Genomic DNA, 57,671 nt, shown 5'->3' on the forward strand with positions numbered 1-57,671 from the left:
CTTCGTCGGTAAACCCATAATGTTGAAAAAAGCTCCCGAAGCTTCCGTTCAACAGGGTTTTCATTGTTCGTGCTTCGCACGCAACGAAAACTTAGCTATTATAGGCAGTGGTTATTTGTGAGCTATAAACCTAATTCAATTGATTTGATATTAAACAGATTTATTTGCCCAATTTTATCCTCATGTACAACAATCGTTAACTTTGCAGGATGTTTAAATTTCATTTCACTTAATTTAAACGTCCAAAGCATAATTTTTAATAAGTCTTCATCGCTGATATTCTTATGTTCCTTAATTCTAGTTATTCCAGAACCGAAAATTGGAACTGATACCGTTTTTTGAGCATAAACGCGATTTACTCTATCCCAAAAGTTAATTAAAAATTCAATGTATTCAGGCATAGTAAGAATTGCCTTGTTATGTTCATCAAACTTAGTAAATGCTGTCAAAATAAAATCTTCATAGACGAAAATGGTACTTAATTTGAACTTTACCAGTTTTCCTCCAAGTCTTCTATAAGTTTGATTATCAATTATGTCTAATTCGTCTGAATTAGCTACTATAAAATTATCAAGCTTATCTACGTTGTCAAGGAAATACTTTTTTACATAAATTCCGTTGAGCGAACTATTTGATATTATTTTATCATCTACTACAGTGTCAAAATATTCATTAAAAGGAATTACTTTAAAACCTTGTTCATTAAATAAATTGCCAGATTTAATGTGTACTTCACTTCCATCTATGTCAATATTAATACTTGCAAGATTGTTTGCTCGGTACCAAATAACTAAATAAATTACAATAAGTACACCGAAAGTTATATAGCCAAAGTATCTTAGACAATCTTTGTATTCATCTGGAACAATATTAAAAAGTAATACAAATGATAAAATACCGGAAATTACTGAAAAATAAAACCAAAATTTATTTCTAACATTTTTATCTAATAATTTAACTTTCATAGTTTTAGTTGTAAAAATAGTCATTAGCTTCTTTCCCAGAATCTACTCTGAAGTTCGTATTGTTTAACGCTGTTCGAATAGTATCTTTACTCATTGGTATATGTAGTACGGGAACTTTTGATTTTGAATCTCTAAAAATAGGTAACTTATTCCATAAAGTTGTTACGGTACTATTCAAACTTGTTTTACCATTAGTGAGTAAATCATCTTTAGTTTTTAAATCAGGATATATTACAATTATAGGAAGTCCGAGAGTATTAATGCCGTAATCTAGTTCTTCTTTTAATGCTTTTGAATTCATTGTGTCATTACTTAAAAATAGAACGATATTTTTGGAATTTTTTAGTCTTTCTCGAAGTCTTGGTTTAAGTGTCGATTCCCAATCACTACTGTCACGAACATTGTAAGTTGTGTCATGAGCATTGTTAAAAGGAAATGAACTGTCCGAACCTTTCCATGCTTTTAATATATTGTAATAGCAAAAATCTTTAGTCGCATTTGCTCCAAGTGAAGATTCGTTAAATGGTTCGCTGACATAAAATGCGGTATAATTGTAAATTTTACTCATAAATTTATACTTGTTTTGGTTTTAAGTGTTGTTGTAATACCATTGCCTATAACGTCTTGCTACTAGGCGCTGTAGCGGATTAAAAATTCAATAAACTTTGGAGTTTGCCTAAACTCTCCAAGTACAAAACCAACTCTCAGAAAGCAACCAACCCGCTATGGCGCTTAGTAGCTGTTACCTGTCGTTTTTAATTAAGACGAATAATCCCGCTTTCATTAAGCATTTTGTCTTTTACATACGAACTATTATAGGTTCGTTTTAATTTTAAAGCGTTTAATTGTAAGTTGTTCGTCAGAGTTAAATTTTTAGATGTATTTTTATAAATATCAATTTGGTAAGGTTGTTCAGTCCATTCCAAAGTATATTGGTATGCGTCAATGATTTGATTTTTGGTGTCTGTTTAAATAATCAAAATGTCGTTGAAATCCTTGATTAAAGTTGGCCCTCCGTCATTGTAGCTTTTCCCTTTAAAAGTTGCGATGAATTGATAGTAATTATATTTTCCTTTTAAGGGTTCAAAAGCAGAACTTATGTCGTCAGATTCTCTATGTTTTGAAAGTATACCATAATAGGCATCAATATCATTGAGTTTCGAATAATCAAAATCTGAATTGTTTTTTTGCTTTTTTAGTATATAAATTTTAGTTTCATTTGGTTTTGTTATTGTGTCTTCAATCCTTGATTCAGAAATAGTTTGAATTGATTTTGTCTGACAAGTAACAAGTCCAAATAAGGATATTAATATTGAAAATAAATACAGTTTCATAAGCTGTTTAATATTGTTGGTTTTCTGCGGTGTTTCTTTAAAATGACAGGTAACACTCAAATATACGCAATTATCAATATGGAATCAAAATTTACTTTTTTTTCAAAGTATTGGTTTTCAAATCTATATTTAATTATAATCAATTGTAATTACTTACAAATGTTTAACATAATTGGTATTTAAAGAATCGTGTTTTGAGATTTTAGTAGTGTAATCTCACCCATCTTAAATACATTCAAAAGTAGAATTTTTGAATGATAATTTTTCAAAAAATATTTTAAAATTTAAAAAAAAATATTTTTTTTGATTGCTAAATTTTTCTACATTTATAAGTAATCAGGAACATTTCTTTTCATATGAAAGATTCAACTGAGAGTTGAGCCTTTAATACATTCTTAGGAGAATTTGAAAATCTTAAATTTCGCTTTATTAAATTCTTATTTGATTTGAGAATTAAAAGAACTTTCCATTTCTTTGAAATTTTCGGCTACCTTCCCCATATCTTTTCCTACTTTCTCGTTTAATATTTTTGCATAGATTTGTGTAGTTGCGATATTCTTATGTCCCATCATTTTGCTCAGACTTTCAAGCGGAACACCTTCACTGAGAAATAAGGTAGCAAAAGTATGGCGTGCCAAATGGAATGTTACTTTTTTGTTTTCAAGACAGGAAATCAATTGGGATATCTTATTAAGGCTCTCATTGCAGTTATTATTGGCAGGTACTGGGAATAACAGTCCATTTTTGGAAAAACCTTCATATTTATTGATAATCATTTTTGGAATATCTAAAAGCATCACATTGGATGAGGTCGATGTTTTTTTCCTGCGAATGATAATCCATTCCTTGCCATCAAAAAACTTTTGAATATTGCTTTTTTTCAATCCTTTTATATCAGAATAAGAAAGCCCAGTGAAACAGCTGAAAACAAAAAGATCTTTTACCAGTTCGTCTTTCTTTTTAGCACATTCAAAACTAACAAGTTGTTCCAACTCACTTCGTAAAAGATAACCACGATCTCTGTCTTTCTTAGTGTTTTTGTATTCACTGAATGGATTGCTGGAAAGATGTTTCCTGCTTATTGCCAGTCGGCACAATGTTGTTAGCCCGATCTTATAGACCCAGATTGTATTGTGTTCCAGACTTTGGTCATTACGAAGATAGTAATCGAATTCCTGAATAAATTCACAATCAATAGTTTTGAAAGGAATATCAGAAGTTTTGTATTTTGAAAGAGCAAAACTTCTGAGGTGAATCAAAAGACTCTTGTATTTCCCTAGAGTACCGTATGCCCTAAGTCCACTATCTACTTTTTTCTCAAAGTCCAGTAAAAATTTATCGTAGAATTTAAAAAATGTCAGCTCTCCGCTGTCCATACCAAGAAAAACATCTTTCAGCTTATTGCTGTTCACACTTCCATCACTATCCATAATTTTTGAGTGGCACCTTTCAATACCCAAACGTATGCTGTCAAGTCTAGTGTTTAGACTCTGTGCCTCTTTGCTTTTGCCTGAAACCCTCCCGTATTTCAAGTCCCACGCAGAAGCAGAAATATCCAGTTTTGCACTGAATGTGGATTGCTTGCCATTGACAGTTATCCTGCACATAATTGGCACAAGTCCGTTTTTCTTTGGTGCATTCTTTTTAAGGTAGAATAATACCTTGAATGTTGATCTCTTTGTCGCTTCCATAACTCACGATTTCTTAATGTTAAAATTAAAATATATAGAGCTTGGAAACAATATGAAAAAGAATGCAATAAACTGAAAAACAGTTATTTAAAAATCATTTAGAGATTTTTTAAAGTAACGATTTAGTAACCCAACTTTTGTATTCTCGTGCATTTTATTGCTTTCTACTGCAATACCAAAAAGTGAAAAACAGTTACAAATCCTTTATTTACAACTGTTTTACCTGTTTTATATCTTTGATGTTTTTTATCTAAAACTTTATTTTAAAATCGTATTTTTGCAATCTATATTTTATATATAACAATGCTAGAGAAAATTGATGACCTATTGGTAGAAGTACAGAATTTCCAGTCTTCCACCAAAGATGAAACAGAACAGTTCCGACTAAAATTCAATGGTAAAAAAGGGATCATGAATGATTTCTATGACGCCTTGAAGCAAATTCCCAATGAGCAGAAGAAAGATTTTGGACAGAAGATCAACATCTTGAGAAACGCTGTGAATGAAAAGCTGGAAGAACTAAAATCTTCTACAGAAAGCAAGATCATTCTTGAAAAAGAAGACCTTACCAGACCAGGTTTTCCATTGGAATTAGGTTCTCGTCATCCAATCAATTTGGTTAAAAATAGAATCATCGAGATCTTCAAATCCATTGGTTTTGCTGTTGCAGACGGACCTGAGATCGAGGACGATTGGCATAACTTCACCGCATTGAACCTTCCGGAATATCATCCGGCGAGAGATATGCAGGACACATTTTTCATTGAGCAAAATCCAGATGTATTATTAAGAACGCACACTTCTTCTGTTCAAATCCGATATATGGAGGAGAACGAACCGCCGATGAGAATTTTGGCGCCAGGAAGGGTTTTCAGAAATGAGGCTGTTTCTTCCCGTTCGCACTGTATTTTTCATCAGATCGAAGGTCTTTATATTGATGAAAATGTAAGTTTTGCTGACCTTAAACAAACCATTCAATTCTTTACGACCGAACTATTCGGAAAGTCGAAAATTAGAATGAGACCTTCTTACTTCCCTTTCACAGAGCCGAGTGCGGAAGTTGACGTGTACTGGGGATTGAACTCTGAAACCGACTACCGTATCACAAAAGGAACAGGTTGGTTGGAGATCATGGGTTGTGGAATGGTAGATCCTGCGGTTCTTAAAAACGTGAACATCGACCCAGACAAATTCTCCGGATATGCTTTCGGAATGGGAATCGAGAGAATCGTCATGTTGCTTTACCAAATGAGCGACATCCGTATGTTCTTCGAAAATGACAAAAGAATGTTGGAACAATTCAAGAGTTTGTAATTAATTCTGACTTGAATAAAAATAAAAAAATCCTGTAATTAATTTTTACAGGATTTTTTGATGTAATTCATTATTTTTATTAATTTGTAAATTGATATCTAAATATAAAATCTGACAATCAATCATTTAATTAAGAATAAAGTTCTTTGCTATTATATACATAAATATTTTATGATCGAACCTCGTTCTAATATCGAGGGATTGTTTAAATTTACACCTAATGCGTTTATTCATCGATATGATTTGAAATTGTAGATGGTAAATTTGATTAAAAAAACACACAAATATGAATCCAAAAAGTGGTAGCTCACGATTCAAATTACGAAAGATCGTACATTATTCTTTAATATTATGCATTCTACTCATCCAGCTGATCATAGCGGGATTTTTTTACAATGAATTCAAAAATCGTAAAAACATTGCTTTTATTGAAGATCAATTGAAAGACGTACACGATCTGGAACACCTCACAGACAAATCTAGAAAAGAACTTCTGACAGCGCAGGGCTATTTTCAAAAATATGTAGTGAGTAACGATGACAAATATCTGGACTCGTACTTCCAGTCCGTGAATGTTCTTACAAAAAACCTTGACAGCATCAATGACTTGAAGGACAAAAATCCGAGATTAAAAAAGATCATCACATTACAGAAAACAGATTCCGCGGAGATCAAAAATTTTAAGATCTTGACGGATTCATCTTTTCAGGTGTCCGCAAAATCCGATTTGAAGCTGCGTGACATCGCCATTCCACAATTCAAAAAGTACGAATTCAAATACGACTTTGACAAATTTGATATAAAAACCGAAACCAAATCCGACACCGTCAAGAAGAAAGGCTTGTTTGGAAGACTAAGTGACGCCATTTCCGGCAAAGAGAATGTGCGCAAGGAAAGTACCATCATCACGGTGGAAAAGACCAAGCAAGATGGTCTCGCAAAAATGAAGCGCGAGCTGGATAGCATTTTCAAAAACATGAACACCTACTACTCCACGGAGATCCAGAAAGTGCGTGTGAATGTGGTGAAAAATAAGGATGTCAGCACAAACAGGAACAAACTTTTCGAATCTTTCAACAGCCTGATGGTCTACAGTAACAATCTGATGAGCGTCTATGAAATCGCTATCAAAGATTCTAAATCTGAGTTGGAAAGCGAATTGGATAAACAAAATTCTGCTAATAACAAGATCAGAACCTATCTCATTTTTGGTGCAATGGTCTTGATGTTCATCGTTTCTATCCTGATCATGTACTTCACAAGGATCGCATTCATCTATGAAAAACGACTCAACGCTGCCAACAAACAGATCAAGGAAAATCTCAACTTCAAAAACAGGATATTGGGAATGCTGAGTCATGAGCTTAGATCACCGCTCAAGATCATTGGGATCTTCATCAAAAGAATCAACAAGAAGACCGAGGATGAAACCATCAAGGAATATTTGAAATCCATCAGTTTTACAAATGACACACTACTGATGCAAGCCAATCAGATCTTGGAATACACCAAAAATCAGCAGGTGCAAAACAAGTTGAATCTCAGTGTTTTTAATCTCAACAAAGAGATAGATTCTATATTGACCGCCATTGAACCTTACATCGAGACCAGAAATAATAAGTTTGTCATTCATAAAAATATTGATGAAAAAATCATGGTCAATTCCGATTGTACGAAGATCAACCAGATTTTTATGAATATTCTGGGGAATGCGAATAAGTTTACAGAAAATGGACAAATCACAGTAAACACTTCAGCAAAATATCTGGATGAAAACACCATTACCTTAACTACAGAAATAAAGGATACAGGCACGGGAATTTCAAAATCTGACCTGGAAAAGATCTTTGAACCATATTACCAAGGTGTATTGTCGGAAGATGTAGAAAATCTGGGTGCGGGTCTGGGACTGAGTCTTTGCAAGGAAATTATAGAATTATATTCTGGGAAAATCTCTGTAGACAGCGAGATAAACCAAGGAACAACCGTAAGTTTCTCTATTAATTTGAATGTTAATAAATGAATCCATTAGATAAGTCGATTACGTTTTTGCTGGCGGATGACCACAGTTTGATAAGGCAAGGTATTGTTTTTCTTTTGGAAGAGATGGAGTTCGAATGTGAGATATTCCACGCATCGACCTTGAAAAAAGTATTGGAATCTGTACAAGAAAATCCAATTGACATTGCCATCATTGATGCTCATTTCCCAGATGGAAACAGCCTTTCAATTCTACCTGACATCAAAAGAATCAGGCCAGAGACCAAAATCCTCATTTTTTCTGGCATCGATGAAAATACACAATCGCTGAAGTACATCAATGCTGGAGCGAACGGTTTTCTAAGCAAACTAAGCGAAGAAGATGATGTGAAAAACGCGATCTTAAAGATGATCAATGAAGGAGAATATATTTCGCCCACGACACAGGCTTTGTTGGTGAATTCTTTCAGAAACAGAAATTTGATCAATCCCCTGTTCTCATTGACGGAGAGAGAATTGGAAATTGCAGAGATGTACGCAGAAGGCCTCGGTAATCTGGAAATAGCCAACAGACTCGACATCAAACAAAATACAGTAAGTACATTAAAAAAAAGAATATTTGACAAGTTGAAAATCGAAAATATCGTTGAACTTGTGGAGTTGATGAAAGACCATTCTTAAGTTTTAACAAAAAACATTCCTTAATATAATAAGACCGATCATTCTAGATCGGTCTTTTTTGTAGATAAATATCTACAAGCGCATCGACATATATCGTAGACATTTTTATCGATTCTATTGCCGATGTTGGTACTTTTGTACCAAGATAATCGACAATAAAAAACACAAATAAAATTGGATTCTGAAAACGCAGATGATGAAACCAAGATTGTTGAAGATTCTAAAAACAGATGACGAATTAAGTATCAATTACAGCGTTGAGGAATAATGTAAGAGATACACAAGAGGGCAAAAACACAAAACAAAAAAAAAGATTCTAAAATCACAAATGAGGAATCAATTATTCAGAGAGAGCTTCGATTCTTTGTGAATTAAAAAAAGGGCAAAAACACAAATAAAAAGTCCACAAAAAAAACAAAAACAACAACTGATGAAATCTAGTGCCAAATTACAGAGCTGCAAAGCTCTGTAAAGGATACTAGAAAAACACAAAAACCTTGAAAACTCAAATGATGACCACAAATCATCAAGTTTGAAAACAAACGATGAGAATTCCACAATCATAATTACAGATGATGTTCAGCTCTGTAATTATGATTTTTTCGATTGCTTTATTCAAAGCTTCTTAAAGATTGAGAAGCGATATCTGATGACAAAAGTAACTCAAAGAAAAAATCAATTATATCCATAAGGAATTTAACCTTTCCTGGTCCTGTGAATTATTTTCACAGGATTTTTTTTGTTTAATGCTGAGCGGTCATCGAAAATATCCTACATCAATTTCCAGCAGACCTGCTTTGTCTAATTTTGAAAAATAAATAATTGCTAACTTTAAAAAAATAAATTTATGAAAACAGAATTCGAATCTATTCCGCTGGTAAAAAACGAATCCAAAAAACGTTTTGAGATAGAGATTGATGGCCATTTTGCATTTATCAATTATGGCGAGACCGACAATCAAATTGCGTTGGTGCACACAGAAGCTGAACCAGAATTGGCAGGAACCGGCGCTGCAGCTGCTGTTGTAGAAAAGACTTTGGAATTCATCAAGGAAAGTGGTAAAAAATTGTTACCGTTCTGTCCCTACGTTTTTGCATTCATCAAAAAACATCCGGAATGGAAAGCCATTGTAGATGAAAAATTTGGCGCTTACGACAAACTTTAAAACCTAAATCATAAACTCAGACTATGAAAATATTTGCATTCGCAGGGAGCAACTCCTCCACTTCCATCAACAAAGAATTGGTGAAATTCGTCTTGAAAAGTTTTCCAAATGAGGAAATCAACCTGATTGACCTTAGTGATTATCTGATGCCGGTTTTCTCTGTGGACCTGGAAAAAAATGGTTTTCCAGAAGAAGCCCATCGGTTTTTGAAAAACATAGAAGATTCTGACGTCATCATCTGCTCTTTGGCTGAGAACAACCGTTCGTACAGCGCTGCTTTCAAGAATATCTTTGACTGGGCTTCCAGAATCAATGTGAAAGTGTTCCAAGATAAACCAATGTTCCTGATGACGACTTCGCCAGGCGGATACGGCGGTGGAAATGTGATGGCAGAAGCGTCAAAATTCTTTCCACAATTTGGTGCAGACATCAAGGAAACTTTTTCTTTGCCAAAGTTCTATGAGAATTTTGATTTGGAAAATGGAATCGTAGAACCAGAATTATTGAACACCATCAATTCGAAAATTGAAAACTTTAAAAGTCAACTGTAATGGACACACACGAATATAACGCTGGCGAAATCACCATTCTCTGGAAACCGAAAGTATGCATCCACGCAGGCGTTTGCGTAAAGATGTTGCCACAGGTTTACAATCCGAAAGACAGACCTTGGATAAAACCCGATAATGCGACCACCGAAGAACTTAAAAATCAAATCGAAAATTGTCCGTCTGGCGCATTAAGCTATAAATTAAATTCATAAAAAAATGGGTGTAAAAGTAAAAGCCACGCTGGGAACAGAAAAATATTACACAGAGGTCATTGCTGGAGAAAATACATTGATAACAGATGAACCTGTTGACAAAGGCGGCGGAAACAAAGGTTTTAATCCTTTTGAGATTCTCGCCACATCTCTTGCAAGCTGTACTGCTGCGACCCTGCGAATGTACATTGATAGAAAAGGCTGGGACATCCCGACCATCAATGTGGAAGTAGACCTGGAAAATTTTCCGCAGACCAAAACGGCACAGTTTTGTAGAGTTATCGATTTTGGGCCGACAGAAATAAGCGAAGACATCAAGGATAAACTTTTCAAAATCGCGGACGCTTGTCCTATTCATAAAATCTTGACCAATAATATTGACATCTTAACAAAAATCTAAATAGTATGTTAGAAATAAAACAAAACAACAAAGAGACAAAAGGCGAATTCATAGCATTAATGGATGGGAAACAGGCCGGACTAATGACCTACTCTTGGGCAGGCGAAGAGAAATTCATCATCGACCATACGGAAGTTGAACCAGAGTTCAATGGCAAAGGCGTGGGGAAAGAATTGGTCTACGAAGCTGTGGAGTTTGCGAGAGAAAACAATCTGAAAATCATTCCGCTTTGTCCTTTCGCAACTGCAACTTTTAAAAAGAATGAAGAAATCAGAGACGTGCTTTGATGATAAGTTATAACTTTTGATTTATACTAAAACCCGTTTCAGTAAAGTGAAATGGGTTTTATGTTGAATCTGCAGCCCGACTTAAGTGGAGCTCTTTTTTGCAGCTGGAAAGGCTAAGGCAAAAAAAGCGGGAACGGAAGGCGGATAAAGCTGCCCAAATTATTTTTGAATCCTGATTAAAACCAATTCTTAACTCTGTTGTAATCCAGGAAATAGGTCACTCGAAGCGAAAGATTGTTGATCATCGGTGCATCAAAAAGTTCGTTGAAGTTATTTTTGAATCGCATTCTGGAAACTTCCAAATAATTGCTGGTCGCATTTCTGTATAGCAAAGTCAACTGACTTCCTGGCGCAAACCACCACGAATAACGCAAATCTACGTTCCAGGAGTTGTAGGTTCCTGCGAGATTTGGATTGTAAGCTGTATTCTCGTTCAGGCTTCCATCGTTGTTCAGACTGTAAAATTGTTTATAGGTGACATCGGAAAAATAATGGCGGAAAGCCAATGACAGCGCCATTTTGTTATTGAAAGTATATTGTCCTGTCACCGAGTTTTCATAGGTATTTCGCTGACGTCTTCCCATATAAATCTGGTCGGCATTTCTTCCCGCAAAACCAACTTCGTTGTTACTAAAAACCGGATTGAATTTCCAAATGAGATTCAGTTTGTCGGACGCTCTGTAACGCAGATACAATGACGGAATCACCTGATTTCTGCCCTTTTGGTCGTAAGCATAATAATCGATTGAAACATTGTACTGCAGTTTTTTCCGGCTGTCACTTTCGAAGAACAACCAGCTGTCAAAATAACCAGGAACATTGAGATATCTTCCGAAAGTTCTCGGTTCGTAGATATCCTTTTCTCCGTACGGCGTGAACTCTACGCCGCCTCCAAAACTTTGAAACTTCTTGTTGGTGAAAGAGTTATTGTGATTGAAAACCAATTTTTGATTCAGGAACGGTTCCAATCTGTGGTAATAATTGAGATTGAAATTGAGATACATATTATTGAGATTTCCTTTGGGCTGGAGGATTCTGTAACCGTACCAAGCGTTGTGGTTTCCGTAATTTGTAAGCGTAGAAAATCCCAAATCATTGATGTCCCAATTTTTATCTACCAAATTCGCATTGACCTCGAAGCGGTGATTTCCGGAAAATTTTCCAATCCCAGCGCTTCCTCTCGCCCCAAAAGTGGTTCCGTCATCTTTGACCCAACTGCCTTTGATGTTTCCGTAATAATTGTAAGTATTCTTTTTGTTGGCAATGTTCCAAAGCAATCCCGTCGCGTTGGCATCACGGAAATTTCCCATTCTCATCGTGCTTGTGTTGACCAAAGTGATGGAAGAATTGCCGCCAAACCGCTGGTCGAAAACCAAAACATTGTAGTTGGTCCAAGGCTCAACGGTTTCTTTTCTAGTTTCTCCGGTTTCATTGTTTTGAATGGTCGCATCCATTTTCTCTGTCACACCATTGAAAATCCCGATTCCAAGACCTTTTTTCGTTCTTCCCGAGATTTTGAAAGCGTTGAACAATTTCACTTTTCCTGGATATTCTGTCAAGGTTTCATTTTCGTCAATCGTTGGATAGATGGAAGGTTCGCCGCCTACCCTTCTGGAATAGAACATATCACCTTTGCTGAAAAGTTCCGTGCCTTCCATAAAGAATGAACGCTGCTCGGAAAATTGCTGTTCGAATGGTGTTAAATTGAGAATCGAATTATCAAAATTAGCCTGACCAAAATCCGGGACCAAGGTCATATCAAAAGTGAAAGCGTCATTGATTCCATATTTCAAATCCATTCCGCCGTTGACATTCATCTCGGTCTTGCCATCAAAATTATTGACGTAGGTTGAAAAGTAAGGTGTGAAAGAAAGTCTGGTCGGGGTTTTTACGTTTTCGATTCCATTGAGGATTCCGTCGTACAAAGTGAAACTTCCTTTTGTATTATCGATGTGATTCCAGGCGAGTTTTTTGCGTTCTCTCTGGATATTTCGGAAGAAGTTGACGCCCCATTTTTGAACATTGTCCTTTGGAAATCTTAATTCGAAATAAGGGATTTTCATCTCGACATTCCAGCCTTTATCTGTGATTTTCACGGCGCTGTACCAGATTCCGTTCCAGGTGTCATCTTCGCCATTATCATTGGTCGCTTTGGCATCAAACTGAACCCCAGCCGCCGTGACTATGAATTCGTAACTCTGCTGTTTGTCATTGTATCCATTGATGAAAACACCGAAGAAATCGTCGTTGTTGATGACGTCCCGTTCTGTGAGTTGTCTTGCAATTTTATCTGGTTCATTGTCATAAAGTGTTGCTGCAATGTAGATTCCCGTATTGTCATATAAAACTTTTACAACACTTTTTTGATTCTCAGATTCTGGTTTTCCATTTGCAGGTTGGAACTCGATGAATTTGTCTGCGATGCTTGCAGTTGCCCAAACTTCTTCGTCTATGACGCCGTCAATCTTGATGGATTTGTCTGTTCTCACAGCATTCATTTGTCGTCTGACGATGCTGTCTGAAGCGATTACTTTTTGAGCAGAAATATGTCCAAAAAAAAGAATCAGTCCGAGAATGCCAAGTTTAGTTTTCATAGTAAAGGTTATTCTTGAGATTAGACAAAACAAATAACAACTCTATTACATCAAAACAAAAAAAATCAGACAAAAGCCTGATTTTCAATTTATTAATTTAAATATCTTTACTAATTACGGTTTGTAACCGTCCTTCAAAGTCACCGTTCTGTTGAATACCAAAGTTTCATCAGAAGAATCTCTGTCCTTCATATAATAACCAATTCTTTGGAACTGGAAATGGTCGTCCAAAGTGGCATCTTTCAAGCTTGGTTCCGCAAATCCGTGCGTAACGTTCAACGATTGTGGATTGATGAATTGGATGAAATCCACATCTTTCTCAGCATCAGGCTGTTCTGTGGTGAACAATCTTTCGTAAGTTCTGATCTCGATTGGCAAAGCGTGTTTTGCAGAAACCCAATGTAGTGTTCCTTTCACTTTTCTAAGACTAGCCTCAGTCCCGCTTCCAGACCTTGAATCTTCGTCATAAGTTGCAAAAATCGTAGTGATCTCGCCATTCGCATCTTTCTCAACACGTTCTGCTTTGATGATGTAACCTGCTTTCAAACGCACTTCACCATCCAATTTCAGACGGAAGAATTTTTTGTCCGCTTCTTCTTTGAAATCTTCTCTTTCGATGTAAATCTCTCTGGAGAAAGGCACTTGTCTTGTCCCAGCGTTTTCGTCTTCAGGATTGTTTTCTGTTTCCAACCATTCTTCTTTATCTTCTGGATAATTTTCAATGATCAGTTTCACAGGATTTACAACCGCCATTACGCGCGTTGCCACTTTGTTCAGGTCTTCTCTTACACAAAATTCCAACAATTGGATATCGATCAAGTTTTCACGTTTTGCAACACCCACTTTTTCAATGAAATTTTTGATGGCCGTCGGCGTGTAACCTTTTCTTCTGAGTCCAGAGATGGTCGGCATTCTTGGATCATCCCAACCTGTTGTGATATTTTCCTGAACCAATCTTTGAAGTTTTCTTTTGGAGGTTACCATATAAGAAACGTTCATCCTTGCAAATTCTCTCTGCTTTGGTGCAACACTTTCGTTATCATAAACCTGATCCAAATACCATTCGTACAACGGACGGTGGTTTTCAAACTCTAATGAACAAAGGGAATGCGAAATCTGTTCGATATAATCGGATTCTCCGTGTGCCCAATCGTACATTGGATAGATCTTCCACTTTTCGCCGGTTCTGTGGTGCGGTTCTTTTAGGATCCTGTACATCACAGGGTCGCGCATATTCATATTCGGAGAAGCCATATCGATCTTCGCACGCAAACTCATCGCACCTTTGTCGAATTCACCATTCTTCATTCTCTCGAACAGATCAAGGCTTTCCTCTACCGGACGGTTTCTGAAAGGCGATTCTACACCTTCCTCAAAAGGTGTTTTTCTCTGAGCGGTGATATCTTCCGAAGATTGCTCATCTACGTAAGCTTTGCCTTGTTTGATGAGTTCTACAGCCCAATTGTAAAGTTGGTCGAAATAATCTGACGTGTATAGTTCCTGATCATATTTGAAACCCAGCCAATCGATGTCTGCTTTGATAGAATCTACGAATTCCTGCTCTTCTTTAGCTGGATTGGTATCATCAAAACGAAGATTGACAGGCGCATTATATTTCTGCCCCAAACCGAAGTTGATGCAGATTGCTTTTGTATGACCAATGTGAAGATAACCGTTTGGTTCAGGCGGAAATCTGAAACGCAATTGTGATGCGTCCAAGCCGTTTTCCAAATCATCTTCTATAATTTGCTCGATAAAATTGAGTGATTTTTTTTCTTCTTCCATAATCTGAAACTGAGGTGCAAATTTAACTTAATTTCCTCAAAAAAGGAAACGAATATCCTTTATAAATTTTAACAATATTCAATATAAAAAAAGCCTCCGTAAACCCTCTTTATTAGCTTTTAAATGTTAAATTTGTGTGAACTTTAAACATTTGGTCATATAGAGTTCATTTTTTTTTAATTTTGACATATTAATAAATCGAAATGAATCGTAAAAAAATCCTTTTAATTGATGATGAACAGGACATCTTGGAAATCATCTCTTATAATTTGGAAAAAGAAGGCTATCAGGTTTTCACTGCTGGTAACGGAAATGAAGGAATCGCAAAAGCAAAAGAGATTTTGCCGGATCTCATTCTACTAGACGTTATGATGCCAGAAAAAGACGGCATCGAGACCTGCCAGGATCTAAGAAAGATCAAAGAACTTCAAAAAACATTGATTGTATTCTTGTCTGCAAGAAGCGAGGAATTTTCTCAACTAGCTGGCTATCAAGCCGGAGCAAATGATTACATTGTCAAATTAATCAAACCAAAAGTTCTGATATCCAAAGTTGCTGCATTATTACAACTAGGCGCCAACTCTCAGGAGAACTCCAACTACATCGAGATCGGCGACCTCATCATCGATAAAGACAACTTCAAAGTTTCAAAAGCGAAAGAAGAGTTTTTGCTTCCTAAAAAAGAATTTGATCTTCTTTACCTTTTAGCTTCCAACACAGAAAAGGTATTCAAAAGAGAAGAGATCTTGGAACGCGTTTGGGGCAACGATGTGATCGTAGGAGAAAGAACGATCGATGTGCACATCCGTAGATTGAGAGAGAAACTGGGAATCAACACGATCCAGACACTCAAAGGAATTGGTTATAAATTAGTAGTATAAGGTTTTCTGAAAAGAAAATCTTTTTTTTGAAATGAGATTTAGAAATTCGGTGAAGATCAATTGGATATCGGTTGCAGCATCATTTTTATTGGTGGCTGTGGTTGGCGTCGTGGTCTTGCTCTTTGAGTTTTACACGGACGACATCTACTACAAAACTCGGGATTTCAATTATTTCCTCATTTTTACGCTTTGGTTTTTGTTTGTCATCAATTATTTTGTTCTGGAGTTTCTGTTTAGCTTTTACAGTAGAAATCAAATCAGAAGAATCACGAATATCCTTCCGGAAGACATCATCCACGATTACGACACGGACCTTGGCTTCAAAGAACTCGGCGAAAAGATGCACGAGATGAATCAGCGAAACGCCGAGATGGACCTAATGAAAGAAATGGAAGATTACCGAAAAGAATACATAGGAAATGTTTCTCACGAGCTGAAAACGCCATTATTCTCCATCCAAGGTTACATCGAAACATTGCGTGATGGCGGTGTAGAAGATCTGAACGTCCGCGACAAATATTTGGAAAGAATTGACAAGTCCGTAGAAAGACTTCTCAACATCGTGAAAGATCTGGATATGATCAACCGTTTCGAGGCCGGACAAATTGAACTGAAGTTCTCGACTTTTGATATCAACCATTTGATCCAGGAGGTTTTTGACCTTTTGGAAATGGAAGCGGAAAGGCAATCTATGACGATGCAGTTGCAGACCACACAATCTCAGCTATTTGTTTTTGCGGATAAACAGAGGATCTCGCAGGTTTTGATCAACCTGATCTCCAATGCCGTGAAATATGCGAACCGCGAAGAAGCGCAGATTATCGTTTCTACAAGAGAAGGCATGAAAAGCATCCACATCTCTGTGGAAGATAACGGGATGGGAATCAAACCGGAAAATCTACCGAGGATCTTTGAGCGTTTCTATCGTGTGGAAAGCAGTAGAAATAGAAAAGAAGGTGGGTCTGGTCTGGGGCTAGCCATCGTAAAACACATTATGGAAGCTCATAAACAAATGATTTCCGTAGAAAGCGTTTATCTTTCTGGAACTAAATTTAAGTTCAAATTGGCCAAATCTTCGATTGAAAAAATGAAGAAAATGAAGGCCAATTTCATAGAGTAATTTTGATCCTGAAAACGCTGAATTTATAAAAAACTTTTTTGAAAAAAAATTTACTAGAAATTTTTATGGAATTTCATTTGTTTTATATTTGCATCATTAATCAAGCTAATAAAGTTAAAGTAAAACAACAATGGTTTATAAGATAAGAGTAATTCTAGACGCAAAGGATACGATCTTCAGAGACATCGAGGTGAAAGGTAAACAGACACTTTGGAATCTGCAATTGGGTATCAAGAGCGCCTTCAATTTACCAGGTGAAGAGTTGTCTTCTTTTTATTTTTCTGATGATGAATGGAATGAAGGCCGCGCAATTCCTTTGGAAGATATGAGCGATGACGGCGACGGCGAAATAATGTCCGACATCTACTTGCCAGAAGGTTTCCCTGCAGTTGGAGAGAAAATGAGATTCCAATACGGATTCATAGAGCTTTGGGAGTTTTTCTGTGAGCTATTGGAGATCGTGGATGAGAAACCTGCCGTCAATTATCCAATCACGGTTTACAGATTTGGAAATGTTCCATTGAAAGCGCCTAGCAAAACAGGTTCTTCCAACGGAAAAAGCAAAAACTCTGTAATGCCTTTGTTGGATGATGACTTTGGAGACTTCGAATCTGAGTTCAAAGCGACAAGTTTTGAGGATGAAGATGATGACTTCAACGATGACGAGGAAGAAGACGGCTACAACGACGTTTTCGAAGAAGACGATGAAGATTAAGAATCTTTTCTGAAATAATTAAAAGCCCGAGTTTTTCGGGCTTTTTATGTTATAATTTTAAAGACATTTTCCACCCTCTCTCCTATCTTTATTCTTCATCAAAAGTTCAAAAGTTTTCTGCAAATCAGCAATTGAGCAATTTTTCATTTCCTTATTCGGAACATTTTCGGATTTTGGATTGTTTGGAGAATTTGACCTTAGAATATATTTTTTCTCAAGACATTGAATCGCCTTATTATCGACAAGATAAAAACGTTGTTCCGTCACATCGTCTTTCGTTTCTGGTTTATCTGCAGTTCCACCATCAAAACTCCAAGCCGTGTCGTCTTTGAAAATGAAGTAAGGTTTTCCTTCATCAATAAAATAGCTCTCAGTCGATGAAAAATGACTGTCAGCCTGGAAATGCTTTACTACTTTCAGAGTTCCATTCTCAGAGTAGTAGGCCACATTTCCCGAGATCTCATTGCATTCATATTTGAAGCCGACAGAATCCAACTTCTTTGCAACCAATTCCGCATTGACCAAATTATATTCCTGCTTTATTCCACTAATGGACTTTAGATCTTTTTCAAGATCAAGCGAATGTGATTTTACTTTTGTAGTAACGGCGCTGGAGGTATTAGCTAAATCCTTATCCTTTTCATCTTTGCAGGAAAAAATGGTGAGAAGCGCGAGAATGATAGTTATATTTTTCATCGATCCATATTTTGAGGTTGTGAAGTGTACTTACAAATAATGTGCAAGAAATTTACTTTATTGATATAAGACACAATCTTTAAAGAAAATTAAAATATTAACAATGATTAAATCCAATAATTAACAATATTTAAAATTATATCATTTTTAAATATTTAAATAATTAATAAAAATATTAAAATAAAAATTTAAATTAATTTACAATAGTATATTATTATTAAATATTAATCAATAATAAATAATTATTGGCATGATTATAACATAGCATAATAAATATAAAATAATTAAATTTTATACTTCAAACAAATTTTTATGCAAAAATTTTTACGCATGGTAGTTATGTCTGCCTCGATTCTCTTCACTTCCCAAATCACGGCCCAAGCGCCTGAACTGGGAGCAACATCAGACTTTGCCATTTTCTCCTCCAATGGAGCAATTAGCAATACTGGACTTTCGCACATCACTGGGAATGTGGGTACGAATAACGGTTCCAGCACCAATTTCGGAAATGTAGATGGCGTCATGAATGATGCTAATGGCGCAACTGCAAGTGCCGCAGCCTCATTGACCATCGCTTACGACCTGCTTAACGCTGCGATACCCAATTTTTTCCCTGCGCCGCTTTTGGGGAATGGTCAAACACTTCTTGCGGGAACCTACTCTATTGGACAAGGTGCTTCGCTAAACAACACATTAACACTTGATGCGCAAGGAGACCCAAACGCCGTGTTTATTTTCAAGATCCAAGGTGCATTCTCATCTGCTTCAGGAGCCGATGTGGTCCTTACAAATGGTGCTGTTGCCTGTAATGTCTTTTGGAAGATAGAAGGTCTTGTAGATCTTGCAACCAACACAACCATGAAAGGCACCATCATCGCAAACAATGCCGCAATCGTTTTGAACAGCGGTGTATCTCTGGAAGGCCGTGCACTATCGACAACTGGCGCAGTAACTGTCTCTGGTGTGACCGTGACAAAACCGATCGGATGCGGATCTCCAGAGTTGACCGGACCAGCAGCACCAGCATTGCAGTCTGTGGCTTGTTTTACCATTTTTACAGGTAGTGGAACAGTAACGAACACAGGCGTTTCTACTGTTGTAGGCGACATTGGCTCCAACGTAGGACTTACGACAGGTTTCCAACCATTGAATGTGACAGGAACAATCCACACGAATCCAGATCAGGCGACATCCATTTGCGCATTAGACCTTAATACGGTTTATACTTATCTTAATACGTTACCTACAGATATCGAGTTGCTTTACCCTGCAGCATTCGGACAAGACCTTGTACTTACACCACACACTTATCTACTGAACGCAGCAACAGTGCTCAACGGAAAAGTGATCCTAAATGCACAAGGAAATTCAGATGCGGTATTTGTGATCAAAATTGTAGGCGCATTATCAACAAGTACTTACGCATCTGTTGAATTGATCAACGGAGCGCTTGCAAAAAATGTTTTCTGGAAAGTAGATGGCGCGATCAACCTCAACGATTATGCTGATTTCAAAGGAACTGTGATCGGGAACAATGGCGCGATCAATCTGAACACAGGAACGAAGATAGAAGGCCGTGTTCTAAGTACAACCGGAGCTGTATCTACCGCTAGCATCAATGCTATAATGACCGAAGGATGTGACACGACAACATTGGGCACAGCTTCTTCCACCACAAGCAAAAAAGCAAGTTTCTACCCAAATCCATTCTCATCGGTCCTGAATATCAATACCAATGACATGGAAACAGGATCTGCTTTGACAATCTATAATGCAGCTGGATCGATCGTTTTGCAAAAAGAACTTTCTGGCAAAACCAATTCATTACAAACAAAACTGCCTGCAGGGACCTATTTCTACCAACTAAAAGGTAAGAATGGAGCTCAGCAGACTGGAAAACTTATTGCTAAACCATAGAAGACAAGAGTTGAGCAAAGTATGTTAATACAATTATCAATAGTCGACCTTGCATTATTTGTTTCCGCTCTTATTCTGATCTTATATTACGGAAAGAGAATCAACAAAACTAAGTAAATTGTAAAATCATTTTTATACATTTTCTGACAATTAAATCACGGACTTGAAATGCCGTGATTTTTTTGTTGTAATAGGTTTAAATAAAGTCTTAAACAAAAAAATGCCTGCACCTCTGCAGACATTTTCACTAACTAAAACTAAACTTAAAACTTAATATTATTCCTTAAGGATTCCCGTACATATTAGATTCACCACCGTCGATTGCAATGACCTGACCGGAAACATAACCATTCTCATCACTCAAAAGGTAGGCAACTAGATTTCCAACATCTTTTGGGTCACCCAGTTTTCTTGTAGGATTTCTGGATGCATATTCTGCTTCTGCAGCTTTTGGGTCTTGCGGATTGACCTGATTGAAGGCTTCTGCCACCATTGGTGTTAAAATCGCGCCTGGCGCAATGGCATTGGTCAGGATGTTATATTTTCCGTATTCCAAAGCGGCATTTTTCGTCATCCCAGCTACAGCATGTTTCGTTGCGACGTAAGCCGTCTGGTTGGAAACACCACGGATTCCACCAACTGAAGCAACGTTCACGATTCTTCCGCCGCCATTTTTCTGAAGTTCCGGGATGATGTATTTCATACCGTAATAAACTCCGAGAAGATTGATATCAATGACCTTCTTAAAGACTTCGATATCGTACTCTACTAAAGGAGCTTGCTTTCCTTCTATTCCTGCATTGTTGTAAAGGCCATCCACTTTTCCAAATGTCTTCACTGTTTCATCCACATAATTTTTCACCTGATCTTCAACGGAAACATCCGCTTTGACTGTTAAAAATTTACTTTCAGGATATTTGGATTCCAATTCTGATTTTGCTTTTTCCAGCGCTTCAGAGTTGTAATCTACCAATGTGAGATCTGCGCCTTTTGAAGCAAGTGACTCCGCTGCCGCAAGACCTAAACCCATTGCTGCACCTGTTACTATGATTATTTTTCCTTTAAAATTTGACATGATATTGTATATTATTTCATTGCTTCATTATGCAACAATAATACCTTTTAAATTTAAATAATATTAAAATTTTCATAAAATTGACAGCTTACAAACTAATTCCAAAATCACTATGACATGATGCAAATCTACAGACGCAGGAATTTATAAAACATTAACAAGCCCAGATTTTCCAGCCTTTCTTATTTTTATTACATTTACAAAATAGACAAAATAAAAATTCACAACCTCAAGAGAAACTATAAGATGAAAAAGCTGATTCTTATTCCGGCCATCGCCGCTTTATTAGTATCCTGTAAAACCCTGAAACCAACCGAAAAAACAGCTATGGAACAACCGCAAGATTGGAAACGAACCACGAATATCTATGAAGTCAATGTAAGACAATATACTCAGGAAGGCACTTTTGCTGCTTTCGAAAAAGAACTGCCGAGACTGAAGAAGATGGGTGTAGAAACACTTTGGTTCATGCCGATCACGCCAATTGCACAGCTCAACAAGAAAGGAACTTTGGGAAGCCAATACGCGGCATACGATTACACGACCATCAATCCGGAATTCGGGACCTTGGACAACTTCAAACATCTGGTAGATGAGGCGCACAAAATGGGCTTCAAGGTCATCATCGATTGGGTAGCAAATCATACTGGTTGGGACCACGTCTGGACAAAATCTCACCCAGAATGGTACCTGAAAGATGCAGACGGCAGTTTCCACAAAGCCAGCGGAATGGATGATATCATCGAGCTGGATTACTCAAATAAAGAAATGCGTCTCGCCATGATCGACGCGATGAAATATTGGGTCAAAGAGACCAACATCGATGGTTTCCGTTGTGACCTTGCAAGCTGGGTAGAGGTTGACTTCTGGCAACAGGCAAGACCGGAAGTGGAAAAACTAAAACCCATGTTCTTCCTGGGCGAATTTGACGAGTTGGAAGCACCGGAATACGGTAAGGTCTTCGATGCGAGCTACAGCTGGAAGTGGATGCATTTGTCGAAAGATTTCTACCAAAAACATTTGCCTCTTTCTGACCTGAAAAATCTTTTGGAACAATATTCAAAGATCGGAGACAACTCCATGAGAGCGTGGTTTACCAGCAATCATGACGAGAACTCATGGAACGGAACAGAATATGAAAAATATGGCGATCTCGCTCCTGCATTAGCTGTTTTCTCTGCCACTTGGAATGGCGTTCCATTACTCTACAACGGCCAGGAATTACCTATGAAATCCAAACGTCTGGAGTTCTTTGAGAAAGACCCGATTCCTTGGAATGGCAAGTACGAGCTCGAAGATTTCTACAAAACACTTTTCGCTTTGAAGTCCGAAAATCCAGCCTTACGAGGTGGCGACCCTGCGGTAACGACTTTCTGGGTAAACACCACTTCCAACGACAAGATCCTGGCTTACCTTAGAAAAAATGGAGAAAGAGAAGTTTTGGTCCTGATCAATACCACCAAAGATCCTGTCAATTTCAAATTGGAAGATGACAACTCGGTAGGAAGCTTCAAAAATGTGTTCTCAAAATCCAAAACTGAATTCACCAAAGGTTCTGATGTGAGTCTGCCTGCCTTCGGTTACTTGGTTTACGAGAAATAGTCTTTTTTAGACTTTACGATACTAAATTTAAGAGGTGATAGAGTTTTGTTTAACTCGATTCATCCAATTCATAGAAACCTTTCAGCTCAAATTGAAAGGTTTTTTTAAATCAAAACATATGAAAAAACTAGGAATTATCGGCTACGGCTGGTTAGGAAATCATATCGCAGAAAGATTGTCAGACCAATACGAGATCTTTGCAACCACGACCACACCGTCAAAGGCAGAAGAAATCAACGCCAAAGGTCATCACGCCATATTGGTCAGTTTTCCCAATGAGTTAGATCCGGAAATGAAACCGTGGGAAGTTGCAGCAGAATTGGACGCCATCATTATCAGCGTACCGTTTTCGGGAATCAGAGGTGCTCAAATTCCGATGGATGACAAAAGGCAAAATCTCCTCAACTTTCTCGGCGATTACAAAGGTCAATTATTTTTAATGAGCTCCACGGGCGTTTATCCTCAAACCGAAAAAGAATTTGCCGAGGACGACCAACCTGCTAAAACTGTCGAAAGCGAAAGTTTTATCTTGCAACAATTCCCCCAAACCAACATCCTGAGATTGGCCGGGTTGATGGGAGGAGAAAGGCTTCTTAAGAATTATAATATTTCTGACCTTCATCTTTTGGTCAACCACATCCATTACGCCGACATCTGTTCCGCTGTGGAAAAAATGCTGGATAACCAATCACGCTCCAAAGTCTACAACATCGTCGCTCCTGTCCACCCCAACAAAGAGGAAGTCATCAATGCGCAGAAGAATCTACCCTACACAGGCGAACGAACCGCTGTCGGCAGAACCATCTCTCCCGAGAAGATGATTGCCGAATTGAACTTTGAATTCCAGTATCCAGATCCGCGGTATTTTCATTTGTAAATTTTTTCAGGCACTTTCCAACCTTTGTACTTTAAAATGCATCTTAATAAATAAATGCACTATTATGAAAGTTACCATCCCAAAACCGTGTCACGAAAACTGGGCAGCCATGACACCCGAAGAAAAAGGCAGATTCTGCCAGGTCTGCTCCAAAAGTGTGAGAGATTTCACCAACGCATCGGACCAGGAAATCATCGATGACCTTTCCCAAAACCCAAACATCTGCGCCAATTTCCGCGTGGACCAGTTGGACAGGAACCTCAGCTATTCTTTTCTCAATTCTTTGTTTGCAAAATTTGCAGTGGGTTTTGTTCTCACCTCTGGAGGCCTTGTCGCGGCACAAACGCAGTCGCAGCCTCATCATCCTGTGAAAGCAAATGCGATAACAAAAGTAACAGGTGAAATAGTGGTAGCAAAAGTTCCTAAAAAGCCCGTCAAAATTGATAAAAACAGTCCCTTCATACTTGGCAAGATCGCATCAACCGGCGTTGACCGACCAGATGCCCCAATTTATGTTTTAAATGGAAAAATCATCACCGAAAATACCTTTTACAAGATTAACCCCGATACCATCGAGAAAATGAAGGTTTTAAAAGGCAAACACGCCACTTCCAAATATGGCGCAAAAGCAAAAAATGGTGCGGTGATCATTACTTTGAAAGGGAAAAAATAGGGAGATGCAAAATGAAATAGTATTTAGATTAAAATTTTGACATATTAAAAATACGCCTAAACAAGCCTCTAATGTAGATGAAAAACCACTCTGCCAAACTGTAAAAAAACACCCAATAACCAAAGCCAACAAAAACACACTTAGGTCACGGAAAGGTAACAGCGATGTAACAGAAATCATCTTCCAAAAATGATATATCAAAATGACAAAACCATCCAAACTTCAAAACAACAAAACCAAACTTTGCGTATAGGACGCGTATACCGAGCGTATACCGATAGCTTACCAAAAATCAATGTTAAAATGGCACAAATCCATTTAAATTTTATCTTCAAACAATAAAAAAGCAACCTAAAACAGGTTGCTTTTCAATACTATAAAAAGTAATAATCTTTATAATTTTACTGCCTTCATAGCTGCTTCATAATTGGGCTCGTGAGAGATGTCGCTCACTTGTTCTTCATAAACGATCTTGCCAGACGGATCTATCACCACCACAGCTCTACTCAAAAGGCCTTTCATAGGAGAATCCGTCAGTTCTACACCGTAAATCTTTCCAAAATCAGACCGGAAGTCAGACAGCATCACCACATTTTTGATGCCTTCTGCCCCACAAAATCTTTTCTGTGCAAAAGGAAGATCTTTGGAGATACAAAGCACCACCGTATTGGGAAGACTTGCCGCATCCTCATTGAAATGACGCACCGACGCAGAACAAACGCCCGTGTCTACACTTGGGAAAATATTCAGGATTAGGAATTTCCCTTTGTAGGAATCCAGATTTTGGTCTTTCATATCCACACCTGTCAAAGTGAATTTTGGCGCCTGCTTATTCACCGCCGGCAATTGGGAATAGGTATGCACGGGATTCCCACCCATCAGAACGGTATTGGCGGTCTTAGATTTTTGAGCAATAAGGACTGCTGATACGCAAAACAATGCACCGAAAACTATTTTTGAAAACATATTTTTAATTTTAAACAAATTTATCTCTTTTTGTCAAAGATTCGGATCAATCCAATTTTAAATTTAAAGTGAGGATCTAAATAACCTAAATCATTTAACAGTCTATTAGTATTTTTTGGAATCATTCTTGAACCTACTCCCAGAAAATCCCATATTATGGAAGCAAGTACAATCAAGACCATCGCAAAATACGGCTTAGGCGCCATGCTGATCTCAGCCGGAATCGGACACTTGACGTTCGCCAGAAAAGAATTCCAAGCCCAGGTCCCAGAGTGGGTGCCATTGGAAAAGGATGACACCGTTGTCTATTCCGGAATCGTAGAAATCGCCATGGGAGCCGCCATCATCGCAGCACCGAAAAAATATGAATCACTCGTAGGACAGTTAGCTGCCGGACTGTTCACCGCCGTTTTCCCTGGAAATTATGCGCAGTACAAAGAAAGAAGAAATGCTTTCGGACTCAACTCGGACAACAAAAGATTCGCAAGATTGTTCATGCAACCAGCACTGATTGCCTGGGCGTTGAAGTCTACCGATAGCAAATAATTTGACAGCTACAGGTCTTCTACTCCGCTCATACAGACATCTTAATCAAATTATAATTGAATGTCATGCTGAGCGGAGTCGGAGCATCTTCTCAAAAAGATCACCACTCAACCTCACAGTTGAGTTTTTTTGATTCCCGCATAGAATAAATCTATGTTAACAAGATCTAGAAATCAATCTTTATCTCTAAATTTATTGTCATCAAAAATCAAATTCAATTAATATCAATCAACAAACTATGAGTTCAGAACACCCAACATTCAAAGACATATTCAAAAGCGAAAACGAGATTCCAGAAGAATACAAAGTTCCCATCATCCACCAAAGGGAATATCTCCTGAACGGCGAACTGATACAGTGGGACGGCGAAGTAACCGAGATCTATTCCCCGATCTGCATCCCGACAGAAAACGGACTGGAGAGGAAACAGCTCGGCAGCATCCCGAACATCAGTCCAGAAGATGCCATGAATGTTCTGGAAGCCTCCGTAAAAGCTTACGACAACGGACTTGGTGAATGGCCAACGATGTCGGTAGAAGGCAGGATCAAATGCATGCAGAAGTTCGTCTACCTCATGATCAAAGAGCGTGATCTTGTTATCAAACTACTAATGTGGGAAATTGGAAAAACACTTCCAGATTCTACCAAAGAATTTGACAGAACCGTAGATTACATCAACCAAACCATTGACGCTTTAAAAGATTTAGATAGAGAATCCTCCAGATTCCAACAAGCGGAAGGTACAATTGCGCAGATTAGAAGAGCGCCACTCGGCGTGGTCTTGAGCATGGGACCTTTCAACTATCCATTGAATGAGATCTTCACGACTTTGATCCCGGCTTTGATCATGGGAAATACGATCTTGTTCAAATTACCAAAGCACGGCGTTCTTGCGCATTATCCATTACTGAAAGCCTTCCAAGAAGCATTTCCGGCAGGAACGGTGAACACACTTTATGGAAAAGGTGCAGAGATCATCACACCGATCATGGAAAGTGGAAAAGTGAATGTTCTCGCCTTCATCGGATCAAGTAAAGTAGCAAACGGCTTGAAGAAACTTCATCCAAAAGTCAACAGATTGAGAGCGATCCTCAGTCTTGATGCAAAAAACGCAGCCATTGTCACAAAACACGCCAACCTTGATATTGCTGTCAGCGAGATCATTCTAGGTTCACTTTCCTTCAATGGACAACGATGTACGGCTTTGAAGTTGATCTTCGTTCAAAAAGATGTGGCGGAGGAATTCACTCAGAAACTAACGGCCGCTGTTTCCGCTTTGAAGCCAGGTCTGCCATGGGAAAAGGATGTGAAGATCACACCACTTCCGGAAGTGAACAAACCGCCTTATCTTGAAGAATGCATCCAAGATGCGGTATCAAAGGGTGCCAAAGTACTCAATGAAAACGGTGGTTACAGTGAAGCTTCTTTCGTCTTCCCAGCTGTGGTCTATCCTGTGAATGACCAAATGAAATTGTACCACGAAGAGCAATTTGGGCCTGTGATTCCTGTTGTGCCTTTTGATGATATTGATGAGCCAATCGATTATCAAGTGAATGCGAATCATGGGATGCAAGTGAGTATCTTCAGTGAAGATGCCATGGAAACTTCGAAACTGATCGATTCATTCGTCAATCTTGTGAGTCGCGTGAACATCAATTGCCAGGCGCAGCGAGGTCCAGACGTTTTCCCATTCACGGGAAGAAAAGATAGCGCGGAAGGAACACTTTCTGTTTTTGATGCGTTGAGGTCATTCTCCATCCGATCATTGGTTGCTGCGAAAATTACCGATGCAAACAAAGAACTTTTGAACTCTATTGTAAGAGACCACGATTCTAATTTCCTGAGTACGGATTATATTTTTTAATCGGATCAAAATATAAAAAAGCCTTCTTCACTGAAGGTTTTTTTTGTGCATTGATTTTAAAAATATTAATTTTAGGAAAACAAACACCGGTATGAAAATCTATTCTTTACTCATTATATTTTTTATCAGTTTAAATCTGACAGCTCAAAATTTAATCCCATTCAACAACGGTGGAAAATATGGACTTTGCGACATCGAAGGCAAACTTTTACTGGAAGCAAAATATGATGAGACTCGATTTTTTTCTACAAAAACAAATGGCTACGCGGTCCAGCAAAATGGAAAATATGGTTTGATGGACAAAGATCTGAAACTGGTGATCCCATTCTTATCTATCAATCCCATTTCAGAGTCAAAAGATGGATATCTGGTTTACATTTCTGATAAGGAAGTACAATATTATTCCAAAAATTATCAACTGACGCAAAAGAAGACATTAGAAAACAGGACTGGAACTCTTGGTCCACTTGAGAGCGTTAAAGACGACGACTTTTCTGATTCTTATTCCAATGAGAAAGTGTTGGCATTATTTAATAAAAAATATCCTGGTAAAGGTAAGATCAATGTGGTCTCCGCAAATAACACCTACTATGAACTATGCTCGAAAACCGAAAGCGATTGCAAACCTTTGGGTGTTTTCCTGCCGAGGACCTCTGTATTTCTAATGAATAATGAAAAGGATGAATACAAAAACGTGACTTGGAATTCTACCATCTCAAAATATATTATTTTAGTAAAAAATGGCTCCGAACAATACGTGATCGACCAGGATAAAAAAGTGATTTTCCCATCCAAAGAATATGATAGACTGTACATTCAGAAAAATTATATCGGTTATAAAGCTAAAAACTCAATTTCGAAGAAAAGTGTCACTCACTATTATATTATCAGTTCTGGAACGACTATAGAAAACAAATTTTCTTCTTTCGACCCAGCTAAAACTTTAATGATCGACGGTAGAAAATTTGAGGTCTTTCGAGCCACAATCAATGATTACAAAAACCATCGTTCAGATCATGTTTATATTGGGGAAAATGGCAAATCCTATTTCAAGGTGGATTATGAGTTTGATAATTGATACCACTAACTGTCTTTACAAACGAAACATTTCTAAAAATTTCCTAAAATCCTACAATCAATTTCAGTATTGCTTTTTTTGCAGTATTTTTGAGGTTTAAATTTCTGAATTGAAAAAATTAGATCAATATATTGTCAAAACCTTTTTTGGGCCGTTTCTCTTTATTTTCAGTGTGCTGTTTTTCATCTTCATTGTGAATATCATTTGGACGCAGATGTCGCAATTGACAGGAAAAGGACTGAGCTATGGTGAGATTCTGAAACTCCTATTCTACCTCGGAATGAGCGTTGTGAGTATGGTTTTACCGCTGACGATTCTGCTTTCCTCCATTATGACATTTGGGGATTTTGGGGAACGTTATGAGCTTGCGGCGATGAAGGCTGCGGGAATTTCCCTTCTTCGAGTGATGATGCCATTGATGATCACGGTGGGTTTTCTTGCCGGCATATTGTTTCTATTTTCCAATAACATCATCCCAGATTTCCAGCGGAAGGCGAAAAATATGTTGTTCAACATCGTATCATCTAAGCCTGCCATCAACTTTACACCCGGTGTTTTCATCGATCAGATCTCGGGATATTCTGTGAAGTTTGATAAGATCTATGGCGAGAACGGCGAAAAGCTGGAAGGTGTATTTCTCCATAAAAATGCAAGTCCTTACGATGATCAGCAAACTATTATTGCCAAGAAGGGAAAATTTGCGCCTGCTGTGGACAGAAATTATCTAAAACTAATTCTGTACGATGGCTATGTTTATGAGGATAAAATCTCTGGCAAACCTTTTGAAGAACGAAAAAAGCAGCCGAATCAGTCGGTGAAATTTGACAGTTTGGTGTATCACTTTGACATCAGTGAACTCATTGAAAAAGGAATTGAGCAGGAAAAGATCACAGACGATTACCGTTTCCAGACCTACATGGAAGTGAACACTACGCTGGAGAAGAACAGAAAAACCAATGTCACCTCTGTGGGCGCGATGGTTTCTCCGGTAATCACGCAGACCAATAATTACGTGCAGTACATCGATAAGATCAAGACCACGGAAAAAAACATCAAGGAACCGTACAAGATCGATACGCTGAAAAAAGACAAAAAGCTGGAAGTTCTATGGGGAGCCTACAACAAGATAGAAGCCCTAAAAGACTCCGCAGCTTCCAACGAGAACAGCATCAAAGATACCATCAAACAGCACAACAAGATCGTGATGTACCAGCAGAGGATCATCTCCTACTCTTTCACGTGTCTTATTTTCTTCTTGATCGGCGCCAGTCTTGGATCCATCATCCGGAAAGGCGGAATGGGACTTCCGGTAATCATCGCGATTGTGATCTTCATCATCTTCTACGTTTTGAATCTTACTGTGGAAAATATGTCCTGGAAAGGCAAGATCAATCCTTACATTGCAGCATGGATCCCGAATATGGTCCTGTTCCCTTTCAGTGTTTGGATCACGTACAAAGCGTTAACAGATTCTCAGTTGTTTGACATCGAGAAGTACAAAGCACTCTTCAAACCGCTGATCGAGAAGTTCTCCAAACCGAAAGAACATCAACGATATCAATAAAACAAGATCAAAAGCCGAATTATTTAGTTCGGTTTTTTTATGAATCAGAATAGCCCTTTAGTACCTGTCTGTAGCTCATCAGGATGGATGATTTAGAAATGAAACCAATAAATGTATTTTGATCATCCACGACTGGCAGATACCAGGTTCCTGTATCATCAAAGGTTTGAAGAATATCCACAGGTTGATTTTCTGGTCTAATGAGTGCTGGTGGCGTCTTCATAATTTTTGTGACTGGCAGATCAGCATTATTTTCTTGATTGAAAAAATAAGGTCTGATGTCATCGAGTGTCAGAATTCCCTTTAATTTCCCTTCATCATTCAAGACCGCAAAGAGGTTTTTGTTTCCATTCTTCACCAGCTCGAAGAGGTCATTGATGGAAGCCAATTCGTTGATCGTCTGTGCGTCTTTATCAATAAAATCTTCTGTGTGCAAAGAAAATAACAGATTCTTATCATGCTCATTGGTAAAGATCTTCCCTTGTTCGGCCATTGATTTTAATTCTGGAGAGATCGGCGAAAACCATTTGGCCATCAGGTATGAGATCACGGAGACGATCATCAATGGAATGAAAAGATCATAACCAAAACTGGATTCTGCAATCAAAAAGATAGCCGTCAATGGCGCGTACAATACGCCACTCATAGCACCTGCCATTCCCACCAAAACCAAATTGGTCACTGGCACCTCTTTGAAACCGATCTGCTGACAGATCACCGCAAACAAAAACCCAACAGAGCCACCAGCAAAGAGCGATGGTGCAAAGTTACCACCATTACCACCACTGAAAATGGTGAAAGAGGTGGCAAATGCTTTTAAAAGACAGACAAGAATGAGGAAAATGATAATCGTATATTCCCGAAGGTCAAAGTATTTGAAGAAACTATTTTCAATGATCACATTTGCATGTCCGTTGGTAAAGGCCTTCACTGTGTCATAACCTTCGCCGAATAATGGCGGAAACAAAACACACAGAAAAGACAAGACCGCACCACCAAGCATTGCTTTACGAAGTCTGCTTATCTGAAGTCTTTTGAGAAAATGCTCAACCTTCTGCGAAACAAGTAGAAAATATCGGGCATACAAACCTGTCACGATTCCCAAGATGAGATAGTATGGTACATTTTTATAGTTGAAGGCCTCTCTCGTGTAAAACCTGAAAAGCACATCTTCCTGAAGCAAGATCCTGGATAAGAGACTTCCGCAAACCGCCGCTACGACCAATGGAATAAAATCTGTAAAAACAACGCCAGTGAGCAAGATCTCAAAAGCAAACATGATCCCGGCAATCGGTGCGTTGAAAGCCGATGCAATACCAGCCGTTGCACCAGCTGCCAAAAGCAATGTGCGTTCTTTATAATTAAGCCGATACGTTTGCGCAAAGTTGGAGCCTATTGCCGCACCAGTCACAGCAATTGGGCTTTCCAAACCAGCAGACCCTCCAAGACCGACGGTGATCGCACTTTGCACGATCTGAGAATAAGTTTTGACCGATGAAACAATACTCGAGTTTTTTGCGATCTCGTACAGGATAGCACCAATTCCTTTTCTGTCCTGTCCTTTGAAGATGGTAAGCACGATGCTGGTTGTCAACACGATTCCTAAAAATGGAAAGATGATATAGAACAAGACCTGATACTCAAAATGAACTTTGTTGGTGATGAAAAAGTGGATATTGTGAACAATTGTTTTCAGGATAACGCCCGCCAATCCTGCGGTACATCCTACCAGAATACCAGATAGCAAGAGGAATTGACTTCTGCTCAATTTGTTATTTAGCCAATGGATGATCAACTCATAACTGCGTGCCTTCTCCAAACCATATTGCTGGAAATCCCTTTTGAACTTGAGAAAGCTGAGAAATCTTTTTTTGTTATAAATTTTCACTTCTGGTATATTTCTTTTTAAGTAAAATGGTTACAAACACATTTCCTTTCACTAATGAATGTTCCACAAATATATCAAAAGCATATGGGAACAACGATGGTCTTTTAGAAATCCCTACCACAGACAAGCCTTTAATTATTTTATTGTACCTTACTGATGTTAATATTCGAAATCATCATTAAAATAAAAATCTAAAAAATTGTAATTATGAAAATAGGATTAATAGGATTTGGAAAGGCAGGAAAAGCAGTGGCCAACGTTATTCTTCAGCATCAGGATTTCACCTTGGAATGGGTCCTGAAGAGTAATGACAAGCTGGATCACCTGTCTGCCAAAGATATTCTTGGCCTCTCGGCACCGGACCCGGCGCTGATCTTTTCTCAGCAGAGCAACGACATCGCGACACTCCTGACGGACCATCCTGTGGACCTCATCATCGATTTTTCTACAGAGGAGAGCATTCATCATTATGGTAAGATTGCCACTCGAAAAAAGGTGAAGATCATCTCTGCCATTTCGCATTATGGGGAAGATGAGACCAAACTTCTCGAGGAACTCGCTGCCAATAATGTGGTCTTCTGGTCGCCCAACATCACTTTGGGCGTCAACTATTTGCTCTTTGCAGCGTCATTGCTCAAGAACATTGCGCCTGCTGTGGACATTGAGGTCATCGAGGAACACTTCAAAGCGAAGTCCGGCGTATCGGGAACAGCTGTGAAAATAGCAGAGGTTCTGGACATCGAGACCGAAAGTATCAACTCCGTGAGAGCGGGTGGCATTGTTGGGAAGCACGAGGTCATCTTCGGATTCCCTTATCAGACCGTAAGACTGGTGCATGAATCGATCTCGCGGGAAGCCTTCGGAAGCGGCGCGCTTTTCGTAGCAGAAAATCTGAAAGACAAAAAGAACGGTCTTTACAACTTCGAAGACATTCTGAGGCCTTACTTCTTCAGTCAATCTCAAAATAGTTTATCTTGAAGGAAACATTTATCAGTTTGATGTCGGCCATTAAATAAAAAAGCCAGATTTAGCGGTCTGGCTTTTTTATGTTTATGATTTTAAAGAAAACGCAATTAAAGCCTTATATTCGTACCCTAAAAACTGATGTTATGAGAAAAATTATTGTTTCGATATGTGCGGTGGCTGTCCTCCAATCCTGTATCGTCACTACCGCTGCCAAAGCCGTGACAGGCGTTGCCAAATTGGGTTACAAAGTGGTAAAAGGCACTGTGAAAGGTGTAAGCTGGGCAGTGAGCAAAGCCAACGGAAAAATTGATAAGGACAGGATCGATGGGACCTGGAAGATCGTAGGCGTGTATCACGGTTCTTTTGAGCAGTTCAGCCAGGACCAGAATCCTGAGAGTTCCTTCAACAGTGAATGTATCGAAGGCTACGACCAGATCATCTTCAACTCCAAACGTTCCAAGTACAAGCCTGTGCATTGCAACACGGAGAAAGAAAGTTGGGAAAAATATGATTTCGAATTTGGGAAAAACCCTTTGACCAAAGAGAAAGAAAACTACCTGGAGTTCAACTCCAGCAACTACATCACCATCATCGATATCAATAGCAAGACGATGATGCTGGAAGGTAGCCTGATGCCGAAGCAAGCCTTCTCCGGTGGTAAACTCTATCTCCTGGAAAAGATAAAATAGAACAAGAAAGCAACCTGATATGGGTTGCTTTTTTTATTTTAAAATACCGAAACAGAAGTTCAGATATTAATTAAGTTCGTAGTTGGAAATCACCATGCTCAAAATGAAATGCACAAGGTCCTGCTCAGCCGTCTTTTTGCTGATCAGTTTTTTCTTGTAATGTGCGGAGGAAAAAACGCCTATAAAATTTTTATACGCCGTAAAAGCCTCTCCTCTGATGTAGGTATTCAGATTGCCATCTTTCTTTTTAAGGATCTGATCATCCAAAGTTCTGACCTTGAAGAGGACCTCGCACAATTTTGATTTTTGACTCACCGGCGCAGAGTATCTCTCCACAATATTAACCTTAAATGAATTCAACAGAATCGTATTAAAAACAACATTAGACCCCTCTTCATGTACGTTGAGTTCAAGCGTATAGTTCATTAATTTATTTTTTTTGCTAAAATAGAAAATAGAAAATAGATTTTTTACGATTCAGGTCATTATTTTTGATTTTTTTATGAGAAAATTTTGACGGTATCTATCAAAAATAAAACAACCTGATGGGGTTGTTTTATTTAGTTTTTATTGTGGTACGTTCTCACCTTTGTTGACCAATGGTGGCAGGTTGGAATTCTTCGCCGCCTTCACCAGTTCGTTCACATCATTGTAAAAAAGTTTCCAGTCTGGGACGTCTTTCATGGCTGTCAGGAGTCCGAAGAAAGATTTCAGGGTTTTCTCCAGGTCGTTACGGATGGCAGAGGCACTCTTCTGCTGGCGAAGGTCAGCGTTGGCACCGGCCTGCTCTGCAAAGATCGCTTCGAAGGCCATTTGCCTGCCTTTCATATCGTCGAAAGCAGCGGTGAGAGACAAGGCTGTGAGCTTCTGCGCATTCTCCCGTTTATCCAATTCCTCGATCAGTTTTTTCATCTGGGCGGATTGCGAGGAGTAGCTCATGCGGTCGAGGTCCAGACCAAATTGTTTGAAGATCTGATAGAGGTCTTGTGCAGATTGATAGCCAGGCAACGTGGCCATTTTTCGGTAGCTGTTGAGGAAGGCCTTCAGTGCGGCGTAAGCCATGTCTCTTTCCCGATCAGCTTGGGCAACGTCATTTCCTTTTCCGCTGAATGTCATTTTGGTATAGACAGCATCATACTCCGCATACTTCACCTTCAGTTCCTCCAGAAGTGGATGCGCATCGATCACAGGATAATTTCCTGAATCCGAAGTATTGATCGTTCTCTGCGCGAGCGTCGCCAAGTCTTTTGTGCTTAGCTTTCTTAATGTGATTTTCATAAATCAAATGTGTTTTTGTTAATAATTTATTTAATGAATTTCGTTTTTAAATATATTATTTTTTTGATTTCTGGCAAAACAATCTGTTTAGACTAAAAACATTTTGTGTTTTAGTTTAAACAACCTGTTTAGAGAAAAAACAAGTTGAGGTTTTGTCTAAACAAGTTGTTTGAACAAAAAACATTTTGTGTTTTGGTTTAAACAAGTTGTTTGGAAAAAATGACAGTTGAGGTTTGGTTTAAACGGGGTGTTTGGGGGTTTGATAGTTTTTGATTTGTTAATTTCAGTAGAAATACGAATGGATTAACTTCCATAAATAGCGTATTATGAGTAGTAAAATTTAATTTGAGCTTTGTATATTTGGATTAAATACATATAAAAGATTCTTAAATTAGGCCATGATAATTAATATTCAAAATAACGGAAAGATTTTAAAAGAAAAAACAAATCTAAAATTACCTGATTTCACAATATTAACAGGCGAAAATGGTTCTGGTAAAACTCAGTTATTAGAGTATTTGAGAGATTATGGAGCAATGAATAGAATGATGAATAATTTTAGTGATAATAATTTAATATCTGCCATAAGCGATAATAATGGCAAGATATTAAAAGATATAATTCACTCTTATCCAGGAGTTAAGAGATCTGATAATTTACATTTTCAACAGCAACACCAGCAGCAATTAATACAAACAATAAAAGATCAATGGAAAAAATTGAAGGATATTGCAAAATCATGTCTGCTAATAAGGAGTGAATCATTCAATAATGAATTTGATGAATTACAGGCTCTAAATGATGCAAGAATAGAATTTCAAAAGTCCATGACGACAGAAAACACGAAATTAGATAAGGCAAAATTCATTTATGTTCAACAATATGAATTGAACACCCTTAAATTATTAAGCGAACAAACTTCAAAAGAAATTTATGATTTAACACTACTGGATTACATAACTTTTTACAATGTATATAATGATTTATTTTCTTCTGCTTTAGATGTTTTATTCCACCAATTCAATTTAAAACAAAAATATTTCAGTCATTTAACACAAAATATCTCTGCACCTTGGATAGTTTTTAATGATATATTAGATAAGGCAGAGTTTAAATATACTACAAAATATACAGCATCATTAGACGATGAAGAACCTACATTAATCCATCTTATCGACAGGGAAAGTGGTATGAAGGTTAGTTTTGAAAGCTTATCTTCTGGTGAAAAGACTATACTGGCCCTTATTTTTGTTTTATACAATTCATCAAATAACGGAAAATTTCCTGAAGTCATATTATTTGATGAACCAGATGCACACTTACACCCTTCTTTGACAAAATTGTTTTTAGATGTAATTAAAGAGGTACTCGTCGAGAAACAAAATGTCAAGGTTATTTTAACGACACATTCTCCATCTACGATAGCACTAGCTCCCGAAGAATCTATTTATAGAATGGACCGAACTTTGGGATATCCTATAAAAGAAGATAAAGATGTTGCAGTTCAAAATCTGAGCAGTGGCCTTGCGTCAATAAGTATTGAAAATGGGAATTTTGGAATCATATATAATATTAATCAGACTAATAAACACATATTATTTACTGAAGGTATCACAGATAAGATAATTCTTGAAATCGCTTGGAAAAAATTATATGATTCCAAAGAAATACCTTTTTTTGTTCAAGATTCATTTTCAGTTAATTTCTTAGGAGCATTATTTAATCAAGGAAATCTAAAACCCGACGGTATATTTCACCAATTTCCACACAAAGCACTCATAGCACTATTTGATTTTGACAATGCAGGGTATTGTGGTTGGAATAGAGATGAAAAATTTCCAAGTATTATTGAAAGTAATCCTTCTAAATGTTTAACTAGAAGTAATAATAAAAATGGTTATCTACTACTATTACCAGTTCCTAGCGAAAGTAATATTCGAAATCTTGTAATTAAAAATGGACAAGAAACATTTAAAGAAAAATCTAATTTAACAATAGAGTCATTGTTTTTAAATGTTCCTGGCTTTGCAGAAAAATATTTTACAATAGAATCACTTCCGGGGGGAGGGAGTTTCTATTCTTTTAAAGCAAAAAAAAGAAAATTTGCTGAAAATCTTGAAATCTTGGAATCAAAATATTTTGAAAATTTCAAACCATTATTTGAAAAGATTGAATTTATAATATCATCACACAATTTTAAATAACAAAAAAACCTGCTCAACGCAGGTTTTTTTGTTTATCAATTTCAAAGATCTTAATGCCCAGACTTAGCCTCAGCATCCTGTTTCACATGACCCAGATATTTGGTGCAATAGGCGCCGAAGATCAGGATAAACAAGTAACAGAACACAGGGATCACAAAGGAATGCTGAACGCCAAACTGATCTGCCAAGTAACCTTGGAAAATCGGAACGATCGCACCTCCTAAGATGGCCATTACGACCAAAGAAGAACCTTGGCTCGTGTATTTTCCTAAGCCGGAAATCGCCAATGTGTAGATATTAGAGAACATAATCGAGTTGAAGATCCCAATTCCCAAAATGCTGTACATCGCCAGTTCGCCGTGGTTCAGCATCGCTGAGATCAATAGCAGAACGTTGATCCCTGCAAAGATAGAAAGGGTTCTTGCTGGAGCAGATTTTCCGATGAAGAACGCAACGAAATTTAAAGCGATAAATACCAAGAAGAAACTGATCTGTGCAAACGTCAGATCCACAATACTGAAGATCACCAAGAAAACAGCAATGGCTGCGCCCAACATATAGATGGCTTTTTTGCCTTGGCTGATGGAATGATTCAGAGAAATTGCACCCAGGAAACGCCCGATCATCGCACCGCCCCAATACAGTGCTAAATAGTTTTTGCTCACGACCTCGGAAAGGTTCATCACTTGTGGTTGTTCCAAAAAGCTGATGATAAAACTTCCTACCGCTACTTCGCCACCAACGTAGCAGAACATCGCGAAAACACCGAATTTCAGGTGGTTGTACTTCAAGGCACCATAGCCTTTTACGATCTCTTCGCCTTTCACCTGAAAGTCAGGAAGCTTCACTCTTGAGATCAACAAAGCGACCAATAACAGGATTCCGGCAAAAATAAGATATGGAATTTTTGTTGCTGCTGCGGAGAAAGAGCCGTCAGGTGCAGAGAATAATTCGAAAATTAAATGTCCGCCCAAAACCGGTGCAATGGTTGTCCCGAATGCGTTGAAAGCCTGCGTCATATTCAGTCTGCTGGACGCGGAATCTTCCGGACCCAACAGTGAAACGTAAGCATTAGCCGTAATCTGCAATACCGTGAAACCCAAACCTAAAATAAACAAAGCGCCTAAGAACAACGGATACGAAGATAAACTCGCCGCCGGATAAAACAAAACGCAACCAAAAGCTGCGAGGAAAATTCCGAAGAGAATTCCTTTTTTGTACCCTACTTTATCGATGGGGTCACCCTGCGTGGTTGAAATTAAAAAGTAAATTAACGAGCCTATAAAATAAGCACCAAAGAAACAGAACTGTACCAACATCGACTGGAAGAAGGTCAGATTGAAGAGCTGTTTCAGGTAAGGAATCAGGATGTCATTCATACACGTGATGAATCCCCACATAAAAAATAAAAGCGTAATGGTAATCAAAGGGATTGTATAGTTCCTCTTCGATTGTGCGTCATTCGTCATAATCATTCAGTTTAAAAATAAAGAGGCTAAAGATAGCCTCTTTTGTTGATAATTGCTTATTTTGAGACAATAAATTTGTCATTAAAAATTGAACATTTGTTTTCAAAATTCCATTAAATTATTTTCCCCTTCCCTAAAGGGTGTAATTTTATTGAGAATTTTCCTCCCTTTAGGGTTGGGGTAAAGAAAATTCTCCTGAAAATTTAAGGTCTTAAATCTTCAAACTTTGTATCTGCAGGGAAAATGTGCTGTACTTTTTCAACCACGAGTTCTTTTGGTAGCGAGAAATCTGCAGTTTGTCTAATGTCCAAAGAAGACGCTCCCACAGACACTTTATAATTTCCTGCTTCCGCAACCCAAACGGATTTTGCGGTGATGTAAGAAGCCAAATCTTTCGGATTCAAAGTCAGAGTGATGGTTTGAGATTCTCCCGGTTTCAAATCTTTTGTTTTGGCGTAGGCTTTCAACTCAGATTTTGGTTTGTCGATGGATTGGTTGGGTGCAGAAAGATATAGTTCTACAACTTCTTTTCCGGTGACTTTTCCGGTATTTTTAACTTCAACCGTTACCTCTAATTTACTATTGAATGTTTTAGAATTCAGTTTTAAATTACTGTAAGCAAAGTCAGTATAAGATTTACCAAAACCAAATTCATAAGACGGTTTTACATTAAAGGTATTGAAATAACGGTAACCCACATAAACACCTTCTTCATACGTCACATCTTTCGGATTATCGGCAGGAATTCCCGGGAAATTCTTTGCTGATGCGTGGTCTGAATAATTGACAGGAAACGTCATCGTCAGTTTTCCCGAAGGATTTACTTTTCCTGAAACGACGTCAGCAACGGAATGTCCGCCTTCTTGGCCAGGCTGCCAAGCCAAAAGAATCGCATCGACTTTGTCTTTCCACGAAGCCGTTTGGATGACGCCACCGATATTTAAAATTACCACCACTTTTTTTCCTTTTGCGTGGAACGCTTTGGAGATTTTATCCAACATTTCGATTTCTTCCGTTGCCAGATTGAAATCTTCATTCACTACTCTATCGCCTCCTTCGCCGGAGTTTCGTCCTAATGTTACAAAAGCGATTTCAGAAGTTTCTGCTTTTTTAGCCAGGAAAGCGTCGTCCATTTTCATTTCAGCCAGTCTTCCCGGAAGTGCTAAAATGCCTCTTGCTTTTCGGCTTTCTTTTTCGGCAGTTGCTTCTTTTTCAGCGAAAGGTTTGTACAAATCAACCAATTCTTTGTCCAGTTTGTAACCTGCAGAATTTAAACCTTCCAAAAGGGAAACCGTATGTTTGTTGTTCACACTTCCACTTCCTGTTCCGCCTGTAATCCAGGCATAAGAAGTCACTCCGAATAATGAAACTTCTTTCTGTTTATCGGCAAATGGCAATGCATTTTTTTCGTTTTTAAGCAAAACCATTCCTTCTGCTGCCGCGTTTCTCGTTACCTCTGCGTGTTCAACCAAGTTTGGTTTGTCGCTGTATTTATACTGTGCGAAAGTTGGCGTTTTGAAAATATATTCCAAGATTCTTTTCGCATTCAGGTTTGCCACTTCCTGAGATAATTTACCGGTATTTAAAGCTTCCAACAACACTTTTTTCTGCGCTGGAATTCCCGGCATTAACAGGTCATTTCCTGCATTCATTTGTTTAACGACATCAGAAAGTCCGCCATCTTTAATCGATTCAAATCCCGGGAAACCTCCGAACCAGTCAGTCATTACAATACCTTTGAAACCCCATTCATTTCTTAAAACCTGAGTCAGTAAATCTTTAGAATCTGAAGTGTAAACGCCATTTAGTTTGTTGTAAGACGACATTACCGTCCAGGGCTGAGATTCTTTCACCGTAATTTCAAAATTTCTCAGATACAGTTCTCGCATTGCTCTTTCGGAAATGTGGGCATTGATGGTCAAACGGTTGGTTTCCTCGTTATTCGCAGCAAAGTGTTTGATGGAAGTTCCAACACCTTGCGACTGAATTCCGTTCACAATCGCAGCCGCAGTTTTTCCTGAAATTAATGGGTCTTCAGAGTAATATTCGAAGTTTCTTCCGTTCAACGGATTTCTCTGAATGTTCAAAGCCGGAGCCAAAAGAACATCGACTCCATATTCCTTCACTTCATTACCCATTGCTTTTCCAACTTTTTCCAGCAAATCTTTATTCCAAGTTGAAGCTAAAGCTGTTCCCACTGGAAATGCCGTTGCATAATAGGTTTTTGAATCATTATCTCTCGTTGGTTGAATTCTCAAACCTGCAGGTCCATCTGCAACAATCGTCGCAGGAATTCCGAATCTGTCAAAAGAATCTGTTCCACCGGCAGCTCCGGGAACCAAGCCTTGTTTTGAATCGCCAACAGGACCTGTCAGAACTTCAATTCCTGGCATTCCGGTTCCGATTAAAAGATTGACCTTTTCTTCGTTGGTCATTTGCCTGATAATGGCGTCGATTCTTTTGTCAACAGAAAGTCTTGTGTCTTCCCAAACATCCAATTTTCCGTTGTTGTTGGAATCTTTAAATGTTTTTCCGTCAACGGTTACCGTTGCATTTTTAGTCTGAGCATTCGCAAACGGCGATGCAGCCAATAAAGCCAGGAATAATCCTGAATATTTTGCTTTCTGAGAAAGTCCTATCAGCGTTGATATATTCTTCTGCATAATTCTATATTTTTTACTTTTTGTTATTGAATAATTTTAGTTTTGAGTAGAAATCTTCGAACATCAGTCGTGTGTCGAGTTGGGTGTAGACTCTGATGTTCCTTCCTTTCGGATTGTATTCGTACAGTCCGCTATCATTGATTTTTGGAGCATTTTTAATGACGTAAGAACTCGATGACGGGTCGGCTTCAAATGAGGATTGTAAAGCCGTTAGCAAAACCAAAGGTGAATCTCCCATTATGTAAGTTTCACCGATTTTCAGATTGAATTTCTGAACCATTTCCATTAAATCCTCGATTTTCTTGGTTAGATAAGCTCCTGTTTTTCCTTCTGGTTTTACTTTCGTTACGAGTTCTGCGTAAGACATCAAAGTTTGTCGGTATGCATTCCTCGGAATTTGCCAAATATTTAAATTCGATTCGTTGAAAACAACCTGTGCTGCTTTGATATCGATTCCTAAATTATATTCTAAAGGTGTGTAACCTGGAGGTGGTGTTGCCAAATCGGGATATTCAGGACCTCCAATCCAAACGACAACAATTTTGTCGGCGATTTTTGGTTCCATAAGATAAGCACTCGCCACTTCCGTCAAACCTGCGCCACAAACGATGAATAGAGGATTTTTCTCATCCGCTTTCATCGCTTCTGCAACAATGTCTTTTGCTCCTTCGGAAATATTGGGTGTTTTCAAATCTTTCAATGGGTCATTGGAACCTTGCAGAACGTTGAATCTGTTTTTTAAATTCATTACTTCCAACGTTTCGTTGATTTTCTTCACCGCATTTTCCGCGGTAATATTTGATTTATCAAAAGCATCGCCCGGTTTCAAATGAGAACCGATAATTCCTCTAATTTCTGTAGAAGGCGAAAGAATCTGATGAACGAGTTGAAACAATCCGTCGGGGTCGCCGCCAAAATCGTTGTCGACGATGACGCGATAACGGGGTTTTATGTATTTATCCATTTCTGAAATCACGGGAGGCGACTGTGCGGACACAGCCATTGCCGCGAAAAAAGAAACGATATTAAAAAATGATTTCATTCTTTTAGGTTGAACCACAAAAGGCACAAAAGTTTTTTGACACATTAGTCACATCAGATTTAAGTTTTAAAACTTTGAAAATAAAAGAACACATTAGCTGAAAATCAAAGATTTTCAAAAGCTTTTATGCTCTTTAAAAAGTTTAGTGTTCAAACTTTATAATTAAAAAAGCTTTTGTGACTTTTGACTTCGTCGAATCTTCGATTTGTGGTTAAATTTTAAGGTTTATAAAAACTTGTGGAATTTCAGCCAGTCTAAATACACATCCGACCATTTGTCAACAGGCAGATTCTGTTTTCCCATTCCGAAACCGTGACCGCCTTTTTCGTAGATGTGAAGTTCGGTGGGTTGTCCTGCTTCCAGCCATTTATTGTACAACAAAACTGATTTTGGAGCGAGTTTCAACTGGTCATCACTTGCAGCACAAATGAACATCGGAAGTGATGCTTTTGGAATTTCAGTATCTAAAATCTCCTGACTTGGTCCGCCATAAATCGAAGCTGCGAAATTCGGTAACGTTGAAGAATCTTTGCTGTGAAGAACGCTTTCCAAAATCACACTTGCCCCAGCAGAAAATCCGATAACACCTAGTTTTTCAGGATTGATGTTCAGTTCTTTTGCGTGGTTTCTGATATAAGAGATTGCAGTTTTGATGTCCTCGCCTGCCATTACTTTGATAGGAGCTGTATTTGCATCAAAAGCTTTTCGGTCTTTGATGTTTTCCATCATTTCTTTGGCTGGGTCGTTGGATTTTGTTTCCAGTAATCTGTATTTTAAAACGACTGCCGTGATTCCGTTTTCTGCCAATTTTTTGGCGACATCAATTCCTTCTCGGTTGATGGATAAACTTTGAAAACCACCACCCGGAGCAACTACGATTACAGTTCCGTTCGCCTTTGCCTTGTCGGCTTCGAACAATAACATTGAAGGTTGCGCAACGTTGAAAACGACTTCCGTTTTAAACAATTCATTGAATTGCTGTGCTTCTTTCTGTGTCCAGTTTTCTGTTCCCGGCGCTTTTCCTTTGTATAATGGAATTGATTTTTGAGCGTTGATGGTGCTTAATCCTAAAAGGAATGCACTTGCTATGATTAATTTTTTCATTTTGATTTAATTTTAATTTTAACGCAAAGAGCGCAAAGTTTTTTTTGATTATTAAAATGTTTTTAAGTTCGCGAAGGCGTTCTACTCAGCTAAGACAAACAATTAGATAACAGTTAGTTTGTCATTCCGTAGGAATCTAAGCTCAGTATTTCAAATATCATTGTTGAGATTCCTACGGAATGACAAAAATGCCGTTGACTTATCTCAATAATTTTAACAGCGAATCTCATGCAGCCCGACTTGAGTGGAGCTCTTTTTGTTATTGCGATTGCTGAAAAGTTCAACTTGTTGACCAGTTTCTTCGCAATGACAAAAAAGCGGGAACGGAAGGCGGAAAAGCTGCCCAAAATATTCTAGTAAAAAGAAATGAGACCGAACACAATGCCCGGTCTCAAGACATCAATTAACCTATTTTGATGAACTATTGCTTATGATATTTTTGAGTCCTGGTATCTTTAATCACACCAGACCAGTTCATTCCGTACCCGAAATCGTAGTTGTGACCTTCGGCATCTTTGTGCGTTTCCATATCGTAAGGAACGTCTTCTTTCTGCTTTTCAACCGTCGCCATATTTGCTGGCATCTGAAGCGGAAGCAATCCTGAAGGTTCGTATTTTCCGGTCACAATATCCACAACTGCCTGATTTGACACGTTGAAATTCATCAGAATTGCGTCTGCGTGTTTTTCAAATTCATTAAAAATCATCGGCTTGGAAGCGGTGATAGAAACGATGACAGGTTTTCCGTTCATTGCCTTGTAAGCATTTTCAATGGCTAACAAATCTGTAAAATTGGTCGCTGTAGAAGTTTTGTTTTTGAAGGTTCTGTCGTGTACATTCGGTGCAACAACAGGGTCTCCTGCCGCAATACTTTTTTCACGGGCTTCGGTTGCGGTGTACGTTTGGTATTGAAGAGAAATCGGAACGTAGCCGTTTCCGCCTTCTTTGGCGTCGATGTCGCTGTAACCGCCTTCTTCGCTGTGCGGACTTTTCACAAAAACCAAGGCAAAATCAGCTTTCGCAGGGTCATCGGTCACATTAAAATGCTGCTTCAATTTTTCAATATCCACAGGATATTCCAAAGATGGTCCGGTGTAAATTCCCCACCAGTTGAACGTTGCCGGAGAATATCGCTTCGGAATGTAAACCGTTTTTCTTTCCTTAATAGGAAGAATATTGGCTTTGTTTTTCAACATCACGATAGATTTTACCTGAGCTTCGTAACCCGCTTTCATAAATTCAGGATTACCAACGATTTTTTTGCTTTCTTCTGTGTTTACATAAGGATTTTCGAACAATCCGGTTCTGAAGAAATTTCTCAACAGACGAACTGCCGACTGCTCAAATTTTGCACGGTAGGCTTTTTCGCCGTGTTCTTTTACACCCATTTGATAGGCTTCCAAAACAGGGGCTTTGTCGTTGTTTCCTCCGAATTGGTCAACACCCGCTTCCAAAACTTTGTAATGACGTTCTGCAATGGATAATTTTTCTGCACCCCAAGGTTTTCCGGCAAATCCACCCGGAGATTTCGGTTCGTCTGCGGTGATGAGCCAATCAGTGCAAACTACGCCGTCGTATTTATATTTTCCACGCAGTAAATCGGTGATTAGATATTTGCTGTAACCGTTTCCAACGTTTTCTCCGTTTTTCGTATCCTGATTGAAACTAATCGTGTAATAAGGCATTACCGCAGAAGCTTCTTTGGTTCCGCCATTCAGTTTAAAAGCCCCTTCAGTAAAAGGTTTTACGTGATTCTGAAAATTATTTCCCGGATAAACGGCGTATTTTCCCATCGCCCAGTGACCGTCACGTCCGCCCTCTTCGGGTCCGCCGCCTGGCCAATGTTTGACCATTGCGTTTACGCTTTTGCTTCCCCAACCGTTTTTGCTTCCGATAGTTGTCTGGAATCCGTCGATGTAACCTCTTCCCAAATCTGCGGTCAGGTCAGGACTTTCCGAGAAAACGTAAGCAATTCTGTACCAACGGGGTTCTGTTCCCAGGTCGATTTGAGGAGATAAAGCCGTTGAAATTCCTAACGCTCTATATTCCTGAGCGGCAATGTTTCCGAATTTTTTCACCAATTTCGGGTCGAAAGTTGCGCCCATTGCCAAACCATCTGGCCACAGGGAGATTTGTCCTCCAGCTCCTTCATTGAATTCTGCCGTTACCGTTGCCGAATGTCTCGGGTCCGTACTGTTGTTGGCAGGAATTCCCAATCCTAAACCTTCGATGTAAGCCTGAATATTATTGCTCCATTTTGCTGCAATTTCCGGAGATTCTACTGTCGTTACCAAGACGTGACGAAGATTATCGTCCTTTAAAAATTTCTTCTGCTGGTCTGTTAAATCGAAAGCTTTGGCGCCACTTTCTATGTAGAACATTCCGTTATATTTTCCTGCTCTAAAGCCTTCTGCAGGTGCCGGAACCGATTGATGACCGCTGTACAACATCAATCCTGCAATCTGTTCCACCGACATTTTTGAAGCTAAATCTTTAGCTCTTTCGTCAACCGGAAGTCTCCAGTCTTCGTATTTGTCGAGTTTTCCGTTTTTGTTTAAATCTTTGAATTTATTTCCTGCAACCGTCAAAATCTTCACTCCTGAATCTGCAGAATATCCTAAAACCGGACCTTTGGAATTGGTTACGGTCTGAATGTTTTGTGCAGACGCTGTTAGTCCTAAAAATAATGTGGCAACATTTAAAACTGTTTTTTTCATTATTAAAATTTTAGAAATTAAAGCTTACAGAAAACTGTCCTGTCAATGGCATAATATACGTTCCCGTCAACAGTTTTCCGTAGTACGGATTGGCATCGGTAATCAGTTCGGCTCCGTTAATGGTTCCGCTCGCTCCTCTTTGGTTCAGGAAGTTGATAACCGTTGCACCAAGGTTGATGTTTTTGTTCACCGTATAACTTACTCCACCGAAAGTTTCCCATCTAGGAGCGAAGTATAAAGCATTCGTAAGATTTGCATATTGTTTTGAGAAATATCTGAAACTTGCCCAGAATCTCCATTTATCAATCATATAACTTGGGTCGATTTCCATCAACACCTTAGCAACTCCCAAAACATTGTTGTCGTTGTAATCGTAAGCCGTTCCGAAAGCATTGAAATTGAATTTCTTATAAACAGGATTTTGTAAAGTCAACAAATAATGTAAATTAAATCCTTTGAAAGGTTTTACCACAAAATCGGTTGTCAATCCAATGGTCTGAATATCATAGTAAACCGTAACATTTTGAGCCTGAGTTGTGTTCGCTGGGTTAACCAAGTTGTATCTGTTCAGGTTGTTATTCTTTTTAAGATAAGTTGCCTGAGAAATCAACTGAATGTAATCTGTATTCCAGAAAATTCCCAACGCTCCCAACGGACTTTTGATTTTATTGGTATTCGGTTCGAAAGCCTGAGAATAACTTTCCAGTCTTCTGTTTTCCTCGGTATATAAAGCGTTTGCGATAACACCGAAGTTTTTGCTGATGTTGTACGTCGCATTTAAACTACCTCCAATCTGGAAAAAGCTTTGATTGATTTGATTAAACTGGCTTGGGTCTGTAAAGTTGAAACCAACTGTTCTCGGTGTTAGTGAATATTCTCCGTCTAAGATCTGGTTTTTCAAATGCAAACCGTAGCTTAAGTTGAAATTATCAGAAACTTTCCATTCGTCTGTTCCGTATACTGAAAGTTTATTTTCCGTTCCACTGTGGAACTCACCTCCTGCATTATAGTTGTAAAATCCGTCTGCATCCGTTGTCGGGCCAATCAATCTTTGAGGCTGTGGTTCAGTAGTCTGGAAGAAAAACGACCTGTTCGACGTGAATTTATCGATGTTGTAATACTGTTCTAAAACTCCAACCGTCACATTATGATTTCCCAATTGTTTGTTCAGTGAAAAACGTCCGGCAATATTGGTAATCGGTGTTGAAGGCGTGTGCATTGCCAGCTGCGTTCCCACTGCTCCGGTGTAGGCCTGACCTGTTGAAGCAATCGTGTAACCTGAAGTCGCATCAGCATTGAAAATACTTAAAGGAATAATGTTGGAAGATTTCGCGGTAGCAAAGTGTGCTCTAGTTGAGAATTTGAAATTCCAGCCATTGTTCAGTAAGTAATTACCGAAAATATCGATGTTGTGAGAAGTATTTCTGCTGTCATTTCCGTCCATATTTGCCCAATAGGTTTGTCCGGAAAAGATGTCTTTCATTTTGATTTGCCCGTCTCTCACCACGTAAGAATCTCTACCAATTCTGAAATTGTCGAGCTCAGTTACTTTACCTTCCTGTCCGTATTGGAAAACGGCGTAATTGGTAATGCTGTAAGAATCTGCGTATTTGTATTGAATCGAGATTTTTCCTTTATCATCATTAAAATATTTAGTCACACCTGCTCTGAAAATCTTTGTTTCATCTACATTTCTTGTAAAACCCAATTTATAAGTGCTCGGGTCGAAGTTGGCAAAAGCACCAACGGTGTATGTCCAGCCATTTTTAGAAATCGGTCCGGAAACATTCACGTCACCCTGTAGCCAACCGAAAGTACTCGTTGTGAACTTTCCTTTTAATTTAAAATCTTTGGTTCCGGTTTGAGAATAAGAGTTTACTGCAAAACCAAGGTCGCCCATTGTGTTTGCTAGTTGGTCCATTTTCAATAATCCGGTTTTTTCCAAGCTTACACTCTGTCTCCAGGTTTTGTTGGGAAGTTCAGGCCAGAAGAAATAAACGGCAGGCAAATCGTTTTCGAGAATCGTGATTCCTCCCACTGTTGATGGCAAACCGATATTCACGTCCCTTGGACTTGTGTTATTGGCTGCATTCAACATTACGTTTCTGTTGTTGTCTTCTTTAGAAGAAGTAGTTACAGTTTTTACGCCTTCTTCATTTTTTGCAGCAGCATTGATTGCGGTTTTCACTGCAAGACTGTCAGTCTTTTCCTGTCCAAAAACTGTGGCGAAGGAAAGCATCAGTCCGAGAGCTGAAATTTTAGTTAAAGATTTTCTCATTTCCAGTTATATATATTTTAATTTTCTTCAGCATTTAATATCCATTCAATCATCATATTTGATTATTGATACAGATAATCCTGTTGTAATTATTGCCAATAATATTGTTGTCTAATTGAATATAACCTTCAACTTTTGTTTGAAACGGCAACTAATTTCATTGCTTCATATTGAAACATTACAATAGTACATTCTTTATTTTAATTGAACAAATAAATATTAATAAAACTTAACATTGAATATATTATACTGATATTCAAATTATTATAACTAAATTTTTAAATTGATTTTCATTGATTCAAATAGAATCAATGAAAATATTATGTTAAATCATCACCAAAAAATGATTCGATTTCTTAAAATTTGCTTTTCGTCAATTTTTTTATTAATATTTTTGTAACATTGACATCAGAAACTAATGAAAATGGACTCTAAGGAATTAATCTCACAACGATCGAACGAAGCAAAAGAAATATTTCTCCCGAACCTTTCTGCAGACCCGGTGATTTTTGGATTTGACCAAAACGAACTGAAAGTTCTCCTGCTGAAAATGAATTACAGAAAACTATGGTTTTTGCCTGGTGGCTATGTCAAAAAGGAAGAAGACTTGGACGACGCCGTAGTGAGAATCTTGAGAGAAAGAGCTGGCGTGAACGCCGTTTCTTATCTGGAGGAGTTTGGTGTTTTTGGAAAAAAGAACAGAAGCGAAGGTTACTTCGAAGACTTTGATGAGACCTTGTTCCACAAACAAAGGTTTATCACAATTGGGTATTACGCGTTATACAATCCATCTAAAATCGATTTGACGGTGGACGAATATAGTGAGAGTTGCGAATGGATCTACCTCAGCCAACTTCCTGATATCGAAATGGCTATGGACCATAAAGAGATTGTGGAAAAAGCTTTGCTGACATTGCGGGAAAAAATCTCAATCAAGCCAATCGGCATCAATCTTCTACCAGAAAAATTTACGCTGTCTGAGCTCCAAAAATTATACGAAGCCATTCTCGGAAAAGAACTTAACCGAGGAAATTTCTATAGAAAAATAAAGAATCTGGGAATTCTGAAAAAACTGGACGAACAACGAAAAGGTGGTGCGCACAAAGCGCCGGATCTTTACTCTTTTGATGAGGAAATTTACAACAAAGCTCTTGAAAACGGTTTAATCAGTTGGTAATATTTAATTAGGTCAAAGCATTTTCAGTTTTCATATCATATTCTGATTCCCATTTTTCCAAAAGGTCGAGGATGGGAAGAAGCGCCAGACCTTTTTCTGTAAGGCAATACTCTACTCTCGGCGGCGTTTCCTTGAATTCTTGTCTCGTTAAAAGATGATCAGTTTCCATTTCTCGCAACTGATCTGTCAAAACTTTTCTGGAAATCACAGCAATTCGTGCGGCAATCTCACCGAAGCGCAATTTTCTATTGTTGATGACCAGAACGATGATCGGCTTCCATTTGCTTCCCAAAGCCGACATTGCCTTTCCCAGAGGGCAACTGCAACCTAATGTTTTCTGCTGTCTCATATTTTACCAATCTTTTTATTTTCATTTGTTACCGCCAAGTTACCACTTTTTTCATTCACAAGATACAAATCCGAACTATTATTAGTTACTTTGTGTAACAATTAATCAAATAACAAAATTTAGAATGAGTTTAGACGCATTATTCACGCCGTTCACATACAAAAACCTTCATCTCAAAAACAGGATCGTAATGGCTCCAATGACAAGAGCCTTTTCCGACAATGGTGTTCCAACGCAACAAATCGCAGATTATTACGCAAGGAGAGCCGGCTCAGAAGTTGGATTGATATTATCGGAAGGCACCGTCATCAACAGACCTGCTTCCAAGAATATCCAAAACATCCCGGATTTTTATGGAACAGAAGCTTTGAAAGGTTGGAAAAACGTGATCGATTCTGTTCATCAAAATGGCGGAAAAATGGGACCGCAGATATGGCACGTTGGCGACACAAGAAGTTCCCCAGATTATCCAACAACCGAGATGGAAAAGGCTTCGACAATGACTTTGGAAGACATCCAAGATACAATTTCACAATTTGCAGCATCAGCCAAATCGGCGAAAGATCTAGGGTTTGATGTGCTTGAAATCCATGGCGCACACGGCTACTTGATCGACCAATTTTTCTGGGAAGTGACCAATACAAGAACTGATGAATATGGTGGAAAAACTTTGAAGGAAAGAAGCAAATTTGCTGTCGATATCATCAAAGCAATGAGAGCTGCAGTGGGACCAGATTTCACAATCATCATCCGACTTTCCCAATGGAAACAGCAGGATTACAAAAGCAGACTGGCAACGACTCCAGAAGAAATGGAAGAATGGCTTGTACCAATGAAGGAAGCAGGTGTGGATATTTTCCATTGCTCACAAAGAAGATTCTGGGAGCCGGAATTCGAAGGTTCTGACCTTAATTTTGCAGGTTGGGCGAAGAAATTGACAGGACAACCAACCATCACAGTTGGATCTGTGGGACTAAACGGTGATTTTATGGGCGCCTTTGCAGGACAAGGTTCTGAGAAAAGTGACCTATCAGAATTATTAAAAAGATTAGACCGCCAGGATTTTGACCTTGTAGCTGTTGGAAGAGCCATCTTGAGCGATTACGAATGGGCAAAGAAAGTCAAAGAAGGTAGATTTGATGAGATCTCAGATTTTGCTGGAGAGAGCTTAGGCATTCTTTATTAATTATTAAAAAATAAAAAAAGTCGGCATACTTGAGTGTGCCGACTTTTTTTATAATATTATTCTAAATTGTTACTTGGTCTTAGAAACTCTCCAAACTATTCCACTCACATCATCTGCGACCAGTAAAGATCCATCGGCAGTTTGAAGAACACCAACCGGCCTTCCGTAGACATCACCTTTTGCCCCATTGGCTATAAAACCTGTAAGAAACGGCTGGTAAGAACCGGAAGCTTTGCCATTTTGAAATTGAACAAACGCTACCTGATAACCTACAAGCGATGAGCGATTCCAAGAACCGTGCTGTCCTATGAAGGCACCATTCTTATATTTCTCCGGAAATTGGGAGCTTGTGTAAAATGTCAAACCGAGAGATGCCGTGTGACTTCCCAAAGGAACGTCTGGCACAATAGTTTTAGCAACCAGATCAGGCTTTTCTCCCTTTCTCCTAGGATCTTCATTCTTTCCGAAGTAGGCATAAGGCCAGCCATAAAACTCATTTTGTTTCACACTGGTCAGATAATCTGGTACCAATTCATCGCCAAGCTCATCTCTTTCGTTTACAACGGTCCACAATTGCCCGGTGACAGGATTCCAACTCATCCCTACTGGATTTCTAAGGCCAGCAGCATAGATCTTCTCGCCACTTCCATCAGGATTAATTTCTAAGATATTGGCACGTCGAACTTCGTATTCCATTCCATTTTCTCCCACGTTGCTACCAGAACCCACTGAAATATAAATTTTTGACTGATCTTTATTAGCGATTAGATTTCTTGTCCAGTGATTATTGTAGCCGCCAGCGGGAAGATCCACGATTTTTTTGCCTGGTTTTGTTATCTTTAGATCGCCAGCTTTGTAAGGATAAACATAGAGACCATCTGTATTAGCAACATAAAATTGATCTTTGATGATGAGCATTCCATAGGGCTGATTCAAATTGGTAAGAAATACAGATGATGTTTCAGGTATACCGTCTTTGTTGGCATCGCGGTACAGAATGATCCTGTTGGCTGATTTGCCGCCGACCTCAGCATCGCTTTTTCCACTGATGTCGTTTTTAATTTTGTCCGCCGTGGAACGTTCAGAGTTGGAAAGCACAACGAAAACATCTCCATTTTCGCCTTGAATTATATTTCTCGGGCTTTTGATATTCTCAGCAAATCGGGTTACAGTAAAACCTTCTGGGGCTGTTGGTGTTTTATCTTTGGGCCAACCTATGACGTTACTGAATTTATTCTTAGCACTTTTCTCATTGGGCGGCGGAAGTTTTAGGGTATCACTTTGGGTAACAGCTTCGTCACTCTGTCCGGAACCATCTGTCTCTTTTTTATTTTCTTTACAACTGAAAAAAAGCAGGGCAACTGCTGGTAAAAGGTAATTTTTCATAATTTTTAGGGTCTGTGATTAAACAATCGGTTAAATACAAATATCAGACCTCACGCCCACCTCGTTTTCGTTGAACCAGTTTTGATTTTACATATATAACAAAAAAAATCCCCAATAGAATTGGGGATAAAAACTAATAACCATGAAAACCTTGTAACAAAATTTCCACTACAAAAGTAGGCAATTGTGTATCAAACACCGGTGCTGAAATATGTTAAATGTATCGTAAAAAATAGATTTAAATCTTAAATTTTCGTTAAATACAGCTTATTAAAGTATAAAATAGCCTTTGCCTTCATTATTAAAAAAAATAAAATAATTGTCAGGATTGAGCCAAATCATAAATAATTGTGATTTTAATAAATAAATTTGCTTATTCCTTTCAGAGGATTTTTCATCATTTGTGTTTTTTAGCTTCCCTTTTGGGAAGCTTTTTTATTGGGATAAAGTCTCTAAAACCAAATGATAAATTACCTAAAAGGGAACGTGTAATTTATCTTCGAAGTAATTTACGTCAAATCACAAAAAAAAGCCTTACTAACAAAACGTTAGCAAAGCTTTTAAGATTGCAGAGAGGAAGGGATTCGAACCCTCGGTACAGTTACCCGCACACTAGCTTTCCAGGCTAGCTCCTTCAACCACTCGGACACCTCTCTATTTGAGGTTGCAAATATAATGAAATATCTGAATTCTCAAAAGATTATTAAAATTCTTCTGTGATTTCTCCCGAAATATTTTCAATGAATAGTTCTGAGAAGCTTCTATCGTACTTTGGATTGTTCAAAATATGCATTGCTTTGGTAATGGCAGACTCTGCGGTCATATCTTTTCCACTGATGGCGCCAATCTTCGTAAAGATATTGCTGTTGCTATATTTCCCGAAACTAATGCCTCCTGAAATACATTGGCTGATAACCACTACCTCAACGCCTCTATTCCTCAGTTCCTGCAAAACATTTTGCGTTTTCTCATTGTTAAAGATCGTTCCAGAACCAAAAACCTGCAAAATGATTGCTTCAGCCGTTTTAATTTCTAACAACGATTCGAAGTTCATTCCAGGGAAGATCCTGCAGAACAAAATATTCTCATTGAGATAATTATCGAGTTCGAATTGACCTTTAGGTTTCCAAAGCACATTCTTATCGACATTCAGATGAACGCCAGATTGCCCAAGGATCGGGTAATTTGGACTTTGGTAAGCATCGAAGAACTCCGCTGAATATTTCAGACTTCGGTTTCCGCGCAAGAGTTTATATTCGAAATAGACCGCGACTTCTTTGATGACCGCTTCGTCATTTTCATATAGACTGGCATAATAGAGACTTGTCAGGAGATTTTCTTTCGCATCCGTACGCAGATCTCCAATTGGTAGTTGTGAACCTGTAAGAATCACCGGTTTTCCAAGATTTTTCAACATAAAACTAAGGGCAGAAGCCGTGTAGGACATCGTATCCGTCCCGTGGAGAATCAGAAAGCCATCAAAATTGTCGTAGTTCTTGTAGATCCAGTCTGCAATCATCCGCCATTCCTGCGGACCCATATCGGATGAATCTACGGGATTCTCGAACGGATGGACGGAAACCTCACATTCCAGAAGATTCATCTCCGGAATCCTTTTGAAGATCGTGGAGAAATCAAACGGAACCAGACTTCCCGTTTCGTAATCCTTTTCCATTCCAATGGTGCCGCCGGTGTAGATGAGAAGTACTTTTCTATTCATAGGTAAATGCCAATCATTTGACAAAAGTTTGTTTCGAAGGTGAAAACTGCAGCCCGACTTGAGTGGAAATCCTTTTTTTGCTTGGTAGTAGCGTTGGCAAAAAAGATTGGGAACGGAAGGCGGAAAAGCTGCCATAAAATCCCAACAAAAGTAAAATTTTAATCTGAATGGTGAAAATAAAAAATGCCCGTTAAAAAACGAGCATTTTATTTATGTTTAAGTTAAATTATTTAACCAAAAGGATGCTTGCGATTTGATTCGCCAACTCCGTTCCAATTCTATCTTGAGCTTCCTCTGTCGCAGCTCCTGTATGAGGCGTCAAAGAGATCTTTGGGTGGTTCAAGATCTTATCAGAAGGCGTAGGCTCGTTCTCGAAAACATCAAGGCCTGCAAACGCCAACTTTCCAGAGTCCAACGCTGCAATCAAAGCATTTTCGTCGATCACACCACCTCTCGCACAGTTCACGATGGCTGCACCAGGTTTCATTTTGTCCAACTCGGCCGCGCCGATGATCGGGCCATCCTGAGCAGGGACGTGAAGCGTGATGAAATCTGAATGCTGGATCAATTGCTCCAACGGCTCAGTCTCGATCTCCACATTGATGTATTGGCTGTTGTAGAAATCCACTCTTACGCTCGCTTTCCCGATTCTCGTATCAGAAGCGATCACTTTCATTCCCAGTCCAAGCGCAATTCTTGCCACTTCTTGTCCAATTCTTCCGATGCCGACGATCCCGATGGTTTTACCTCTGAGTTCGATTCCAGCTTCGTATTTTTTCTTAAGTTTTGCAAACTCGGTGTTTCCTTTCACTGGCATTTGTCTGTTCGCATCCTGCAAGAATCTGCAACCTGAGAAAAGGTGTGCAAAAACCAATTCTGCCACAGATTCCGATGAAGCTGCAGGCGTGTTGATCACGTGTTTTCCTTTTTCTCTCGCGTAAGCCACTTCGATGTTGTCCATCCCAACGCCACCTCTACCGATGATCTCTAGACTTGGGCAATTGTCCACCATTTCCCTGGTCACTTTTGTCGCGCTTCTTACAAGCAGAACAGTCACCTGATTTTCGTTGATATAAGTAATTAGATCTTCCTGAGCCACCTTTGCAGTGATCACCTCGAATCCGTTTTCTAATAGCGCATTGATCCCAGACTGCGTCAATCCGTCATTTGCAAGTACTTTCATTATAAATTAATATTTTTAGGGAGAACATTTCTGTTCATTGATTGTTTTAGGAGCTATTTGACTTTGTCGAATGTCAAAACTATTTTATTTTTTGGAGCCATTTCCTGCTATCCGCTATATCTTTTTTGTTTCCGGTGACCGAGCGTAGTCGAAGCTATCACTAACAAAAAAGGATGCCGCTACTATCAGGGCTATGGGTTTTGTCATCAAATCAAAAATTCCCGAGCATTGAACGCGGGAATTTTTTAATTTGAAATATTTTTAGTCGCGAAAAACTTCTATGGTCACTTGTTTCTCAACCATATCTGTGAATTTTCCTTTGTATCTCGTTGCTTTTACCAGGTGGTTATCGATCCAGTGATAGTTTCCGCCTCTTGGTTTTCCTAGCAGTACGCTGTGGTATTTGAAGCCGTGCTTGTTCAACCAGGTTTCTGTCACTTCTCTCAGATCCTCAGTTCTGGAAGTGAAAAAACAGATCTGGTGACCTTCGTCATACCATTTGTTGATCGTTACCAAAGCGTCTGGAAAAGGCTCGCAAGTCACCATTCTTTCCGGCTCTTCATTAGGCACATCTTCTGTAATAGTTCCGTCGATATCGATCAGATAATTCTTGATATCGCCTTTCAGCATTGGGCTCAGGTGTTCTACGTATTCTAGTTCCATATCGTGTGTAAAATTGAAGTTGCAAAATTAGGCTTTTCTCTCTGAACTAACAAACTATTATCGAATGCTTAATGAAATCTTAATTTTATAGAATATTTTAAAGAAAAATTTACTTTTAGTTTTATCCAAATCATACGGTTGGATAAAAATATTAACCACAAATAATTTTCCGCATCAACAAAAAATGAGAATTAAAACACTGATACACGATGAGAAGATCACTTCATCTTTGACAAAAGAAACCGAATCTCTGTCATGATAGCCTCAAAAGGTTTTGTTTTTTTGGTCGCAGAAACGATTGTCAGATGTCTGTACTTGTTTGGATCTGTTTTCTTAGAGAAAAGCATATTGAGCGATGTTCCTGTATAGATGCCGTTGGTGTAATGTTTTGTGACCTCAAAATTGTGAAATAGGTCAAGATTCATTTTCTCATACGGAATCACCCACAAAAATTTGGTGTAGACCATCCTGTCTTTAAGATTAAAAATCTTTCGGGTTGAAATAATGATCAGAAAAACAAAGGCCGGAATTCCCGTTACAAAATCTATAAATCCTATATCAGAAGTGCTTTTCGACTGCAAATTATAAAGCTGATAGAGAAATGCTAAACAGAAAACAACAAACAACACTAAATTAAGTTTGTTTGTCTTGATCAACTCAAATTCGTTATCATCAATTGATTTAAAATAAACCAAATTATTGAAGCCAAGTACTTTCTCTTCTACACTTTCCGGAATTTGACTGAGCCAATTTTTATCGATGAGACCAATGAGCTCTTGGGTATTCTCAGAAATATTTTGATATTTCATTCCAAAGAACATCAAGTTTATGACGTTTGAAAATCTATCGGTTTTGTCTATAATTTTGTAATTACTTCTATCAAGCTCAATGTTTTCCGCCTCCATCTTCAACTTTTTGTAGAAGAATAATTTTTTGTAAATCTTCTTTTCGACCCAGGAAAAATGGTAGGAAAAATGGTACAAAATGAGAACGATTGGAAAAAAGATAACAATATTGATCAACAAAGAATAAAAGACGAGCTTCAAAACTTCTTCAATAATAAAATCATCTGAGATAAAATACATAAGCGGAACTAGCGCTATCAGAAGAAATAGCAGAAGATAGACCAAAATAGAAATATACCCTCGTAAAGGATATATTTCGTAGGCTTTTCCAT

At 38.4% G+C, this 57,671-nt stretch carries 48 protein-coding genes and 1 tRNA gene (1 of these 49 running past the window's edge); 24 read left to right on the forward strand and 25 right to left on the reverse strand.

Annotated features, from left to right (window positions below):
• Nucleotides 1-122 precede the first annotated feature (122 nt).
• The 4 genes from BMW39_RS09595 to BMW39_RS09610 form a co-directional block, all read right to left on the reverse strand.
• Nucleotides 123-965 (reverse strand): macro domain-containing protein, encoded by an 843-nt coding sequence (locus BMW39_RS09595; RefSeq protein WP_034976068.1) that lies wholly within the window; start codon nt 963-965, stop codon nt 123-125.
• 4 nt (nt 966-969) lie between these two features.
• A complete protein-coding gene (locus BMW39_RS09600; RefSeq protein ID WP_034974932.1) occupies nt 970-1,533 on the reverse strand; it encodes a TIR domain-containing protein in 564 nt (187 codons plus the stop codon).
• A 400-nt stretch (nt 1,534-1,933) separates the two neighbouring features.
• A complete protein-coding gene (locus tag BMW39_RS09605) occupies nt 1,934-2,359 on the reverse strand; it encodes a hypothetical protein (RefSeq protein WP_034974934.1) in 426 nt (141 codons plus the stop codon).
• Between the two features lie 377 nt (nt 2,360-2,736).
• Nucleotides 2,737-3,990 (reverse strand): site-specific integrase, encoded by a 1,254-nt coding sequence (locus tag BMW39_RS09610; protein WP_034974936.1) that lies wholly within the window; start codon nt 3,988-3,990, stop codon nt 2,737-2,739.
• 303 nt (nt 3,991-4,293) lie between these two features.
• Between BMW39_RS09610 and BMW39_RS09615 the strand changes: the two genes are divergently transcribed.
• The 8 genes from BMW39_RS09615 to BMW39_RS09650 all read left to right on the forward strand — a co-directional run bounded on the left by BMW39_RS09615 (nt 4,294) and on the right by BMW39_RS09650 (nt 10,580).
• A complete protein-coding gene (locus BMW39_RS09615) occupies nt 4,294-5,304 on the forward strand; it encodes a phenylalanine--tRNA ligase subunit alpha (RefSeq protein WP_034974938.1) in 1,011 nt (336 codons plus the stop codon).
• 286 nt (nt 5,305-5,590) lie between these two features.
• A complete protein-coding gene (locus BMW39_RS09620) occupies nt 5,591-7,327 on the forward strand; it encodes a sensor histidine kinase (protein WP_034974939.1) in 1,737 nt (578 codons plus the stop codon).
• Nucleotides 7,324-7,965 (forward strand): response regulator, encoded by a 642-nt coding sequence (locus BMW39_RS09625; protein WP_034974941.1) that lies wholly within the window; start codon nt 7,324-7,326, stop codon nt 7,963-7,965. The genes BMW39_RS09620 and BMW39_RS09625 overlap by 4 nt, the downstream gene beginning before the upstream one ends.
• A gap of 847 nt (nt 7,966-8,812) precedes the next feature.
• Nucleotides 8,813-9,130, forward strand: coding sequence for a GNAT family N-acetyltransferase (locus tag BMW39_RS09630; protein WP_034974943.1), 318 nt, complete (start codon nt 8,813-8,815; stop codon nt 9,128-9,130).
• 23 nt (nt 9,131-9,153) lie between these two features.
• The gene (locus tag BMW39_RS09635) at nt 9,154-9,681 is read left to right on the forward strand and encodes an NADPH-dependent FMN reductase (protein ID WP_034974945.1); all 528 of its coding nucleotides are present in this window, start codon (nt 9,154-9,156) and stop codon (nt 9,679-9,681) included.
• Entirely contained in the window at nt 9,681-9,893 is a 213-nt protein-coding gene (locus BMW39_RS09640; protein ID WP_034974946.1) for a (4Fe-4S)-binding protein, read from the forward strand. Before BMW39_RS09635 ends, BMW39_RS09640 begins: the two co-directional genes overlap by 1 nt.
• A gap of 4 nt (nt 9,894-9,897) precedes the next feature.
• The gene (locus tag BMW39_RS09645) at nt 9,898-10,293 is read left to right on the forward strand and encodes an OsmC family protein (protein ID WP_034974948.1); all 396 of its coding nucleotides are present in this window, start codon (nt 9,898-9,900) and stop codon (nt 10,291-10,293) included.
• Nucleotides 10,294-10,298: 5 nt separating this feature from the next.
• Nucleotides 10,299-10,580 carry a GNAT family N-acetyltransferase gene (locus tag BMW39_RS09650; protein ID WP_034974950.1) on the forward strand — a complete coding sequence of 94 codons (282 nt, stop codon included), beginning with the start codon at nt 10,299-10,301 and terminating at the stop codon, nt 10,578-10,580.
• Nucleotides 10,581-10,756: 176 nt separating this feature from the next.
• Here BMW39_RS09650 and BMW39_RS09655 read toward each other — a convergent pair whose 3' ends face one another.
• Together BMW39_RS09655 and BMW39_RS09660 are read right to left on the reverse strand one after the other, a co-directional pair.
• Complete coding sequence (locus tag BMW39_RS09655; RefSeq protein WP_034974952.1) at nt 10,757-13,174, reverse strand: DUF5916 domain-containing protein; 2,418 nt, start codon at nt 13,172-13,174, stop codon at nt 10,757-10,759.
• Between the two features lie 114 nt (nt 13,175-13,288).
• Nucleotides 13,289-14,959, reverse strand: coding sequence for a glutamine--tRNA ligase/YqeY domain fusion protein (locus BMW39_RS09660; RefSeq protein WP_034974954.1), 1,671 nt, complete (start codon nt 14,957-14,959; stop codon nt 13,289-13,291).
• A 203-nt stretch (nt 14,960-15,162) separates the two neighbouring features.
• Between BMW39_RS09660 and BMW39_RS09665 the strand changes: the two genes are divergently transcribed.
• The 3 genes from BMW39_RS09665 (at nt 15,163) to BMW39_RS09675 (ending at nt 17,675) form a co-directional block, all read left to right on the forward strand.
• A complete protein-coding gene (locus BMW39_RS09665; RefSeq protein WP_028122386.1) occupies nt 15,163-15,840 on the forward strand; it encodes a response regulator transcription factor in 678 nt (225 codons plus the stop codon).
• A gap of 49 nt (nt 15,841-15,889) precedes the next feature.
• Complete coding sequence (locus BMW39_RS09670) at nt 15,890-16,960, forward strand: sensor histidine kinase (RefSeq protein ID WP_051879943.1); 1,071 nt, start codon at nt 15,890-15,892, stop codon at nt 16,958-16,960.
• 130 nt (nt 16,961-17,090) lie between these two features.
• Nucleotides 17,091-17,675, forward strand: a complete 585-nt coding sequence (locus BMW39_RS09675) for an IS1096 element passenger TnpR family protein (protein WP_034974956.1) — start codon at nt 17,091-17,093, stop codon at nt 17,673-17,675.
• Between the two features lie 57 nt (nt 17,676-17,732).
• Here BMW39_RS09675 and BMW39_RS09680 read toward each other — a convergent pair whose 3' ends face one another.
• The gene (locus tag BMW39_RS09680) at nt 17,733-18,371 is read right to left on the reverse strand and encodes a hypothetical protein (RefSeq protein ID WP_034974958.1); all 639 of its coding nucleotides are present in this window, start codon (nt 18,369-18,371) and stop codon (nt 17,733-17,735) included.
• Between the two features lie 312 nt (nt 18,372-18,683).
• Here BMW39_RS09680 and BMW39_RS09685 point away from each other — a divergent pair, with 312 nt between their 5' ends.
• Entirely contained in the window at nt 18,684-20,288 is a 1,605-nt protein-coding gene (locus tag BMW39_RS09685; RefSeq protein ID WP_083391916.1) for an ice-binding family protein, read from the forward strand.
• A 283-nt stretch (nt 20,289-20,571) separates the two neighbouring features.
• Here BMW39_RS09685 and BMW39_RS09690 read toward each other — a convergent pair whose 3' ends face one another.
• The gene (locus tag BMW39_RS09690) at nt 20,572-21,363 is read right to left on the reverse strand and encodes a glucose 1-dehydrogenase (RefSeq protein WP_034974961.1); all 792 of its coding nucleotides are present in this window, start codon (nt 21,361-21,363) and stop codon (nt 20,572-20,574) included.
• A gap of 246 nt (nt 21,364-21,609) precedes the next feature.
• Between BMW39_RS09690 and BMW39_RS09695 the strand changes: the two genes are divergently transcribed.
• The 3 genes from BMW39_RS09695 (at nt 21,610) to BMW39_RS09705 (ending at nt 24,515) form a co-directional block, all read left to right on the forward strand.
• The gene (locus BMW39_RS09695; RefSeq protein ID WP_034974963.1) at nt 21,610-22,965 is read left to right on the forward strand and encodes an alpha-amylase family glycosyl hydrolase; all 1,356 of its coding nucleotides are present in this window, start codon (nt 21,610-21,612) and stop codon (nt 22,963-22,965) included.
• Between the two features lie 118 nt (nt 22,966-23,083).
• Nucleotides 23,084-23,842, forward strand: coding sequence for a Rossmann-fold NAD(P)-binding domain-containing protein (locus BMW39_RS09700; RefSeq protein ID WP_034974965.1), 759 nt, complete (start codon nt 23,084-23,086; stop codon nt 23,840-23,842).
• Between the two features lie 64 nt (nt 23,843-23,906).
• The gene (locus BMW39_RS09705) at nt 23,907-24,515 is read left to right on the forward strand and encodes a hypothetical protein (RefSeq protein ID WP_034974967.1); all 609 of its coding nucleotides are present in this window, start codon (nt 23,907-23,909) and stop codon (nt 24,513-24,515) included.
• Between the two features lie 393 nt (nt 24,516-24,908).
• Here BMW39_RS09705 and tpx read toward each other — a convergent pair whose 3' ends face one another.
• Nucleotides 24,909-25,394, reverse strand: a complete 486-nt coding sequence (gene tpx / locus BMW39_RS09710) for a thiol peroxidase (protein WP_034976076.1) — start codon at nt 25,392-25,394, stop codon at nt 24,909-24,911.
• Nucleotides 25,395-25,637: 243 nt separating this feature from the next.
• Here tpx and BMW39_RS09715 point away from each other — a divergent pair, with 243 nt between their 5' ends.
• The 4 genes from BMW39_RS09715 (at nt 25,638) to BMW39_RS09730 (ending at nt 30,533) form a co-directional block, all read left to right on the forward strand.
• A complete protein-coding gene (locus tag BMW39_RS09715; protein ID WP_034974969.1) occupies nt 25,638-26,027 on the forward strand; it encodes a DoxX family protein in 390 nt (129 codons plus the stop codon).
• Between the two features lie 238 nt (nt 26,028-26,265).
• Complete coding sequence (locus BMW39_RS09720; protein ID WP_034974971.1) at nt 26,266-27,891, forward strand: NADP-dependent glyceraldehyde-3-phosphate dehydrogenase; 1,626 nt, start codon at nt 26,266-26,268, stop codon at nt 27,889-27,891.
• A gap of 91 nt (nt 27,892-27,982) precedes the next feature.
• Complete coding sequence (locus BMW39_RS09725) at nt 27,983-28,969, forward strand: WG repeat-containing protein (protein WP_034974973.1); 987 nt, start codon at nt 27,983-27,985, stop codon at nt 28,967-28,969.
• A gap of 109 nt (nt 28,970-29,078) precedes the next feature.
• Complete coding sequence (locus tag BMW39_RS09730; protein ID WP_034974975.1) at nt 29,079-30,533, forward strand: LptF/LptG family permease; 1,455 nt, start codon at nt 29,079-29,081, stop codon at nt 30,531-30,533.
• A 37-nt stretch (nt 30,534-30,570) separates the two neighbouring features.
• On the opposite strand, the gene BMW39_RS09735 is transcribed toward BMW39_RS09730, so the two are convergent.
• Nucleotides 30,571-32,421, reverse strand: a complete 1,851-nt coding sequence (locus BMW39_RS09735) for a chloride channel protein (protein WP_034974977.1) — start codon at nt 32,419-32,421, stop codon at nt 30,571-30,573.
• Between the two features lie 207 nt (nt 32,422-32,628).
• Between BMW39_RS09735 and BMW39_RS09740 the strand changes: the two genes are divergently transcribed.
• Nucleotides 32,629-33,399 carry a 4-hydroxy-tetrahydrodipicolinate reductase gene (locus tag BMW39_RS09740; RefSeq protein ID WP_034974979.1) on the forward strand — a complete coding sequence of 257 codons (771 nt, stop codon included), beginning with the start codon at nt 32,629-32,631 and terminating at the stop codon, nt 33,397-33,399.
• A gap of 131 nt (nt 33,400-33,530) precedes the next feature.
• Nucleotides 33,531-34,076 carry a hypothetical protein gene (locus BMW39_RS09745; protein WP_034976078.1) on the forward strand — a complete coding sequence of 182 codons (546 nt, stop codon included), beginning with the start codon at nt 33,531-33,533 and terminating at the stop codon, nt 34,074-34,076.
• A 66-nt stretch (nt 34,077-34,142) separates the two neighbouring features.
• On the opposite strand, the gene BMW39_RS09750 is transcribed toward BMW39_RS09745, so the two are convergent.
• Together BMW39_RS09750 and BMW39_RS09755 are read right to left on the reverse strand one after the other, a co-directional pair.
• Nucleotides 34,143-34,502, reverse strand: coding sequence for a hypothetical protein (locus BMW39_RS09750; RefSeq protein ID WP_034974981.1), 360 nt, complete (start codon nt 34,500-34,502; stop codon nt 34,143-34,145).
• Nucleotides 34,503-34,643: 141 nt separating this feature from the next.
• The gene (locus BMW39_RS09755) at nt 34,644-35,354 is read right to left on the reverse strand and encodes a DUF6261 family protein (protein ID WP_051879902.1); all 711 of its coding nucleotides are present in this window, start codon (nt 35,352-35,354) and stop codon (nt 34,644-34,646) included.
• Between the two features lie 398 nt (nt 35,355-35,752).
• Here BMW39_RS09755 and BMW39_RS09760 point away from each other — a divergent pair, with 398 nt between their 5' ends.
• Nucleotides 35,753-37,558 carry an AAA family ATPase gene (locus tag BMW39_RS09760; RefSeq protein ID WP_034974983.1) on the forward strand — a complete coding sequence of 602 codons (1,806 nt, stop codon included), beginning with the start codon at nt 35,753-35,755 and terminating at the stop codon, nt 37,556-37,558.
• A gap of 50 nt (nt 37,559-37,608) precedes the next feature.
• Here BMW39_RS09760 and BMW39_RS09765 read toward each other — a convergent pair whose 3' ends face one another.
• From BMW39_RS09765 to BMW39_RS09790, 6 genes are all read right to left on the reverse strand, one after another.
• Entirely contained in the window at nt 37,609-39,027 is a 1,419-nt protein-coding gene (locus BMW39_RS09765) for a sugar MFS transporter (RefSeq protein ID WP_245750477.1), read from the reverse strand.
• Nucleotides 39,028-39,230: 203 nt separating this feature from the next.
• Nucleotides 39,231-41,690: a glycoside hydrolase family 3 C-terminal domain-containing protein gene (locus tag BMW39_RS09770; RefSeq protein WP_034974987.1), complete on the reverse strand. Its 2,460-nt coding sequence runs from the start codon at nt 41,688-41,690 to the stop codon at nt 39,231-39,233.
• A gap of 13 nt (nt 41,691-41,703) precedes the next feature.
• Complete coding sequence (locus BMW39_RS09775; protein ID WP_034976082.1) at nt 41,704-42,732, reverse strand: nucleoside hydrolase; 1,029 nt, start codon at nt 42,730-42,732, stop codon at nt 41,704-41,706.
• 225 nt (nt 42,733-42,957) lie between these two features.
• On the reverse strand, nt 42,958-43,836 hold the full coding sequence (locus BMW39_RS09780; protein ID WP_034974989.1) for an alpha/beta hydrolase: 879 nt from the start codon (nt 43,834-43,836) through the stop codon (nt 42,958-42,960).
• Nucleotides 43,837-44,257: 421 nt separating this feature from the next.
• Nucleotides 44,258-46,552, reverse strand: a complete 2,295-nt coding sequence (locus BMW39_RS09785; protein ID WP_034974991.1) for a glycoside hydrolase family 3 protein — start codon at nt 46,550-46,552, stop codon at nt 44,258-44,260.
• Between the two features lie 10 nt (nt 46,553-46,562).
• Nucleotides 46,563-48,830: a TonB-dependent receptor gene (locus BMW39_RS09790; RefSeq protein ID WP_034974992.1), complete on the reverse strand. Its 2,268-nt coding sequence runs from the start codon at nt 48,828-48,830 to the stop codon at nt 46,563-46,565.
• Between the two features lie 424 nt (nt 48,831-49,254).
• Here BMW39_RS09790 and BMW39_RS09795 point away from each other — a divergent pair, with 424 nt between their 5' ends.
• Nucleotides 49,255-50,007, forward strand: coding sequence for an NUDIX hydrolase (locus tag BMW39_RS09795; RefSeq protein ID WP_034976084.1), 753 nt, complete (start codon nt 49,255-49,257; stop codon nt 50,005-50,007).
• 7 nt (nt 50,008-50,014) lie between these two features.
• Here the strand turns inward: BMW39_RS09795 and BMW39_RS09800 are convergent, their stop codons facing one another.
• A complete protein-coding gene (locus BMW39_RS09800; RefSeq protein ID WP_034974994.1) occupies nt 50,015-50,356 on the reverse strand; it encodes a winged helix-turn-helix transcriptional regulator in 342 nt (113 codons plus the stop codon).
• 124 nt (nt 50,357-50,480) lie between these two features.
• On the opposite strand from BMW39_RS09800, the gene BMW39_RS09805 reads away from it, so the two are divergent.
• Nucleotides 50,481-51,542, forward strand: coding sequence for an NADH:flavin oxidoreductase (locus BMW39_RS09805; RefSeq protein ID WP_034974996.1), 1,062 nt, complete (start codon nt 50,481-50,483; stop codon nt 51,540-51,542).
• Between the two features lie 69 nt (nt 51,543-51,611).
• On the opposite strand, the gene BMW39_RS09810 is transcribed toward BMW39_RS09805, so the two are convergent.
• The 6 genes from BMW39_RS09810 to BMW39_RS09835 form a co-directional block, all read right to left on the reverse strand.
• Complete coding sequence (locus BMW39_RS09810; RefSeq protein ID WP_034974998.1) at nt 51,612-52,928, reverse strand: PQQ-dependent sugar dehydrogenase; 1,317 nt, start codon at nt 52,926-52,928, stop codon at nt 51,612-51,614.
• Between the two features lie 569 nt (nt 52,929-53,497).
• A tRNA-Ser gene (locus BMW39_RS09815) sits at nt 53,498-53,584 on the reverse strand.
• A gap of 47 nt (nt 53,585-53,631) precedes the next feature.
• Nucleotides 53,632-54,648: an asparaginase gene (locus BMW39_RS09820; RefSeq protein WP_034976086.1), complete on the reverse strand. Its 1,017-nt coding sequence runs from the start codon at nt 54,646-54,648 to the stop codon at nt 53,632-53,634.
• A 226-nt stretch (nt 54,649-54,874) separates the two neighbouring features.
• Nucleotides 54,875-55,831 carry a D-2-hydroxyacid dehydrogenase gene (locus BMW39_RS09825; RefSeq protein WP_086045770.1) on the reverse strand — a complete coding sequence of 319 codons (957 nt, stop codon included), beginning with the start codon at nt 55,829-55,831 and terminating at the stop codon, nt 54,875-54,877.
• Nucleotides 55,832-56,092: 261 nt separating this feature from the next.
• Nucleotides 56,093-56,494: an LNS2 domain-containing protein gene (locus tag BMW39_RS09830; protein ID WP_034975001.1), complete on the reverse strand. Its 402-nt coding sequence runs from the start codon at nt 56,492-56,494 to the stop codon at nt 56,093-56,095.
• A gap of 218 nt (nt 56,495-56,712) precedes the next feature.
• A protein-coding gene (locus tag BMW39_RS09835; RefSeq protein ID WP_034975003.1) for a hypothetical protein crosses the window boundary here: on the reverse strand, nt 56,713-57,671 show its 3' portion. Its footprint extends 25 nt past the window's final position; the window shows 959 of its 984 coding nt (coding positions 26-984); the start codon falls outside the window, past its right edge; the stop codon is at nt 56,713-56,715.

This window comes from Epilithonimonas lactis (assembly GCF_900110605.1).
GTDB classification, from domain to species: Bacteria; Bacteroidota; Bacteroidia; order Flavobacteriales; family Weeksellaceae; genus Epilithonimonas; species Epilithonimonas lactis.

Excerpts from the sequence above, each read along its gene's own strand:
- BMW39_RS09595 (WP_034976068.1), bottom strand. The coding sequence starts at position 965 with ATGAAAGTTAAATTATTAGATAAAAATGTTAGAAATAAATTTTGGTTT.
- BMW39_RS09600 (WP_034974932.1), bottom strand. The coding sequence starts at position 1,533 with ATGAGTAAAATTTACAATTATACCGCATTTTATGTCAGCGAACCATTT.
- BMW39_RS09610 (WP_034974936.1), bottom strand. The coding sequence starts at position 3,990 with ATGGAAGCGACAAAGAGATCAACATTCAAGGTATTATTCTACCTTAAA.
- BMW39_RS09615 (WP_034974938.1), top strand. The coding sequence starts at position 4,294 with ATGCTAGAGAAAATTGATGACCTATTGGTAGAAGTACAGAATTTCCAG.
- BMW39_RS09620 (WP_034974939.1), top strand. The coding sequence starts at position 5,591 with ATGAATCCAAAAAGTGGTAGCTCACGATTCAAATTACGAAAGATCGTA.
- BMW39_RS09625 (WP_034974941.1), top strand. The coding sequence starts at position 7,324 with ATGAATCCATTAGATAAGTCGATTACGTTTTTGCTGGCGGATGACCAC.
- BMW39_RS09630 (WP_034974943.1), top strand. The coding sequence starts at position 8,813 with ATGAAAACAGAATTCGAATCTATTCCGCTGGTAAAAAACGAATCCAAA.
- BMW39_RS09635 (WP_034974945.1), top strand. The coding sequence starts at position 9,154 with ATGAAAATATTTGCATTCGCAGGGAGCAACTCCTCCACTTCCATCAAC.
- BMW39_RS09640 (WP_034974946.1), top strand. The coding sequence starts at position 9,681 with ATGGACACACACGAATATAACGCTGGCGAAATCACCATTCTCTGGAAA.
- BMW39_RS09645 (WP_034974948.1), top strand. The coding sequence starts at position 9,898 with ATGGGTGTAAAAGTAAAAGCCACGCTGGGAACAGAAAAATATTACACA.
- BMW39_RS09650 (WP_034974950.1), top strand. The coding sequence starts at position 10,299 with ATGTTAGAAATAAAACAAAACAACAAAGAGACAAAAGGCGAATTCATA.
- BMW39_RS09655 (WP_034974952.1), bottom strand. The coding sequence starts at position 13,174 with ATGAAAACTAAACTTGGCATTCTCGGACTGATTCTTTTTTTTGGACAT.
- BMW39_RS09660 (WP_034974954.1), bottom strand. The coding sequence starts at position 14,959 with ATGGAAGAAGAAAAAAAATCACTCAATTTTATCGAGCAAATTATAGAA.
- BMW39_RS09665 (WP_028122386.1), top strand. The coding sequence starts at position 15,163 with ATGAATCGTAAAAAAATCCTTTTAATTGATGATGAACAGGACATCTTG.
- BMW39_RS09675 (WP_034974956.1), top strand. The coding sequence starts at position 17,091 with ATGGTTTATAAGATAAGAGTAATTCTAGACGCAAAGGATACGATCTTC.
- BMW39_RS09680 (WP_034974958.1), bottom strand. The coding sequence starts at position 18,371 with ATGAAAAATATAACTATCATTCTCGCGCTTCTCACCATTTTTTCCTGC.
- BMW39_RS09685 (WP_083391916.1), top strand. The coding sequence starts at position 18,684 with ATGCAAAAATTTTTACGCATGGTAGTTATGTCTGCCTCGATTCTCTTC.
- BMW39_RS09690 (WP_034974961.1), bottom strand. The coding sequence starts at position 21,363 with ATGTCAAATTTTAAAGGAAAAATAATCATAGTAACAGGTGCAGCAATG.
- BMW39_RS09695 (WP_034974963.1), top strand. The coding sequence starts at position 21,610 with ATGAAAAAGCTGATTCTTATTCCGGCCATCGCCGCTTTATTAGTATCC.
- BMW39_RS09700 (WP_034974965.1), top strand. The coding sequence starts at position 23,084 with ATGAAAAAACTAGGAATTATCGGCTACGGCTGGTTAGGAAATCATATC.
- BMW39_RS09705 (WP_034974967.1), top strand. The coding sequence starts at position 23,907 with ATGAAAGTTACCATCCCAAAACCGTGTCACGAAAACTGGGCAGCCATG.
- tpx (WP_034976076.1), bottom strand. The coding sequence starts at position 25,394 with ATGGGTGGGAATCCCGTGCATACCTATTCCCAATTGCCGGCGGTGAAT.
- BMW39_RS09715 (WP_034974969.1), top strand. The coding sequence starts at position 25,638 with ATGGAAGCAAGTACAATCAAGACCATCGCAAAATACGGCTTAGGCGCC.
- BMW39_RS09720 (WP_034974971.1), top strand. The coding sequence starts at position 26,266 with ATGAGTTCAGAACACCCAACATTCAAAGACATATTCAAAAGCGAAAAC.
- BMW39_RS09725 (WP_034974973.1), top strand. The coding sequence starts at position 27,983 with ATGAAAATCTATTCTTTACTCATTATATTTTTTATCAGTTTAAATCTG.
- BMW39_RS09740 (WP_034974979.1), top strand. The coding sequence starts at position 32,629 with ATGAAAATAGGATTAATAGGATTTGGAAAGGCAGGAAAAGCAGTGGCC.
- BMW39_RS09745 (WP_034976078.1), top strand. The coding sequence starts at position 33,531 with ATGAGAAAAATTATTGTTTCGATATGTGCGGTGGCTGTCCTCCAATCC.
- BMW39_RS09750 (WP_034974981.1), bottom strand. The coding sequence starts at position 34,502 with ATGAACTATACGCTTGAACTCAACGTACATGAAGAGGGGTCTAATGTT.
- BMW39_RS09755 (WP_051879902.1), bottom strand. The coding sequence starts at position 35,354 with ATGAAAATCACATTAAGAAAGCTAAGCACAAAAGACTTGGCGACGCTC.
- BMW39_RS09760 (WP_034974983.1), top strand. The coding sequence starts at position 35,753 with ATGATAATTAATATTCAAAATAACGGAAAGATTTTAAAAGAAAAAACA.
- BMW39_RS09765 (WP_245750477.1), bottom strand. The coding sequence starts at position 39,027 with ATGACGAATGACGCACAATCGAAGAGGAACTATACAATCCCTTTGATT.
- BMW39_RS09770 (WP_034974987.1), bottom strand. The coding sequence starts at position 41,690 with ATGCAGAAGAATATATCAACGCTGATAGGACTTTCTCAGAAAGCAAAA.
- BMW39_RS09775 (WP_034976082.1), bottom strand. The coding sequence starts at position 42,732 with ATGAAATCATTTTTTAATATCGTTTCTTTTTTCGCGGCAATGGCTGTG.
- BMW39_RS09780 (WP_034974989.1), bottom strand. The coding sequence starts at position 43,836 with ATGAAAAAATTAATCATAGCAAGTGCATTCCTTTTAGGATTAAGCACC.
- BMW39_RS09785 (WP_034974991.1), bottom strand. The coding sequence starts at position 46,552 with ATGAAAAAAACAGTTTTAAATGTTGCCACATTATTTTTAGGACTAACA.
- BMW39_RS09790 (WP_034974992.1), bottom strand. The coding sequence starts at position 48,830 with ATGAGAAAATCTTTAACTAAAATTTCAGCTCTCGGACTGATGCTTTCC.
- BMW39_RS09795 (WP_034976084.1), top strand. The coding sequence starts at position 49,255 with ATGGACTCTAAGGAATTAATCTCACAACGATCGAACGAAGCAAAAGAA.
- BMW39_RS09800 (WP_034974994.1), bottom strand. The coding sequence starts at position 50,356 with ATGAGACAGCAGAAAACATTAGGTTGCAGTTGCCCTCTGGGAAAGGCA.
- BMW39_RS09805 (WP_034974996.1), top strand. The coding sequence starts at position 50,481 with ATGAGTTTAGACGCATTATTCACGCCGTTCACATACAAAAACCTTCAT.
- BMW39_RS09810 (WP_034974998.1), bottom strand. The coding sequence starts at position 52,928 with ATGAAAAATTACCTTTTACCAGCAGTTGCCCTGCTTTTTTTCAGTTGT.
- BMW39_RS09820 (WP_034976086.1), bottom strand. The coding sequence starts at position 54,648 with ATGAATAGAAAAGTACTTCTCATCTACACCGGCGGCACCATTGGAATG.
- BMW39_RS09825 (WP_086045770.1), bottom strand. The coding sequence starts at position 55,831 with ATGAAAGTACTTGCAAATGACGGATTGACGCAGTCTGGGATCAATGCG.
- BMW39_RS09830 (WP_034975001.1), bottom strand. The coding sequence starts at position 56,494 with ATGGAACTAGAATACGTAGAACACCTGAGCCCAATGCTGAAAGGCGAT.